Origin of the sequence: Sphingomonas kyeonggiensis (genome assembly GCF_030812785.1) — a bacterium.
Lineage (GTDB): Bacteria > Pseudomonadota > Alphaproteobacteria > Sphingomonadales > Sphingomonadaceae > Sphingomonas > Sphingomonas kyeonggiensis_B.
Window position 1 is genome coordinate 1 of record NZ_JAUSTJ010000001.1, and the last position, 56,271, is coordinate 56,271.

Genomic DNA, 56,271 nt, shown 5'->3' on the forward strand with positions numbered 1-56,271 from the left:
GTTCCGTCAGGAGCACCGCGTCGGTGGAGTGGCTTCTATGCCCGACCTCCCCACCCGTCAACAGCCATTCGCAACTTTCTGTCTTTTTTTAGAAATAGAGCAAAAAACCCCAGCTTTTCCGCGGCTTCTGGCTTTTCGTGCAGGTAGCCAGAATGACGCTTCGATGACCATTCCGGCCCGAATCACCCCGAATCAGCCCCGAAAAGCGATTCGAATCGCCGAATCCGGGATACGATTTCCACCCGCGAAACTGCGCAAATCTGCGGCTATCGGCGGTTTACGGCGCATAAAGAGGAACGGGCGCATAGCGCGCACATGAGCGAACCCGTGCTGGCCACTCCGGACACCCAAGACACCAGCCTGCGCCAGCAGGTACGCAGCGCCGTGATCTGGCGCTCGGGCACGCAGATCTTCGGCCAGCTGCTGACCTGGGCATCGACCTTCATCGTCATCCGCCTGCTCGGCCCGTCCGCCTACGGCCTGTTCGCGATGACCCAGGTGATCCTGGTGCTGCTCAACATGCTCAACGGCTACGGCCTCGCCAGCGCCCTGATCCAGCGCGCGGATGCCGGCCGCCACGCGCAGCGCCAGCTGTTCGGCATGCTGATCCTGCTGAACCTGACCTTGGGCGCGATCCAGTTCCTCGCCGCCCCCGCCGCCGCGGCCTATTACCGTCAGCCCGAGGTCGCCGACCTGCTCCGCGTCCAGGCGCTGCTCTATATAGCGACGCCGTTCATCGCCCTGCCCCAGGCTTTGCTGTCCCGCGAGATGGACTTCCGCAAGCAGGCGCTGGTCAACTTCGTCTCCGCCCTGGCCGGGGCGGTCACCGCGCTCGCCGGTGCGCTCGGCGGCATGGGCGTATGGACCCTGGTCGCCGCCCCCATCGCGCTGTTCGCCACCCGCGCGATCGGCATGACCATCGCGGCACGCTCCTATATGTGGCCGAGCTTCGACTTCCGCGGCGCCGGCGACATCGCCCGCTATGGTGGAGTGATGGCGACCGGCCAGATCTTCTGGTTCGCGCAGAGCCAGGCGGACGTGTTCATCGCGGGCCGCCTGTTCGACCCGCACATGCTGGGCATCTATACGACCAGCCTGTTCCTCACCCAGATCTTCGTCTCGAAGTTCGTCCCGCCGCTCAACGAAGTCGCCTTCTCGGCCTATGCCCGGCTGAAGGACGACAAGACGGCGGTAGCCGCCGCCTTCACCCGATCGGCGCAGCTGGTGATGCTGGTCGCCATGCCCTTCTATCTCGGCATGGCCGCCACCGCCGATCCGCTGGTCGCGGTCGCGCTCGGCCCGAAATGGCTGGAGGCCGTGCCCGTCGTCCATTGGCTCGCCCTCGCCATGCCGATGATGACGCTGCAGGTGCTGTTCGCACCGGCGAGCGACGCCTGTGGCCGCCCGGGGATCAGCGCACAGAATTCGATGACCGGCGCGCTCTGCCTGCCGATCGCCTTCCTGGTCGGGGTGCACTGGGGCGTGATGGGGCTCGTCGCTGCCTGGTTCGTTGCCTATCCCGTCTATCTGGCGATCTCGACCTGGCGAACGCTGCCGGTGATCGGGGTCAGGCTCGGCGCGCTGATCGAGGCGATTGCCCCGCCGATACTCGCCGCCGCGGCGATGGCGCTGCTCGTCACCGGGCTCGACACCCTGCTCCCGCCGCTCCCCGCACTTCCGCGACTGGCGCTGCTGGTCGGCACCGGCGGCCTTGCCTATGGCGCGCTGCTGTTCCTGTTAGCGCGGCGGATGTTGGTCGAATCGATAGACCTGGTTCGTAATCGCAACGGATGACCGGCGTCGAGTCGCCAAGACTTCGATGTATAAGTTAACCCATCTAAGTCACCGTCTGAATTACGATAATATAGCCCGGTTGACTCCGAGCACGATACAAGGGCCTAATTTGCCCAGCACGGCATGACTTCGGCCATCTGGCCCGAGGATCCCCGTGCGGGGCCGCACCTGCACTTCCTCTCATGAACGCCATTCCCTGAATGGCGAATGGAGACGCGCATGCCCGACGATATCCTCACGCCCGCCCGCCCGAAAAAGTCCACCGCCCAGGCGGTACAGGACACCAAGCTGGCCAAGCAGCAGCTCAAGACCTTCTCGATCGCCTCTCGCGACACCGCATTGAAGCTGATCGCGCGCAAACCCGATCCGGAAGCGGCGCCGCCGATCCCCGAGCGCAAGATCTCGATCGACGCGCTGCGCCCGCAGACCAAGCGCTTCCACGGCGCCAAGCTGACTCTCGCCTATTTCCCCGGATCGCTGTGGCGCCCGCCCTGTGCCGACAAGTTCGGCTACCTCACCTCCAAGGCGATCCGCGACGCGACCAAGCTGCCCTTCGACCTGGCCACCCAGACGCTGCTCGGCAAGCTCGGTGACTTCATGGCCGATGTCGGACGCGGCCCAGGCGCCGATTCCACGATCCCCGCCGGCTACACCTATTTCGGCCAGTTCGTGGATCACGACATTACGCTCGACATCGCCTCGACGCTCGACACCCCGGTCGACGCGACGAAGATCCACAATATGCGCACGCCCTCGCTGGACCTCGATTCGGTCTATGCCCGCGGACCGGCGCTCGATTCCTTCCTATATGCCTTCCCCACTTCGGGGCCGCCCACTGCGGTGAAGATGCAGCTCGGCTCCAACCTGATCGACAGTGACGGCGGGCCCGGCGGCGCCGGCGGGATCGGCGCGATCAAGAAACAGCGCAATTTCGATGTGCCGCGGGTCGTAAATCCGCTCGATCCGTCGCTCACCACCAACACCGCGATCATCGGCGATCCCCGCAACGACGAGAATCTGATCGTCTCGCAGTTCCACCACACGATGCTGAAGTTCCACAACCAGGTGGTGGACGGGCTGGTGGCGACCGGCTTCTCCGGCGACATCTTCGTCGAGGCGAAGAAGATCGTGACGCACCATTATCAATGGGCGGTGGTCCACGACTTCCTGGCGCGGATCTGCGGTGCGGCTGCGGTGAGCAATGCGCTCGCCACCGTATCGGCGGCACCCAACAGCGCCTTCGCCATGCCGGTGGAGTTCGCAGTGGGCGCCTATCGCTTCGGCCACTCGATGATCCGCGAGCAATATTGGGTGAACTTCGTCCAGATCAACGCATCTCTGGGCCAGGTCTTCTCGTTCGTCCGCAGCCCCAATCTGCCGGTACGATCGAGCTGGGTGGTCGACTTCAACGCCTTCTTCACCACCGGCTTCAGCGTGCCGGTGAACAACAAGGCCAAGAAGATCGACAGCGTGATGGCTCCCGGGCTCGACACGCTGCCGGGCTTCAGCGGCCTGATGGCGATGCTGGCGACGCGCAACCTGCGCCGCGGGCTCGCCCTCGGCATGCCGAGCGGCCAGGGCGTGGCACAGCATTACGGCATCGCCCCGATGACCGCGGCGCAGATCAAGACCGGGCTGCCGGCGGGCGAGGCGACATTGCTCGACAGCAATGGCGGCATCCTGCTGAGCAAGACGCCGCTCTGGTATTATGTGCTGCGCGAAGCGGCGGTGCTGAATGGCGGCAACCAGTTGGGCCCGGTGGGCGCGCGGGTGGTCGCCGAGACGTTCGTCCGGATGCTGAAGCGCAATCCGGACTCGTTCCTCAATGTCAGCGGCGGTTTCACGCCCGGTCTGCCTGCGGCAACGCCGGGCGACTTCACCGTCGCCGACCTGGTCAACTTCGCGGGTGTGACGGTTCCCTGATCACTCGCCTCCCAGGGGGCCGCCGTCCGACTTCTTCCGGGCGGCGGCCTTCCTGCGTCAGACCGCCTGGATATAGGCGCGCATCGCATCGGCTTCGGATTCGATGCGCTCGATCCGGTACTTCACCAGATCGCCGATCGAGACGAGGCCGATACAGGTGCCGCCTTCGACCACCGGCAGATGGCGGATGCGCCGCCGCGTCATCAGCGCGAGCGCGCCGAGCACCGATTCGCTCGGCGGGACGGTGATCGCCGGGGCGGTCATCACCTCGCTTACCTTGCGCTGGAGCGCGGCGGGACCGTCGCGCTCGAGGCAATGGATCACGTCACGTTCGGAAAAGATGCCGGCCACTGCGCTGCCGGACATCACGGGCACGGCGCCGATGCGCCGGGCCGAGAGCAATGCGACCGCATCGGCGACGGTCGCGTCGCCCTCGATCGAGATCACCTCGCGCCCTTTTCCCCCCAGGATTGCTGCGATGGTCACCGCTCGACTCCTCATTCGGGTTGAGGCGGTTGAGTCTCCCACACAAAGACCCCAATTGCAAAAGAATGGATGCGCCCCAGGGCCTCGACGATCCCGACTATGCCGCCTTTGCCTGGGCGCGCTATCGCCGCGTCCTGGGCTGGATGGCGCTGGTCGCGCTGGCGACCGCGATCCTCTGCGTGCTGATCCTCTGGCACTGGCTGGGCTGGCTCAACTTCACCATCGCCTTCGCCACCGGACTGGGGGTGTTCTTCACCATCCTGCTCGGCGCCGCGCTGATGGGGCTGATGTTCCTGAGCTCGGGCACCGGGCACGATGCGCAGGTGGAGGACCGGGTCAGCCCCGAAATAGACATCGGCGACTGAGCTCTCGCCCAGCCGCCGATCCTGTTGCTTATTCTATAGTAGCGAAGCGCGTGCCGTTCAGGCGGTCGCTTCGGCGTCCTTGCGGGCGCGGGTGCGGCGCGGCTTCTTGGCCGGCTCTTCCGCTTCCGCGGCAGGAGCCGCGTCGCTCACGCCGATGGCAGGCGGGAGCACCGCTGCGTCGAGCGCATGGCTTTCCTCGGCCTGGGCTTCCTCGCGGCGCGGACGGCGGGCGCGGGGCGCACGCTCTTCACGCGGGGCACGCTCCTCACGGGGCGGGCGGGCTTCGCGGGGGGCACGCGCCTCGCGGGGCGCCTGCTCTTCGCTCGCGTCGGTCGCTTCGACCTCAGCCTCGGCGGCATGGCCGTTGGCATAGCCATTGGCGTGACCGTTGCGCTCCTGGCGCTCGCGGCGGGGCTGACGCTCCTGGCGGTCCTCGCGGTCGCCACGATCGCGGCCCTGGCGCTCGTCACGCTCGCGGCGCGGCTGCTGCTGGACACGCTGCTCGGGCTGGTCCTCGCCATCCTCGGCGCGGTTGCCATCGGCCTCGATGTCGAAATCCTCGTCATCGCCGTCGAAATCGTCGCGCTGGCGGCGCTGCTGGTTCTGCTCCTCGAAGCGCGAGCGGCTCTCGCTCAGCACGCGGAAATAATGGTCCGCGAACTGGAGATAATATTCGGTGTTGACCCGATCGCCCTGCATCTGGGCGTCGCGCGCCAGATTCTTGTACTTCTCGAGCAGCTGGGCGGCGTTGCCGCGGGCACGGTTGTCGATGCGATTCCCGTTACCCTGGCCGGCGTTGCCACCCTGGCGCTGCTGCTGCCCGCCACGACCACGACGGCGGCCGGCCTGACGATTGTTCATCAAGGTCTGTATGTCCTGTCTTGTTTACGCTGTCCGTCGGTCCAATTCCTGGGTCCCGGATGCAGTTTACAAATGCGCGTCAACGCCTCGGGAGGCGCAGTTCGCCTGCCATGGCCACCGGACTGCAGCGGCTATCATGACCTGAATTGGGGCTGTGCTTTTCACGGCCCAAGTTTCAACGGCTTGGTTGAAAGTGCCCTACCCCGTCGCTGTCTTAGCCGGTGCAGCACCAATGTCCAAGCAGAAATATGTGTCGCTTTCGCGTCATTTCAAGAGAGGAGCAGTGCGCGAGGCCGCCCTCCAAGGTCCTTATAGAGAGTCACTGCGAAACCTCCATTACGGGCAATCGCGGATACCGATTCTGCCTGGGTCCAGCCGATCTCCAGCACCGCCGCGCCGCCGGGCGCGAGCAGGCGGCGCAGATCGGGGATGATCCGGCGATAATCGTCGAGCCCCTCGGGGCCGGCGAAGAGCGCCGAGCCGGGTTCATAGGCACGGACCTGCTCGGGAAGCGGCTCGCCGGTGCCGATATAAGGCGGGTTGGCGAGGACCAGGTCGAAGCGGCCGTCCAGGCCGCTGGTCCAGTCGCCCAGCTTGAACCGGGCGCGGTCGTCCATCTCGAGATTCTCGGCATTGATCCCGGCATAATCGAGCGCCTTCTCCGACGCATCGATGCCCAGCCCATGCGCCTCCGGCCATTCAGCGAGCGCGGCCAGCAGCAAGGTGCCGGGGCCGGTGCCGAGATCGAGGATGCGGGCCGGCGTGCGCGCGCCGAAATATTCGATCGCCGCCTCGATCAGCGTCTCGCTGTCGGGCCGCGGGATCAGCACGCCGGGACCGACCGCCAGCTCGATCGTCCAGAAGGCGCGGCTGCCGGTGATATAGGCGACGGGTTCGTGCGCCAGGCGGCGCTGGATCAGGGCCTCCAGCGCCTCGGGCGCCGGAGCGTCGAGATGGCGCAGGATCATCGATTCGCGGGTGGTGCCCAACGCATGCGCCATCAGCAGCTCGGCATCGAGGCGAGGGGAGTCGGAGACGGGTTCGAGGCGACGGGCGGCTTCGCTGAGGGCGTCGCGGACGTTGTCGCTCACCACCGGGCCTCCCCGGGGCGCCCGGCCGAAAAATGTTGAATCTCTTGATACTCCACGCGGGTGCGGGAGAGGCGCGGAGTCAGCGGGTCGATCGGGATTTGCGCGGTGCAAGTCATGCCGGAACCGAAGCAGAAGATTTCCAACATTGCCAGAGCCGGGGGCATTGGCATCCGGTACTCCCCTCCCTGCAAGGGAGGGATTGGGGGTGGGTTGCGAGCGAAGCGAGCCCAGCAAGACGGTCAGTGGAAAACAGAAGAGGCCGGGCATCGAGCCCGGCCTCTTCTAACCCACCCCTAGCCCCTCCCTTGCAGGGAGGGGAACAGAAAGGCGTCAGCCGTCGAGCTGCGCCAGCCGGTCGGCTTCGTCCTGGGCGATCAGCGCGCCGATCAGCTCGTCGAGCTCGCCTTCCATCACTTCGGGCAGGCGGTGGAGGGTCAGGTTGATGCGATGATCGGTCACCCGGCCCTGGGGGAAGTTGTACGTCCGGATGCGCTCCGAACGGTCGCCCGAGCCGACCATCGAGGCGCGCGCGCCGGAGCGCTCGGAGGCCAGCCGGTCGCGCTCACGCTCGTAGAGGCGGGTGCGCAGCACCTTCATCGCCTTGGCCTTGTTCTTGATCTGCGAGCGCTCGTCCTGCTGGATGACGATAGTACCCGTCGGAAGGTGCGTGATGCGCACCGCCGAATCGGTGGTGTTGACGCCCTGCCCGCCCGGGCCCGAGGCCCGGAAGATATCGATGCGCAGATCCTTGTCGTCGATCTTGATGTCGGCGTCCTCGGCCTCGGGCAGCACCGCCACCGTCGCCGCCGAGGTGTGGATGCGACCGCCCGCCTCGGTCGCCGGCACGCGCTGGACGCGGTGGACGCCGCTCTCGAACTTGAGCTTGGCGAACACGCCCACGCCGGTGACGCTGAGCACGACTTCCTTGTAGCCGCCGAATTCGGAATCGGAGGCGGAGATCAGCTCGATCTTCCAGCCCATCCGATCGGCATAGCGCTGGTACATGCGCAGCAGGTCGCCGGCGAACAGCGCGGCTTCGTCGCCGCCGACGCCGGCGCGGATCTCGAGCATCGCCGGGCGGGCATCGGCCGCGTCCTTGGGCAGCAGCGAAAGCGCCAGACCACGCTCGGCAGCGGCCAGCGCCTGTTCGTTGGCGTGGAGTTCCTCCGCCGCCAGCGCACGCAGCTCGTCATCCGGCTCCTGCGCCATCAGCGCGAGCGATTCGGCCTCGGTGCGCAGCCGGCGGACTTCGCCGGCGGCCAGCGCCACCGGCTCGATCTCGGCATATTCCTTGGAGACGGCGACGAACCGGTCACCCGACAGGTCGCCGGTCGCCATCTGCGCCTGCAACTCGTCGCGCCGCGCCTCGATCGCGGCAATGCGGTCGGCGGGGATCTTCATTCGGAAGCTGCCCCGCCACGCGCCAGTCGCTCCGCCAGTGGCGGCGCGGCTTCATCCAAAGCCTCGCTGGACTCGTCTTCGAACAACAGGTCGAAAACGCCTTGAGGAATCCAGCTGAGAGACATGGGTGCCTGCTCGCCGGTCTTGAGCGATTTGATGGTCACTTCGCCCCGTGCGAGTTCGTCGTCTCCCAGGATCAGGACGTAGCGCGCGCCAGCGGCGTCGGCACGCTGCATGCGCTTCTTCATGTTGCCGCGAAAACCCATGTCCGCCGAAACGCCGGCGCGACGAAGATCGGCAACAATGCCCTGCGCGCGCAGGGCCGCGGCGTCACCCATCGGGATCACAACGGCATCGACACCATCCGACTCCGGCTCCTCGATCATCATCGCCAGCCGTTCGACGCCGGCCGCCCAGCCCACGCCCGGGGTCTCGGGGCCGCCGAGATTGCCGACCAGCCCGTCATAGCGGCCACCGGCCAGCACGGTGCCCTGGGCGCCGAGGCGGTCGGTGACGAATTCGAACGCGGTGTGGCGATAATAGTCGAGCCCGCGCACGAGGCGCGAGTTGCGCGTCCAGGCGACGCCGGCGGCATCGAGCCCGTCGGTCACTGCCTTGAAGAAGGCCGCGGCGTCCTCGGTCAGGTACGCGTCGATGTCCGGCGCGCTGTCGGCGATCGGGCGGTCCTTGGGATCCTTCGAATCGAGGATGCGCATCGGGTTCTTCTCGAGCCGGACGAGGCTGTCCTCGCTCAGCTGGTCCCGGTGCGCCTCGAAATGTGCGACCAGCGCGGTGCGCCAGGCGTCACGCGTTTCTGCGTCACCCAGGGTATTGAGCTGGAGCGTCACGCCCTCGATGCCGAGGTCGCGCAGGAGCTGGTCGGCGAGCACGAGCAACTCGACATCGGCAGCGGGCTCGGCCGCGCCGATGATCTCGGCGTCGAGCTGGTGGAACTGGCGGAAGCGGCCCTTCTGGGGACGCTCGTAGCGGAACACCGGGCCCGAGGTGACCAGCTTGATCGGCGCGTACTGCTGCCAGCCCTCGGTGATGTACGCGCGGCAGATGCCGGCGGTGAATTCGGGGCGCAGCGTGATCAGATCGCCGCCCTTGTCCTCGAAGGTGTACATCTCCTTCGAGACGACGTCCGAGGTCTCGCCCATCGAGCGGGCGAACACGCCCGTCGCCTCGAACACCGGGATGTCGACCCGCTGGAAGCAATAGAGTTTGCGGACGGAATCAAAGGTTTCGAGAACATGCGCGAACCTGCGCTGCTCTTCGCCGAAGATGTCCTGGGTGCCGCGGATGCGGTTGGGCGTTTCGATGCGTGCCATATTGGCGCGCGCCAATAGGCCTCTTCCCTCGCCGTCGCAACGCGAAAGCCCATGGCGATAGGGAACAGCGTCATAACGTGGCAATTGTTGCACCGGGCAAGCATATGGTGGAAACCTGCCCTGCACCGGGACTTAGTTTCGCGTTTCCCGGATATTTCTTGTGTTGCGCCTGTTCAGGGCGCTGCCCAAGAGCGTTTCCGCACAGAACCGCGCCCGAGTCGGCGCCTTGATCCGGGTTGAACACTTGCACCGAATCACCCCTGGCGGCTCCCGCCTTCCTGCCTTCGCACTGCTTTCCGCCACGCTGATTCTCGCTTCCTGCGGGAGCGGCAGCCAGACCGCACAGAAAAAGGGCGCGGGCGGACCGCCGCAAGTGGGCTTCGTGGTGGTGCAGCCGGGCGAGGTGCCCGTGGTCGCCGAGCTGACCGGCCGGGTGAACCCCTATCAGGTCGCCGAGATCCGCCCGCAGGTGGCCGGCATCATCCGCAAGCGCTTCTTCGCCGAGGGCTCGATCGTCCGCCAGGGCCAGACGCTCTACCAGATCGACCCGAGCCTCTATGCGGCGAGCGTCGCCGAGGCATCGGCCAGCCTGCAGAATGCCCGTGCCAATGCCGAGGCGGCGCGGATCAAGGCCGATCGCTACAAGCCGCTGGCCGAGGCCGAGGCGGTTTCGAAGCAGGACTATACCGACGCCGTCGCCGCCGCCCGCCAGGCGAACGCGCAGATCGCCCAGAGCGGCGCGCAGCTGCAGACCGCGAAGATCAACCTGAACTTCACCCGGGTGCCCGCGCCGATCACCGGCCGCATCGGCCGCTCGCTGTTCACCGAAGGCGCGCTGGTCACCAACAACCAGGCCGATCCGCTGGCGGTGATCCAGCGGCTCGACCCGATCTTCGTCGATATCCAGCAATCGAGCACCGAGCTGCTCGCGCTGCGCCGCGCGCTCGCCCAGCAAGGCGTCGTCCCGGGCAGCGCCAGCGTGCGCGTCAAGCTGGAGGACGGCAGCGAGTACGGCACGACCGGCACCGTCGAATTCTCCGAAGTGGTGGTCGATCAGAGCACCGGCACGGTGACGCTGCGCGCCCGCTTCGCCAATCCCGACGGGCTGTTGCTGCCCGGCATGTTCGTCCGCGCGGTCTTCACCCAGGCGATCGACACCCGTGCCTTCCTGGTGCCGCAGCAGGCGGTGTCGCGCGACGGCAGGGGCGACGCCCAGCTCTGGGTGGTCGGCGCCAACAACAAGGCCGAGCGCCGCAACGTGACCGCGGACCGCACCCAGGGCGCCTATTGGGTCATCACCAAGGGGCTCAACCCCGGCGACAAGGTGATCACCCAGGGCATCGCGAACCTGAAGCCCAATGCCGATATCCGCCCGGTCCCGGCCGACACGCCGCAGAAGATCGAGGCGCCCCGCAAGGGCCAGGGCACCGGCGCATCCAAGTCGAAGGGCGGCTAAGCCACTATGTCCCGCGTATTCATCGATCGCCCGATCTTCGCCTGGGTGATCGCGATCATCACCATGCTGATGGGCCTGGGCGCGGTCTTCTCGCTGCCCATCGCGCAATATCCGGACATCGCCCCGCCCCAGGTCAATATCCGCGCCACCTATCCCGGCGCGTCGGCGGAGACGGTGCAGAATTCGGTGACGCAGATCATCGAGCAGAACCTGACCGGCATCGACGGGCTGCTCTATTTCAGCTCCTCCTCGACCTCGCGCGGGCAGGTGACGATCAGCGCGACCTTCGACAAGGGCACCGATCCCGACATCGCCCAGGTCCAGGTGCAGAACCAGGTGCAGCAGGCGCTGTCCCGCCTGCCCAACCAGGTGCAGCAGCAGGGCGTGCGCGTCACCAAGTCGAACCCGGACACGCTGCTGCTCGTCGGCGTCTATGACGAGACCGACAAGCGCACCAACCGCGACGTCTCCGACTGGCTCTCGTCCAACCTGCAGGACACGCTGTCGCGCCTGCCGGGCGTGGGCGACGTCAACGTGTTCGGCTCCCCCTATGCGATGCGCATCTGGCTCAACCCGGCGAGCCTGGCGAGCTATGGCCTGATGCCGAGCGACGTGGTGACGGCGATCACCAACCAGAATACCGAGATCGCGGCGGGCGAGATCGGCGGCCAGCCCCAGCCGAACACGCAGATGCTCAACGCGACGGTGACTGCCCAGTCGCGGCTGCAGACGCCCGAGCAGTTCGCCAAGATCATCCTCAAGACCCAGACCAACGGCGCGCACGTCCTGCTGAAGGACGTTGCCCGCATCGAGCTGGGCGCGGAGAACTACAACGCCGTCAGCCGCGTCAACGGCCATCCCGGCTCGGGCATCGCGATCAGTACCTCGCCCGGTGCCGACGCGCTGAAGACCGCCGACCTGGTCAAGGCGACCGTGGCGGAAGCGGCCAAGGAATTCCCCGAAGGCCTGAACTACGCCTACGCCAACGACACCACCGAGTTCATCAAGCTCTCGATCGAGGAAGTGGTGAAGACGCTGGTCGAGGCGATCATCCTCGTCGTCATCGTGATGTTCGTGTTCCTGCAAAGCTGGCGCGCGACTCTGGTGCCGATGATCGCGGTGCCGGTGGTGCTGCTCGGCACCTTCGCGGTGTTCTATGCGCTCGGCTATTCGATCAACACGCTGACCTTGTTCGGGCTGGTGCTGGTGATCGGCCTGCTCGTCGACGACGCGATCGTCGTGGTCGAGAATGTCGAGCGGCTGATGGAGGAAGACCCCGAGCTCACCCCGCGCGAGGCGACGATCAAGTCGATGGACCAGATCCAGATCGCGCTGGTGGCGATCGCGCTGGTGCTGTCGGCGGTGTTCCTGCCGATGGCGTTCTTCGGCGGATCGACCGGCGTGATCTATCGACAATTCTCTGTGACGATCGTCTCGGCGATGATCCTGTCGGTACTGGTCGCGCTGATCCTCAGCCCGGCGCTCACCGCCACCGTGCTCAAGCGCAAGCAGGACATGGCCAAGCCCGGCAGCGGCTGGTTCGCGCGCCGCGTGCCGTTCATCGGCAACGGCTTCCGCAAGGGTACCGAGAAGTTCAACCAGGGCTTCGAGTGGACGATCGATCGCTACACGCGGACGATCTCCTATGTCGTCGATCGCAAGTGGATCTTCCTGCTGATCTACCTGCTGGTCTGCGCGGTGCTGGTGCTGATGTTCTACCGCCTGCCCACCGGCTTCCTGCCGACCGAGGACCAGGGCGCGGCCAGCGTCCAGTTCCGCCTGCCCGCCGGCGCGACCCAGGCGCGCACGCAGGAGGTGCAGCTGGCGGTCGAGAAATACCTGACCGGGCCCGAGGGCAAGAACGTCAAGACGCTGTTCACGGTGACCGGCGGCGGCGGTGGCGGCGGCGCCAGCGGCCAGAATACCGGCCAGGGCTTCGTCAACTTCGTCCCCTGGGACGACCGCCCGGGCAAGGAGAACGGTGCCGACGCGATCGTCCAGCGCGCGGCCGGCGCCTTCCGCAACTTCCGCGACGCCCAGGTCTTCGCGCTGGTGCCCCCCGCGATCCGCGGGCTCGGCCAGTCGAACGGTTTCACGCTCGAGCTGCAGAATGCCAGCGGCATGTCGCGCGACGACTTCGTCGCCGCCCGCGACAAGCTGCTCGCCGCGGCCAATGCCGATCCGGACCTGCAGGCGGTGCGCCTGTCGGACCTGCCCGACGTGTCGACGCTCAACATCCAGATCGACCAGGAGAAGCTGGCGGCGCTCGGCCTCACCCAGGCCGACGTCAACAACACGCTGTCGACCGCCTGGGGCGGTCGCTACGTCAACGACTTCATCGATCGCGGCCGCGTGAAGCGCGTCTATGTCCAGGGCGATGCGCCCTATCGCGCCGAGCCGCAGAACCTCAGCGACTGGTTCGTGCGCGGCAGCGACGGCAAGATGACCCCCTTCTCGTCCTTCGCGACGATCGGCTGGTCGACCGCGCCGACCACCGTCTCGCGCTTCCAGGGCATCTCGGCCTTCGAGTTCCAGGGCCAGCCGGCGCCGGGCAAGAGCTCGGGCGACGCGATGAGGCGGATGGAAGAGCTCGCCTCGCAGATCCCGGGCACCAGCGTCTCCTGGGCCGGCCTCTCCTATCAGGAGCGGCTCGCGGGCGGGCAGGCACCCTTGCTCTACGGCGTCTCGCTGCTGATCGTGTTCCTCTGCCTCGCCGCGCTCTATGAGAGCTGGTCGATCCCGGTCGCTGCGATGCTCGTCGTGCCGCTCGGCCTGATCGGCGCGGTGTTCGCAGTGAGCCTGCGCGGGCTGCAGAACGACGTGTACCTGCAGATCGGCCTGCTCACGACCATGGGCCTGGCGGTGAAGAACGCGATCCTGATGATCGAGTTCGCCGAGCGCGCCGAGAAGGAAGGCAAGCGGGTGATCGACGCCGCACTCGAAGCCGCGCGCATCCGCTTCCGCCCGATCGTGATGACGAGCCTCGCCTTCATCTTCGGCGTGCTGCCGCTGGCGATCTCGACCGGCGCCGGCGCCAACAGCCGCATCGCGATCGGCACTGCCGTGATCGGCGGCATGCTGACCGCGCTGATCCTCGCCATCTTCTACATCCCGCTGTTCTTCGTGCTCGTCCGCCGCGGCGTGCGCGATTCGCTCAAGGCGGTGCGCGAGCGGATGGGCCGCAACAAGCCGGAGGCGCAGGCATGAAGCGCGCAGTCCTCACCCTGATGCTGGGCAGCGCGCTGGCCGGCTGCTCGATGGATCCCAAGCTGGAGATGCCGGCGGCGCCGGTGCCGCCGAGCTGGCCGGTGGGCGACGCCTATCTGAAGGCGAACGAAGCCGCGCTGCCGACGGTGACCTATCAGGAGATCTTCCGCGATCCCCGGCTGCAAAAGCTGATCGAAACGGCGCTGGCCAATAATCGCGACCTGCGCATCGCCGCCGCCAATATCGCGGCGGCACGCGCCCAGTACCGCATCCAGCGTGCCGACCGGCTGCCCGAGCTCGACGCCGGTGCCGGCGCGACCGTGTCCCACGGCAGCAGCACCGGCGCGGCGACCGCGGGCAGCAGCGGGACGCGCACCAGCTTCTCGGGCGATCTCAGCATCCCGGCGTTCGAGCTCGACCTGTTCGGCCGCGTCGCCTCGCTCACCCGCGCCGAGCAGGACCGCTGGTTCGCCACCGAAGCGGCAGCGCGTGCCACGCGGCTCACGCTGATCGGCGACATCGCCTCGGCCTGGCTCAACCATGCCGCGGACGCGAGCCTGCTCAAGATCGCGCAGGACACCGCGGCCAATGCCGAGCGCTCGGTCAAGCTCACCGACCTGCGACTGAAAGGCGGCATCGCCCCGCGCACCGACCTGGCCCAGGCGCAGCAGACCCTGGCCAGCGCCCAGTCCGACGTCGCCTCCCAGACCACGGCAGTGGCGCAGGACGTCAATGCGCTGCGGCTGCTCGTCGGCGCCGAGATCGATCCCACCCTGCTCTCCCCGGCAATCGAGGAAGCGGCGCCGACTGTCGCCGAGCTGCCCGCCGGAGTCGATTCGGGCGTACTGCTCCGCCGGCCAGACGTGGTGCAGGCCGAGTACACGCTGCGCGCCGCCAATGCCGAGATCGGGGCGGCGCGCGCCGCGCTGTTCCCGCGCATCTCGCTGACCGGGCTGCTCGGCTTCGCCAGCGACGCGCTGACCGGGCTCTTCTCGGGCAATGGCTTCCACTGGTCTGGCGGGGCGAGCGGCAGCTATCCGATCTTCAACGCCGGCGCCGGCCGTGCGGGCGTGCAGGCAAGCGAGGCGCAGCGCGACGCGGCACTCGCCACCTATGAGAAGTCGATCCAGACCGCCTTCCGCGAAGTCGCCGACGCGCTCGCCCGGCGCGGCACGATCGACGACCAGCTCAAGGCCGACACCGCCAACCTGGCCGCGGCGCAGGACAATTATCGCCTGTCCGAGGCGCGCTATCGCGGCGGGATCGACAATTTCCTGGCGAACCTGGTGGCGCAGCGTTCCTACTACACCGCGCAGCGCGGGCTGGTGAACACGCGGCTGGTCGAGGCGACCAACCTGGTGACTTTGTACCGCACGCTGGGGGGCGATTCGCTGCTGACCGCGACGGCGAACGGGCCGCAGCCGGTGGCGCCCGCGCCCTAGTTCCTTGCTTTTCCTCTTGCTGCTCCCCGGCGAAGGCCGGGGCCCAGTTGCCATGTCGTTCGAGAGGTTTGGCCGCACTATCAAGCTGCGCCGAGACTGGGCCCCGGCCTTCGCCGGGGAGCTGTCAGGCCGATAGCCCAGCCTGTTTATCGACACGCCCCAAATCGCCGGCGATTCGGCAGAGAAACCTGGGCCCCGGCTTTCGCCGGGGAGCTGGTTGGCTGCACCCGCCGCTGCCCTAGGGTAATTCCGCCCACCCTTTTCCCCCTCTCCACACCCCGCTATCGGTTGCGAAGCGAAACGGGAGTGGAAGCATGGCCTACGAGACGATCCTGACCGAGCGCGCCGGCGATGTGCTGGTGATCACGCTCAACCGGCCCGATCGCCTCAACGCCGCGCCGCCGGCGATGTTCGACGAAATCCGCGACGCGCTTGGTAATCTGGGCGACTCCCGTGCGGTGCTGTTCCAGGGCGCCGGCCGCGCCTTCTGCTCGGGCGCCGATGTGGCGAGCGGCGCGCTTGCCTCGGCCGATCCCGGCAACGCCACCCATGCGGCACTAACCGATCATTACAACCCGACGATCCTGGCGGTGACCCGGCTGGGCGTGCCCGTGGTCAGCGCGGTGCGCGGCGCTGCCGCCGGCATCGGCTGCAGCCTCGCGCTGGCCGCCGATTTCTGCGTGGCGAGCGACACCGGCTATTTCCTCCAGGCCTTCGTCAATATCGGGCTGGTCCCCGATGGCGGCGCGACCTGGCTGCTGCCGCGCCTGGTCGGCCGCGCCCGTGCTGCCGAGATGATGATGCTCGGCGAGAAGCTGCCCGCGGTGAAGGCGCGCGACTGGGGGCTGGTCCACAGCGTCGTCTCGGACGAGCAGCTCGAGCATGAGGCGCTGGCGCTCGCCACCCGGCTTGCCGCCGGCCCTACCCAGGCGCTCGGCATGATCCGCCGCGGCATCGGCCAGGCGCTCGAGCTGTCGCTGGAAGAGGCACTGGCGATGGAAGCCAATCACCAGCGCAGCGCGCGCGGCACCGCCGATTCGATGGAGGGCGGCCTGGCCTTCCTCCAGAAGCGGAAGCCCAGCTTCACCGGCAAATAAACCCCGGGAGTGCGGCCCTCGGCCGCGATCCGCGCTTGATTGACGTTACAATGTAACATATCAGGCCCCGATAGACGAAAGAGGGTAGTTTCTGGTGTTGGGTAGCAGGCAGCGCGAAAGCGGAGGGTGGCGGTTGCGCCACCTGTCCGGTCGCGTGCGCGCCCTGTTCCTCGCGCTGCTGCTGTCCTTCTGCTGGCAGAGCCTGGTCGTCCAGACGCACCAGCATCTCGATCCGGTCCGCCTGGCCGGACTGGCGCTCACCGCATCCGAAGAGGTGCAGGCGCCTGGCAAGCAGGTTCCCGCGGACCTGCCGGCCAACTGCCCGCTCTGCCGCGAGATGGCGACCGCCGGCGCCTATCTGCTGCCGACGCCCATCGCGCTCGCGGCACCGGAAGCGACCAGCTTCCACTTCACACCGACGTCGCTCGACGCCCTGACGCTGCTGCCGCCGGCCCGCGGCTGGCAGAGCCGCGCACCCCCGCTCCGCTTCCAGGCCTGAGGACTCCACTCGCGAAGAGAGGCGCGTATCCGCGCGCCCATGCGCCGTGGAGTCCCTGATCCCCAAAAGACCAAGGTTCCTGGAGCAAGTTTTCATGCGTCATCTGTTTCTGCTGAGCGCCGCCACGATCGCGCTCGCCCTCCCCGCCGTCGCCCATGCCGCCGGCCCCGACACCGCCGCCCCCGCCGACACCGCCAAGGCAGCCCCTGCCGATGCGCCCGCCGACGGGCAGAGCACGACCGGCAACCATGGCGACGAGATCGTCGTCACCGGCCTGCTCAACCAGAGCGAGAAGGACGTGCTGGCCGGCACCTCGATCGTCTCGGGCGAAGAGCTGACCCGCGACCTGCGTCCGAGCATCGGCGAGACGCTGGCGCGTCAGCCGGGCGTCTCCGCCACCTCGTTCGGCCCGACCGCCTCGCGCCCGATCCTGCGCGGCTTCCAGGGCGAGCGCGTCCGCGTGCTGACCGACGGCATCGGATCGATCGACGTGTCGAACACCTCGGTCGACCATGCGGTGGTGATCAACCCGCTGCTCGCGGAGCGCGTCGAGGTGCTGCGCGGCCCGTCCGCCCTGCTCTACGGCTCCTCGGCGATCGGCGGCGTGGTCAATGTGATCGACACTCGCATCCCGCGCAGCGTGCCGGAGAATGGCTACCGCTTCGATGCGATCGGCAGCTATGGCTCGGCGGCGAAGGAGCGCTCGGTCGGCGGCGCCGGTGACGTCGCGGTCACCGACAAGCTCGTGCTCCATGCCGACGGCTCCTACCTCAAGAGCGACGACCTGCATGTCGGCGGCTATGTGCTGACCCCCGAGGCACGCGCCCAGGCGCTGGCCGCAGCCGCCGGCCCGACCACGCCGGACGATCCCGACTTCGCCGCGACCGCCGCGCTGAAGAACACCCTGCCCAACAGCTTCGCCAAGACCTGGACGGCGGGCGTCGGCGCGTCGATCATCACCGACACCGGCAGCCTAGGCATCTCGTACAGCCATTATGACAGCTTCTACGGCGTGCCGATCCGCTACGCGCTCGCCTCGGGCGAGGAGCAGGAGGCGCCGCGGCTGAGCCTGGTCCAGAACCGCTTCGACCTGCGCGGCGAAGTCGATACCGGCGGCGGCTTCCTCAAGCAGATCCGCCTGCGCGCCGGCTATGCCAATTACCGCCATTTCGAGCTGGAGGAAGACGGCTCGATCGGGACCGCCTTCTACAACAAGGGCATCGAGGGCCGGCTCGAGCTGGTCCAGGCCAATCGCGGCGGCTGGAGCGGCGCATCGGGCGTGCAGTTCTTCAACCGCGACTTCAACGTGGTCGGCGACGAGGCCTTCCTGCCGAAGAACTCGACTCAGCAGATCGGCCTCTTCACCCTGCAGCAGTTCGATTTCGGCGCGCTGCGGGCCGAGGGCGGCCTGCGCTACGAGATGACCACCCAGCAGGCCAACCCGATCGACGGCGACCTGCGCTTCTTCTCGGGCAAGCGCAACTTCAATGCGCTCTCCGGCTCGGCGGGCCTGTCCTATGCGCTGGCCGACGGCGTGCGGATCGGCGTGAACCTGTCGCGCACCGAGCGCGCGCCTTCGGCCGAGGAGCTGTTCGCCCGCGGCGGCCATGCCGGCACGCAGAGCTGGGAGCTGGGCAGCCCGGACTTCGGGCTGGAGAAGTCCTGGGGCCTGGAAGGCTCGCTGCACGTCCACAAGGACGGCTTCAGCCTCGACGCATCGGCCTATTACAACTGGTTCTCCAACTACATCTCCGAGAACCAGGTCGATCCGGCGATCTGCCAGGCGGCCGCGGCGCCGAGCGGGCGTGACGTCGACCTGCCCTGCTTCCAGTTCCAGCAGGCGGCGGCCCGCTATTACGGGTTCGAGGCCGATGCCTCGTTCCGCGTCGCCAAGATCGGCGGCACCGCGATCAACGTCGATGCGCTGGGCGACTATGTCCATGCCAACATCGTCGACGAGGGCCCGGTGCCGCGCATCCCGCCGATGCGCGTGCTCGGCGGGATCGAGGCGCAGTCGGACCGGGTGACCGGCCGCGTCGAGGCCGAGCATGTCTTCGAGCAGGACCGGATCGCCGCGTTCGAGACGCCGACCAGCGACTATACCCTGGTCAACGCCTCGATCGCCTTCCGGCCGATCCCGGGCAACCAGAAGATCTCGCTGCTGCTCAGCGCCAACAACATCTTCGATGTCGATGCGCGACGCCATTCGAGCTTCCTGAAGGACTTCGCCCCGCTGGCGGGTCGCGACCTGCGCGCGACGGTGCGCGTCGGCTTCTAAGGCCGGGAAGCGGGAGCGGCGGTGCCGGGGAACCGCGCCGCCGCATCCCCTCGACTGCGAGACTATTGGAGTAAAGACATGCGCTGCGGACAACCGGCGGCCGAGCCTTCCGCTATCGACTGGGTCGAGCGGATGGCGGTCGGCGCCTCGGTCCTGTGCCTCATCCATTGCGCCGGCCTGCCGCTGCTGCTGGCGGCATTGCCCGCCTTGTCGCGGCTGGTCGCGCTGCCCGAGACGCTGCATCTGTGGATCCTGGTGCTCGCGGTGCCCAGCTCGGGGCTCGCCCTGCTGGTCGGGACTTGGCGGCACCGGCTGTGGCAGCCGCTCCTTGCCGGCGGCATCGGCCTGGCCCTGCTCGCGGCGGGAGCGTTGCTCTTCGCCGAAACGCCGCAGGAAGTGCCGCTGACCATCGCGGGGAGCCTGTTCCTGGTGTTCGGCCATGTCCGCAACTGGCGGCTGCGGCACCGCCACCACCGCCATGGCTGAGCAGCGGCGCCCCGCCGGGCAGCTGAACGAGGCGATCCTTCGCCTGCTTCAGGATGCCGGGCGGCCGCTCAGGGTGGTCGAGATCCGGGCACGGCTCGACAGGGAGGGCGAGATCGCCGCGCCGAGCCTGATCTTCCGCGCCATCCGCCAGCTGGCCGCGCGCCGGGCGATCCACAAGGTCGAGATCGCCCGCGGCTATGTCGCCGGGGACGGCACGCGCAGCATCGCGCTGCTCTGCCGGAACTGCGGTGAGGTGACGCTGATCGACTGCCCCGCGGCCTTTGACGCGCTCGATGCGCTGGCCGAGCGGCACGGGCTGAGCCGGCAGAAGCACATGGCGGAAGCGGCGGGCATCTGCGCGCGATGCCGGGAGCAGGTTGACCATCGCCCCAAGGTCGTGGCAGGGGGCGAGCGCATCGTTGCTCCACGGCTTGCCGGGCAGGCCGGCAACGACGCAGGAAACTGACGAACAATCAGGCTCTTGCGGGTATAGCACAATGGTAGTGCAGCAGCCTTCCAAGCTGAATACACGGGTTCGATTCCCGTTACCCGCTCCACCTGCTCCAGGCATATGACCACCGAAACCGCTCCACTCGCACTCTATGTGCACTGGCCGTTCTGCGTGTCGAAATGCCCCTATTGCGACTTCAACAGCCATGTCCGCGAGAGCGTCGACCAGGCCGCGTGGCGCACGGCGATGCTCGCCGACCTGGCGCATGAGGCGGCCGAACTGCCGGGGCGCAGGCTGGGCTCGATCTTCTTCGGCGGCGGCACGCCTTCGCTGATGCCGCCCGAGACGGTCGCCGCGGTGATCGAGGCGGCGGAGCGGCATTGGGGCTTCGAGCCGGGTATCGAGATCACGCTGGAGGCCAACCCGTCTTCGGTGGAGGCGGCGCGCTTCGCCGATATCGCCTCGGCCGGGGTGAACCGCGTGTCGCTGGGGCTGCAGGCGCTGGACGACGATGCGCTGCGCTTCCTGGGACGGGCGCACGGCGTCGACGAGGGGCTGGCGGCGCTGGACACCGCCCAGCGGGCGTTCGACCGGGTCAGCTTCGACCTGATCTATGCCCGGCCCGACCAGAGCCTGGCCGACTGGGAGGCGGAGCTCACCCGCGCCCTCTCGTTCGGCACCGAGCATCTCTCGCTCTACCAGCTGACCATCGAGCCAGGCACGCGCTTCGCCACTTTGTTCGAGAAGGGCGAGCTCAAGGCCTATGATCCCGACGCGGCCGCCGACCTGTTCGAGGCGACGCGGGCGATTACGCGCGCTGCCGGACTGCCGGCCTATGAAGTCTCCAACCATGCCCGGCCGGGGGCGGAGAGCCGACACAACCTCACTTACTGGCGCTACAGCGACTATGCGGGCGTCGGCCCGGGCGCGCATGGCCGGCGCGGGGGCATGGCCACCGTCCGTCACAAGAAGCCCGAGAACTGGCTGAGCGCGCTGGGCCGCAACGGGCATGGCATGGAGCGCGAGGACCCGCTCGACCGGCATGACCGCGGTGTCGAGGCGCTGGTGATGGGGCTGCGGCTGGCCGAGGGCGTCGATCTGGCCCGCATCCCCGATGCGCCGCTGGACCTGAAGGCGCTGGCGCTGCTGGAGACGCAGGGGCTGGTGAGGCGGGCCGGCGCGCGACTGGTCGTGACCGATGCGGGCATGCCGGTGCTCGAGGCGATCCTGCGCGAGTTGGTGCTGGCCTGACGCTTCCTACCGCGCGCGGCGCCGCGGCCTGGCAAAGTACATGAAGTACACGCCCGAAGCGGGTTTTCGCGGCGCCTGGGTTGAGCAGGGTCCCGCTGGGGGCGCCGGATCGCGTAATGATGTTGCGCGGGGGCGATCCTATTTTTCCTACGGCCATGGGTCAGGACGCACGGCCCCTCTCCCCGACCCTCTCCCCCGAAGGGGAGAGGGAGAAGAAGTCCTAGTTCCCGAAGCCCGTGGGTGCCGGCGAGATCGTCACCGTCGTGCCTGCCTTGACTTCCTGCACCTCGAGCGCGCGCTCGGCGATGCCGTCGCGGCCGAAGCGGAAGGCGCCGTCCAGGCCGCCGAAGCCGTCCGGCGCGGTCAGGCGGCGTTCGGGGAAGATGTCGCCCGGGCGCCATTCGCGAGCGATGCGCACGGTGAGCAGCACCGCGTCATAGCCGAGCGTCGAGAGGCGGTACGGGGCCGCGCCGAAGCGGGTGCGGTACTTGGTGGCATAGGTGCGGTAGTAATTGTCGGGCACGCTGGCGAACCAGGCGCCGCTCAGCACCGCATTGGCGCCGATCGCCGAATCGGTGTTCCACAGCTCGGTGCCGAGGATGCGCGAGGTCTTGCCGCCGGCCGACTTGCGGATGATCGGCGCCGCGGTGACGCCGCTCGCACCCGAGCCGGCGATCAGGATCGCCTGATAGGGGGTGCGCGACAGCTTGGTGATCGCCGTGGTCATCGAGCCGGGGCGGCCGTCATAGCTCTCCATCGCCAGCACCTTGCCGCCCTGGTCCTCGACCGCGCGCAGGAAGCTGGTCGAGGCGCGCTCGCCATAGACGCCCGAGGTCATCAGGCCGACAAAGTTGGTGACGCCCTGGGCGCGGGCATAATCGACCACGCGCTCGATCGACTGGGCCGGCGAATAGCCGAGCAGATAGGTGCCGTTGCCGGCGACCGAGGTGTCGTTCGAGAAGCTCAGCACCGGCACGCGCGCGGCGCGGGCGATCGGCGCGACCTCGCGCGCTTCCTCGGCGAGGAGCGGGCCGAGGATCAGCTTGTTGCCGTCGGCGATCGCCTGGCGCGCGGCATTGGCGGCGCCGCCGGCGGTGTCATAGGTGGTGATGCGCAGCACGTCCGACCTGGTGTCGAGGATCGCGAGCTGAGTCGCATTGGCCAGCGACTTGCCGACGCCGGCATTCGGGCCGGTCATCGGCACGAGCAGGGCGACGCGGTGGCGCTCGACATCCTGGGGCAGGCCCGGGGTGATCGGACGCGTCGAGGGCCGCTCGCGCGGTACCTCCACGGTCGGCGCAGGACGCGATTCGGGGACGACCCGCGGCCCGCTGGCGCAGGCGGCGAGGAGCGCGGCGAGGCCCAAAGCGGCCCAGCGCAGGATGCCCCGTTGCGGATTCACGGTCGCGTCTGCCATTTACTCTCCCCGATGGACACTGTTCTCACGCCCGGCCTCTATATCGTCGCCACCCCGATCGGCAATCTCGGTGACCTGTCACCGCGCGCCAGCCAGATACTCCTGAACGCCGATCTGGTTGCGGTTGAGGACAGCCGTGTGACAGCCGGGCTGTTTCGCCACCTCGGCGCCAAGGGGAAGATGCTCCCCTATCACGACCATAATGCCGATGCGGTGCGCCCCGGACTGGTTGCGCGGATGGCGACCGAGGCGATCGCGCTGGTCTCCGACGCAGGCACGCCGCTGATCTCCGATCCCGGCTTCAAGCTGGTGCGCGACGCACGCGAGGCGGGCCATGCGGTGACGACGATCCCCGGGCCCTGCGCGGCGATCGCGGCGCTGACGCTGGCCGGGCTGCCGACCGACCGCTTCCTGTTCCTCGGCTTCCTGCCGAGCAAGCAACAGGCGCGGGCCGAATCGATCGCCGAGATCGCGAGCGTGCGGGCGACCCTGGTGCTGTACGAATCGGGGCCGCGGCTCTCGGCCTGCCTGACCGCGCTGGCCGAGGGGCTGGGCGACCGCGAGGCGGCGGTGGCGCGCGAGATCAGCAAGAAGTTCGAGGAATGCGTGACCGGCTCGCTGACCCAGCTCGCCGAGCGCTATGCCGAGGCGCCGCCCAAGGGCGAGATCGTGGTGGTGGTAGCGCCGCCGGGCGCGCCCGCCCCGGCCAGCGAGGAAGATGCCGACGCCGCGCTCGCCGAGGCGCTGACCCGGCTGCCGGCGAGCAAGGCGGCGGGCGAAGTGGCGAAGAAGCTCGGGCTCGACCGCAAGGCGCTCTATGCGCGGGCGATGGAGATGAAGGGGTAGCGATTAGGGGAAGCGCAAGCTTTCCTTCGTCACCCCGGCCTTGTGCCGGGGTCCACCGGGAGGCGAGCAATGGACAGGAGCTCGAAGTTCAGTCGGCGCGGCACAGTGGACCCCGGCACAAGGCCGGGGTGACGGCTTTGGGACACCGTATCGCTGAAGCCCTCAGGCGTATTCCTGCTCGAGCAGGCGCATCTCGTCGGCGCCGGTCAGTTCGGCCAAGCGCTTGAGATAGGTTTCGGCCAACTGGCGCCGGCGGAGCGCGGCGGCTTCCGTCATGGCGCGTTTGGCAGCTGCAAGTTCCTGAGCGGCGCGACGCCGATAATAGCGTTCGTTCGATTCCATTGGATGCAGACCCCCCGGAAGCACCGATGAACCCGGTTCGGTGCGACTCGGTCTGGCGATGGTAACCAAAGTTATCCACAGGTGCGAGTCGTGAGGGGTAAGAGACCAACGGATCGCCGCGCTGCAGAAACGCGTGGCCGCGAAGGCGAGCGCCGGGCGGCGTGGTGGCTGTGCTCAAGGGCTGGAAAATCCTCGATTCCCGGGTCCGCACGCCCGCCGGCGAAGTCGATCTGGTTGTGCGCCGCGGCAACCTGATCGCGTTCGTCGAGGTCAAGACCCGCGCCACTGCCGCCGATCTCGACCATGCGATCGACGAATATCGCCTCGCCCGCGTTGCCGCCGCGGCGGAATATCTGATGCCGCGCTATGCCGGGCCGGGCGACGATATCCGGGTGGACGTAATCCTCATTGCCCCCCGCACCCTGCCTCGCCATATCGAGAACGCCTGGATGGGGTGACTTATACGGATAAGTCACCTACAGCGTTTCCCGAAGGAGGCCGAATGTCGCTCAATGTCGCCGTGCAGATGGACCCGCTCGATGCGATCAACATCGCCGGAGACTCGACCTTCGCGCTGATGCTGTCGGCGCAGGCGCGCGGGCACCGACTGTTCCATTATGCCGCCGAGGACCTGAACTATTCGGCCGGCCGGGTATGGGCGAAGGCGCATCCGGTGACGGTGCAGCGCGTCGCCGGCGATCATTTCACGTTCGGCGATCCGGTGCAGCTGGACCTGGGCGAGGAAGCCGACGTGGTGCTGATGCGCCAGGACCCGCCCTTCGACCTTGGCTATATCACCGCGACGCATCTGCTCGAGCGGATCGCCGACCGGACCTTGGTGGTCAACGACCCCGCATCGGTGCGCAACGCGCCCGAGAAGGTCTTCGTCCTCGACTATCCGCAGTTCATGCCGCCGACGCTGGTGACGCGCAGCCTGGAGGAGGCGCGCGCCTTCCTGGCGGTGCACGGCGAGATCGTCATCAAGCCGCTGCACGGCAATGGCGGCAAGGCGATCTTCAAGGTGGGCCGCGACGGCGCCAACCTCTCCGCGCTGATCGAAGTGTTCAACACCGCCTATCGCGAGCCGCACATGGTGCAGGCCTTCCTCTCCTCGGTGGCGGCGGGCGACAAGCGGATCGTGCTGGTCGACGGCGAGGTGGCCGGCGCGATCAACCGCATCCCCGGTGAGGGCGAGATCCGTTCCAACCTGGCGGTGGGCGGAAGTGCGGCCAAGACCGAGCTCACGCCGCGCGAGCAGGAGATCTGCGACGTGCTCGGGCCGGAGCTGAAGAAGCGCGGGCTGCTGTTCGTTGGGATCGACGTGATCGGCGGCGAATGGCTGACCGAGATCAACGTCACCTCCCCCACCGGCATCGTCGCGATCGACCGGTTCAACGGCAGCGATACCGGCGCGGTGATCTGGCAGGCGATCGAGCGCCGCGTGGCGGAGCGGGGCTAGGGCAAGATCAAGCCCATGCATGTTCCCCGGCCAAGGCCGGGGTCCGGCATCGGCGAACCCGGCGAGGGGCAGGCGCCTCTCCAACGACAGTGCAACTGGGCCCCGGCCTTTGCCGGGGAACCGACAGGGGAAAGCCGCGTAAGCAAATGATCGGTGCAGCGTAGATGTGGGACGCGGTTTCCTGGGGCTATTGGGGCATTTTCTGGCTGATGGTGCTGGAGAATGTGATCCCGCCGATCCCCTCCGAGGCGATCATGAGCGTGGGCGGCATCGCCGTCGCGCGCGGACAGATGGACTTCACGCTGCTCGTGCTGGTCGGCACCGCCGGCACGGTGCTGGGCAATCTCTTCTGGTGGGAGATCGGCCGGCGACTCGGCTATCAGCGCCTCAAGCCGATGATCGACCGCTGGGGCCGCTGGCTGACGCTCGACTGGCACGAGATCGAGAAGCTCAAGGCCTATTTCGACCGATGGGGCGGGCCGACCGTGCTGATCTTCCGCTTCATGCCGGTGGGCCGCACGATCATCTCGATCCCTGCGGGCCTGATGCACATGCCGTTCTGGCGCTTCGTCGGCTATACCGCCGTGGGCAGTGCGATCTGGAACACGTTGCTCGTCGGCCTGGGCTATGCGCTGGGCGCCACGATCGCCGATATCGAGCATTGGGTCGCGCCGATGGTGTTCGCGATCATCGGGTCGGTGGTCGCGATCTATCTGTGGCGCGTGTTCACCTGGAAGCCTCGAGGCTGAGCCGGTCGAGCGCGCCGGCGATGGCCTGGGCGCGGATCTCCATCTGCGGCAGGAGCTTTGCGAGACCGAACTCGATCTTGTCGAGCATGGCAGGCGATCAGGCGCGGGGATGGGCGTTGCGGTACACGTCGAGCAGATGCGCGGCGTCGACCGCGGTATAGACCTGGGTCGAGCTGAGGCTGGCATGGCCGAGCAACTCCTGCAGCGCGCGCAGATCGGCGCCGCGGCCGAGCAGGTGGGTGGCGAAGCTGTGGCGCAGCGCATGCGGGGTGGTGCGGTCGGACAGGCCGAGCGCGGTGCGGGCGGCGCGGACCGATTTGCGGATCACGCCGGGCGGCATCGGCCCGCCCTTGGCGCCGCGGAACAGCGGGGCGTCGCGGGAGATGCCGTAGGGGCATTGCCGAGCATAGGCCTCGATCGCCTCGCGGACCTGGGGGAGCAGCGGGACGATACGGGTCTTGTCGCGCTTGCCGGTGACGCGCATCGCCTCGCCGAGCGGGAGGATGGCGCCGGTGAGCGCCACCGCCTCGCCGATGCGCAGGCCCGCGCCGTAGAGCAGGAGCAGCACCGCCCAGTCGCGCGCGGCGATCCAGGGCTCGCGAGCATCCTCGGACACGGTCTCGGCCAGCGCGACGGCTTCGTGCGGGGCGATCGGGCGGGGTATGCCCTTCTTGACGCGGGGCCCCTTGAGACGGGGCAGTTCGGCATCCTCGCCGACGGCGAACTTGAGGAAGCCGCGGACCGCGGAAAGCTCGCGCGCGGCGGAGGCGTTGGTCAGGCCCTGGTCGCGGCGAAGGGCGAGATAGGCGCGCAGGTCGGTCGCGGTCGCCTTGGCGAGGCTTTCGCGGGTGACGGGGCCGCCCCAATGGGCCTGGAGGAAGGCGACCAGCCGCTCGGCGGTGGCGCCATAGGCCCGCACCGTGTGCGCCGAGCGCCGCCGGTCGCGGGCGAGATGCTGCGCGTAGAGAAGCGGGAGCGGCGCCTCGTCAGTTGGCATCGGCCCTGACCGGGACGTCGACCTTCACCGCATGCGTCTCGACCGGAGCGAAGAGGGCTATGAGGCACGACACCAGGCAGATGATCGCGAAGCCACCGAGCGTGTAATTGCGGCCGCGCAGCTCGCGCGTCGCCACGACGATGCTCAGGAGCGCGGACAGCAGCAGCGCGGCCGCGCTCCAGAGCATTCCGTCCATCAGCCGATCTTCTGGCCGGTCTTGGCCCAGTCGGCCATGAACGCGGCGATGCCGGCGTCGGTCAGCGGATGCTTGACCAGCTGGCGGATCACCGCCGGCGGGGCGGTCATCACGTCGGCGCCGATCTTGGCGGCCTCGAGCACATGGATCGGGTTGCGCACGCTGGCGACGAGGATCTCGGTGTCGAAGGCGTAATTGTCGTAGATCGTGCGGATGTCGGCGATCAGGTCCATGCCCGGATAGCCGATATCGTCGTGGCGGCCGACGAAGGGCGAGATGAAGGTCGCGCCGGCCTTGGCGGCGAGCAGCGCCTGGTTGGCCGAGAAGCAGAGGGTGACGTTGACCATCGTGCCGTCGCTGGTCAGCGCCTTGCACGCCTTGAGGCCCTCGATCGTCAGCGGCACCTTGACCGCGACATTGTCGGCGACCTTACGGACGATCTCCGCCTCGCGCATCATGCCCTCGAAATCGAGCGCGACGACTTCGGCCGAGACGGGCAGGCCCGGCACGATCTCGCAGATCTCCTTGACCACTTCGAGGAAGTCGCGGCCGGCCTTGTGGATCAGCGAGGGGTTGGTGGTGACGCCGTCGAGCAGGCCGGTATCGGCCAGGTCGCGGATGTCGGCGGTATCGGCGGTGTCGGCGAAGAACTTCATCGGGAATCCTTGTCAGTCGTGCGTGAGCATGAGCTTTGCGCGACCGCCCTTAAGCCGATTCACCGTGACGCGATAGGTGCCGGGACGCATCCGGTAATAGAGGATCTTGCGGATCGTCGAGCAGCGCGGGCCGCGGCTTTCCGACGCCATGCGCAGCGCGCGCCGGCCGGTGGCGGGCCAGGCATCGATCCAGCCATCCTGGTCGATCGCGATGCCGACCGTGCCGGCCTTGCGAATGGCGATCCGCGTCTCGAGCTTGCCGCCGCGCGCCGGCAGCGTCACCGCATGGCCGGTATCGAGCCCGCGCCCGTCGCGCGTCCAGCCGGCGAGCGGCCGGGGCAGGCGCGTGTCGAGCGCGGTGCAGCGGCCCTGCGCCGCCATGCCGATCGCGAGTGCCGTGAGAATCATCGCCGTCCCTCCCCTTGGATGCGAAGATGTTCCATGAATGTTCTCATGCCGGCAACAAAAGCTTGCACCGAAATGAAGACGATGCGTTTAGGCGGGATGCGCGCGTTCCTTGTTCTTCCCCTGCTGCTTGCCGGTGCCCCGGCATGGGCGCAGCAGACCGACGACCAGCTCTGGCTCCAGGCCAGCGGCGTGATGCGCGTCGGCGCGCATGAGGAAGCGACGGTGGAGAGCATCGCCCGCTTCGGCGATCGCGCGCGCGGCCTGGCGCATACCGAGATCGGCGGGCTGTTCGCCTGGAAGCTCGGCAAGGTCGAGCTGGCGATCGGCTATCGCCATGTCGAGGATTTCGTCGGCGACCGCACGCTGCCCAATGAGGAGCGGATCCGCCAGCATGTGATCGTGCCGCTGGGCGCGGGCTTCGCCACCCGGGTGCGGCTGGAGCAGCGTTTCAACAGCTCGGGGCCGGAGATCGGCCACCGCGTGCGCGGGCAGCTGCGGTTCAACACGGACCTGATCCGGGGCAGACTCGGCCTGTTCGCGACGCACGAGACCTTCCTCAACCTCAACACCACCGGCTGGGGCCAGCGCAGCGGCATCGAGCGGGTGCGCGCCAATATCGGGCTGGGCGTGCCGATCGGCCGCCAATTGCGTGGCGAGATCGGCTATCTCAACCAGTATCGCTTCGGCCGAGGCGGCGCGCGCGACCAGATGGATCATGCGATGACGATCGGGCTGACGCTGCGGCCTTGAGAGTAACTGCATATCGTCACCCCGGCCTTGTGCCGGGGTCCACCGGGAGGCGAGTGCTGGCGAGGAGGCTCTATCGTCAGTCCGGGAGGCTTAGTGGACCCCGGCACAAGGCCGGGGTGACGAAGTGAGTTGAGGCGAGCCGGTTTCGCCTACTCCCCTGCGACCAGCATCGCCTTCACCTTGGCGCCGGGCAGGCCCGAGACGTAGAGCCGGTAGAGGCCCGGCTTGAGATCGAAGCGGACGATCTTGCGGATGCTCGAGCATTCGGGGCCGTGGCCGTGCTTGACCGACGTCAGCGCCGCACCGCCTTCGGCCCCCCGGCAGCACGTCGATCCAGCCGCCCTGGTCGAGCGCGATGCCATAGGTGCCGGGGGTCTCGATCTTGAAGCCGATCGTCGCCGCCTTGCCCGGTTTGCTGCCGGCCGGCAGTCCCTTGAGCGCCGCGGCGTCGATCGTGTCGAGTTCGACTGCCTTGCCGGGCGTGAATTCGTCGCCGGGCTTCACCCAGCCGAGCAGGCCGGTGGGCAGGCTGGCGTCGGTCGCCTTACAGGCCGTGGTCTGGGTGGCGGGCGCAGTCTGGACGAGCAGCAGGGCGGCGGCGAGGAACATTGTCGGTCTCCTTGGGTCCCCAGAGCGATACGGGGATTCCGTTTCCCGCGCAAAACCCCATATGAGGGCGTCTCATGTCCCGCGCCCGCGTCCTCGTCCTGCATCCCGCGCTCGGCCCCCTCGACTATCGCGTGCCCGCCGGCATGCAGGTCGCGCCGGGGTCGATCGTCGTCGTGCCGATCGGGCCGCGCCAATATGCCGGGGTGGTCTGGGAGCCCGAGCGGCTGCCGACCGAGGAGATCGGCGACAATCGCCTGCGCAACATCCTCGCTGTTGCAGACGCGCCGCCGATCCCGGCGTCGGTGCGCCGGCTCGTCGAGTGGACGGCGGATTATTATCTGAGCCCGCCCTCGGCGGTGCTGGCGATGGCGCTGCGCACCTCGGCCGCGTTCGAGAGCGCGCCGACGATCACCGAATATCGCGCGACCGGCCAGGTGCCGGATCGCCTCACCCCGCAGCGTGCCCAGGCGCTTGAAAGGATCGGCGAGCGCCAGGGGCTGGTCAAGGAGCTGGCACTGGTCGCCGATGTCTCGGACGCCGTGATCCGCGGGCTTGTCAAGGTCGGCGCGATCGAGGCGGTGGTGGTCGATACCGACACGCCCTACCCCCTGCCCGACCCCAATTTCGCCCCGCCCCAGCTCAACCCCGAACAGGCCGATGCCGCGTCGATCCTGCGCCAGGCGGTGGGGGCAGAGGCGTTCCAGCCTTTCCTGCTCGACGGGGTTACCGGATCGGGCAAGACCGAAGTCTATTTCGAGGCGGTCGCCGCGGCGCTGGCGGCGGGCAGGCAGACGCTGGTGCTGCTGCCCGAGATCGCGCTGACCGAGCCCTTCCTCACCCGCTTCGAGAAGCGCTTCGGCTGCGATCCGGTCGCCTGGCATTCGGGGCTGCGCACCTCGCAGCGCCGCCGTGCCTGGCGGGCGATCGCCAGCGGCGAGGCGATGGTGACGGTAGGCGCGCGATCGGCATTGTTCCTGCCCTATCCCAATCTCGGCCTGATCGTGGTCGACGAGGCGCACGAGACCAGCTTCAAGCAGGAGGACGGCGTCCATTACCACGCGCGCGACGTGGCGGTGATGCGCGGGCGGTTCGAGGAATGCCCGGTGCTGCTCGCCTCGGCGACGCCGGCGATCGAGACGCGCCACCAGGTCGAGCTCGGCCGCTATGAGGAGCTCAAGCTGCCCGGGCGCTACGGTGCCGCGGAGATGCCCGAGATCATTCCGGTCGACATGCTCCAGGCGCCGCCCGAGCGCGGCCGCTGGCTGGCGCCGCCGCTGGTCAAGGCGATCGAAGAGACCTTGGCGAAGGGCGAGCAGTCGCTGCTGTTCCTCAACCGGCGCGGCTATGCCCCGCTGACTTTGTGCCGGCATTGCGGCCACCGCTTCCAATGCCCGAACTGCACGGCGTGGATGGTCGAGCACCGGCTGCTCAAGCGCCTGTCCTGCCATCATTGCGGGCACACGATTCCGGCGCCGAGTCTGTGCCCCGAGTGCAAGAGCGAGGACACGCTCGTCGCCTGCGGACCGGGCGTGGAGCGCATCGCCGACGAAGTCGCGGCGCTCTGGCCCGAGGCGCGGACCGCGATTGTCACCTCGGACACGCTGTGGTCGCCGGCCAAGGCGGCCGAGTTCGTGTCACGGATGGAGCATGGCGCGATCGACATCGTCGTCGGCACCCAGCTGGTGACCAAGGGCTATCACTTCCCCAACCTCACTCTGGTCGGCGTGGTCGATGCGGACCTGGGACTGGACGGCGGCGACCTGCGCGCTTCCGAGCGGACCTTCCAGCAGATCATGCAGGTGGCCGGACGCGCCGGGCGCGGGGAGAAGCCGGGCACGGTCTATATCCAGACGCATGCGCCGGACGCGCCGGTGATGCAGGCGCTGGTCTCGGGCGATGCCGAGAGCTTCTATGCGGCGGAGACCGAGGCGCGGCGCGATGCCGATGCCCCGCCCTTTGGCCGCTATGCCGCGATCATCGTCAGCTCCGAGGACCGCGCCGCGGCGGAAGAGACTGCGCGGATGATCGGCCGCACCGCGCCCGAGATCGGCGAGGACATGCACGTCTATGGCCCCGCCCCCGCCCCGCTGGCGATGCTGCGCGGGCGGCACCGCTACCGGCTGCTCGTCCATGCGCGGCGGAGCTTCGACGTGCAGCAGGTGCTGCGCGACTGGCTGGGCGGGCTGGCCTGGAGCCAGAAGGTGCGCGTGGCGGTTGACGTGGACCCGTACAGCTTCGTCTGATCCGGTCCAAATTGCGGCTTGTGCGTAGGCCGCGCCGCGATAAGCATCTGGATGAAAACGGGGGATTTCCAGATGTTACGCAAGCTGCTCGCGGCCGCTCTCCTCGCCCTGCCCGTGGCGGCGCACGCCGACTGGTATGAAGCCAGCACCGGGCATTTCATCGTCTATTCCGAGCAGAAGCCCGAGAAGCTCAGGGACTTCGCCACCAAGCTCGAGCGGTTCGACAAGCTGATCCGCTACATCCGCAAGGTGAAGGACGAGCCGATCGGCCCCGCCAATCGGCTGACCGTCTATGTCGTCGACGACACCAGCGATGTCGCCAAGCTGGCCGGGGAGAGCTTCGTCGCCGGCTTCTATCGCCCGCGCGCCGGCGGATCGCTCGCCATCGTCCCGCGCAGCGCCGGGGACGGCGACGCCAACGATCTCGGCCCGCTGCAGATCCTGCTCCACGAATATGCCCACCACCTGATGTGGAGCCTCACCCCGAACATCGTCTTTCCATCCTGGTATATCGAGGGATCGGCGGAGTTCTTCGCCACCACCCGCTACGACAAGGACGGCAGCATGGTGGTCGGCCTGCCGCCGCAATATCGCGGCTATGGCATATTGGAGGGCAACTGGCTGCCCGCCGACAAGCTGCTGATGGCCGATACGCTGAAGCTCAACGATACCCAGCGCGAGGGGCTGTACGGGCGCGGCTGGCTGCTGAACCACTATCTGCTGTTCAACGACAAGCGACAGGGCCAGCTCCTCACCTATCTGAACGCGCTCAACGCCGGCAAATCAGCCAAGGATGCCGCCGCGACGTTCGGCGACCTGAAGCAGCTCGATCGCGAGCTGGAGAGCTACAAGCATGGCAAGCTCCAGGCCCGCCGCGTGGAGGCGGAGCAGACCAAGGTGGGCAGCGTCGAAATCCGCCCGCTCACGCCCGGCGAGGCGGCGACGATGGACGTACGCATCCGCTCCAAGAATGGCGTCGACGAGAAGACGGCGCCCGGCGTCTACGCCGCCGCGAAGAGGGCCGCCGCGCCCTATCCCAATGACCGCGGCGCCCAGCTGGTGCTTGCCGAGGCGGCCTATGACGCGGGCGATTATGCCGTATCCGAAGCCGCCGCGGACCGCGCCATCGCCGCCGATCCCAAGGCGGTGGACGGCTATGTCTACAAGGCGATGTGCCGGATGGCGCTGGCGAGCAAGGCAAAGGACTTCGGCAAGGAAAGCTGGTCCGCAATCCGCAAGATCATCGCCAGCGGCAACCGGCTCGATCCCAAGGACCCCGAACCGCTGATCCTCTATTATCGCAGCTATGTGGAGCAGGGCCTTCCGCCGCCCGCGATCGCCAAGGACGCGCTGTACGACGCCTTCAGCTATGCGCCGCAGGACAGCGGGCTGCGCCTGACCACCGCCGCGATGCTGCTGAAGGACGACGACACGGTGCGGGCACGCAGCCTGCTCGCGCCGCTCGCCTATCAGCCGCACGGCAAGGGCCTGGCGCAGTTCGCCGCCCTGCTGGTTGCCAAGATCGACGCAGGCGATGCTGCCGGGGCGAAGGCGGCGCTGGACGGTGACGCGGCGAAACGCGCGGAGGCCGAGGAGGAGTGACGCACCCCGCTTGAACCGCCGCTGCTTTTGCACGAAAGCTGCCGGCACAAATGGAGGTCGGGGTTCGATGATGCGTCGGTTGCTGATGGTGGTGGCGCTGCTCCTTGCCTGGGCGGCTCCCGCGCATGCCGACGACATCTCCGCCTCCGCGCGCGGCGTGGTGCGCATCGTCACCATCGCGGTGGTCGATGACGAGGTGGTCGGCTTCGGCCATGGCAGCGGCTTCGCGGTGGCACCCAACCGGATCGTCACCAATGCGCATGTCGTCGAGCTCGCCTCGCGCTATCCCGACAATGTCGTGATCGGCGTCGTCCCGTCCGAGGGCGACAAGTCCTACCAGGGCAAGGTGATCAAGATCGACCAGGCGCGCGACCTGGCGCTGATCGAGTTCACCGGGGTGCGCCTGCCGCCGCTCACCCTGTTCGGCGGCAAGATCTCCGACGGGGATTCGCTGATCGCGCTCGGCTATCCGGGCAATGTCGACATCGCCACGGCGCGCTCGGCGGCGGACTTCATCAAGCCGCAATCGCCGGTGCGCTCGCAGGGCGGGTTCGCCGGGCTGCGCCAGTTGAGCGGAGTCAGCGTGCTGCTCCACACCGCCAGCATCGCGCGCGGCAATTCGGGCGGCCCGCTGCTCGACCGCTGCGGCCGGGTGCTCGGCGTGAACTCGGCGATCACCCATAATGACGAGGGCGATTCGACCTTCGCCTTCGCCATTGCCGGCAGCGAGCTGGCGGCGTTCCTCGCCGAGGCGAAGCAGCCGGTCTCGACCATCGACGTGCCCTGCACCTCGGTCGAGGAACAGATGGCGCAGGAGCGTAGTGCCGACGAGAAGGCACGGCTGGCGGCCGACGAGGTCTCGCGCGCCGATGCCGCCAAGGCCGCGGCCGAGCGCGACGACGCGATCGCCCAGGCGCGCAACCGCGCCGAGACGACCCGCGAGAACTACATGGCGGGCGCCGCGGTGCTGCTGGTGCTCGGCGCGCTGGCGGTGGGTGGCGGCGGGCTGCTGCTCTCCCGCGAGCGCAAGCGCGAGGCGATCTGGGTCGCGGCGGGCGGCGGCGTGCTGATGCTCGGCGCGGTGGCGCTGTTCCTCAGCCGGCCGGGCTTCAACGAGAATTCGGTGCTGCCGGTGCCCAAGGCGGCGGCGAGCGGCGCGGCGGCGATGCTGGCGCAGGGCAAGCTGGTCTGCACGCTGGTGCCCGAGCGCAGCCGGGTGATCGTCTCGGCGACCGACAAGGTCGATCTCGACATCGGCAATGACGGCTGCATCAACGGCCGCACCCAATATGCCGAATCGGGCACCCACTGGCAGCGAATCCTGGTCCCGGACCAGGAAGCCAATGTCTCGGTGCTCGACTTCGATCCCGCAACCGGCACCTATACCAACACGCGCTACCTGCTCTCGTCCGAGCAGATGAAGCAGGCGCGGGCGCTGCGGAAGGGCGTGCCGCTGAAGGAATGCTCGACCGACCAGGCCAAGCGCGCCGAGCTGGCGACGCAGCAGCAGAACATCCGCGCGGCGCTGCCGGCGGTGTACAACGAGAAGCTGGTATATCGGTGCGCGGCGGCGGGGGCAGAACAATAGGCCGTCATCCCGGCGAAAGCCGGGATCTCGGGCGATGGCGCGGGTCGCGGAGCAAGAGCCGCATGAGATCCCGGCTTTCGCCGGGATGACGATTGTGGTGCGGGATGAGGGTTAAGCCCGATCCACCCGCGCCGCGAAGCAGCCGCGCTTCGCATTGTGGACATGCAGATACGCCACCGCCGGATCGGCGAACATCCGCGCGATCAGCGGCTCGAGGTCACGGCCCTCGATCACCTCGGCATCGGTCATCATCCCCGCAGCATCGAATGCGCGGACCGAGAGCAGGCGGATCGCCAGCGGCTCGGGCACCGCATTCTCGAAGCGCGCAGCCACTTCGGCACCTTCGCGCACGAAGATCGCATGGGCGCTGCGATAGGGCGAGGCCACCGGCAGATGCGCGTAATTGACCAGCAGCACGGTCTCGCCTGGCTCGACATCGACCAGCTCGACGCGGCACGGCGCGTCAGGCTTTTTCTCGACGGTGAAGCGCACCACCTGCTCGGCCGCCAGCGCTTCGTCCGGCAGGCCATAGAGGCGGCGGAACGGCTCGGGGTCGATGCCCTGGATGACATAGCTCATGCGTCACCGCCCTCGCGCCTGAGCAGCGCCTGCTTGCGATCGACGCCGTACGCATAACCGCCCATGCTGCCGTCCGAGCGGAGCGCGCGGTGGCAGGGGATGATCACCGGCACATGGTTGGCACCGCAGGCCGTGCCTGCCGCACGCACCGCGCCCGGGCTGCCGACCGCGGCGGCCAGCTGGGCATAGCTGCGCGTCTCGCCCGGCGGGATCGCGCGCAGCGCCTGCCACACCGCTTCCTGGAAGGCAGTGCCCTGCACGTCGAGCGGCAGGTCGGTATCGCGCCCGGGACTCTCGACCTCGGCGACCACCCGCGCGGCCAGCGCCGACAATGCCGTGCCGCCCTGGACGATCTCCGCCGCGGGGAAGCGCGTGGCCAGGCCGAGCGCAGTCTCGTCGAACGCGACCCGGCACAGCCCCTTGTCGGTCGCCGCGATCAGCAGCGGGCCGAGACTGGTCTCGGCGATGGTCCAGCGGATCGTCACACCGGCCCCGCCGCGCTTCCACACGCTGGGCGACATGCCGAGCCGGGCATTGGCGGTCTCGTAGAAGCGGCTCGGCGCCGAATAGCCGGCCTCGTAGATCGCCTCGGTGACGCTGCCTTCGTCCAGCGCCGCCGCCGCGCGCTTCGCCTTGAGGCTGCGGGCATAGGCGGCAGGCGTCACGCCGGTGGCGCGCTTGAACAGCCGGTGGAAATGATGCGGCGCATAGCCGACCGCCGAGGCGATTTCATCGAGCGAGACGCTCTCCTCCGCCGCCTCGATCAGCGCCACCGCCCGGGCCACCGCGATCCGGTCGCGGCCGACCTCGTCTGGCTTGCAGCGCAGGCACGCGCGATAGCCGGCGGCGCGGGCGGCATCGGCGTCATTGTAGAATTCGACATGCTCGCGCTTGGGCCGCCGCGCCGGGCAGGTCGGCTTGCAATAGATGCGCGTGGTGGTGACCGCGACGATCAGCCGCCCGTCGAATGCGCGGTCACGCGCTTCGAAGGCGGCCCAGGCCGCGTCTTCGGAGAGGAGGAGTTCGTGGGTCATGGGAGGGATATAGGCTTGTCGCGCCTGCCCCACATCCCGGGGATTGCGGCCAAAGTGACGGCTCCAGAAACTCCCCTCCCTGAAAGGGAGGGGTCGGGGGTGGGTAGATGCGCGCGTTACGGCCTCCCGCCTGTCCAGCCCAACAGTATCGCCAGGCCTCCACCCACCCCCAGCCCCTCCCTTCCAGGGAGGGGAGTTGATAACTCATACAATAGTCCTCTTGCCCCCTGCCCCGAAACCCGCCACTGTTAGCGCTAACGGGCGCGTCGACGCCCGGCGGGAGAGAGCAATGTCCTTCTGGCGACGCACGCGCGCCCTGCGCTGGTGGATCATCGGGATCGTGATGCTGGGCACGATCGTTAACTATCTCACGCGCTCGACCCTCGCCGTTGCCGCGCCGGTGTTCATGCCCGATCTCGGCATCGACGAGCGTCAATATGGCTGGATCACCGCCGCCTTCCAGGGGGGCGTGATGCTCCAGCCGGTGGTCGGCTATATCCTCGATACCATCGGCCTGCGCACCGGGCTCGCCATCTTCGCGAGCTGCTGGGGGCTGCTGACCATGGCGCACGGCCTCGCCTTCAACTGGCAGATGCTGTTCGGCCTGCGCGGCGCGCTGGGTTTTGCCGAGGGAACCTCGCACACCGGCGGGCTGAAGGTCGTCTCCGAATGGTTTCCCGCCAAGGAGCGCGGGCTGGCCGGCGGCATCTACAATCTCGGCGCCTCAGCCGGATCGGCGCTGGCCGCCCCACTGGTCGCCTGGTCGATCTGGATGTGGAACTGGCGCGCGGCCTTCGTGATCGCCGGCGCGCTGGCGCTGCTCTGGGTGCTGCTCTGGCTGCGCTTCTACCGCAGCCCCGCCGAGCATCCCGACATCGGCGAGGAGGAGCGCGCCCATATCCTCGCCGGGCAGGAAGCGCATACGCAAGCCACCGGCACCCGCCCCTCGATCCTCTCCATCCTCCGCCAGCGCAACTTCTGGGGCATCGCGATCCCGCGCTTCCTGGCCGATCCGACCTGGGGCACGCTGACCTTCTGGCTGCCGCTCTATCTGGTGAAGGTCCGCCATTTCGACCTGGGCGAGATCGCCATCTCGGCCTTCCTGCCCTTCGTAGCCGCCGACCTGGGCTGCCTGTTCGGACCCACATTGGTGCTGTGGCTTCAGCGCCGCGGCATCGAACTGATCGATGCGCGCCGCTGGACCTTCACCTTTGGCGCCGTGCTGATGACCGGCATGCTGTTCGTCGGCAGCGTCGAAAGCGCCTGGGCGGCGGTCGCATTGCTCTGCCTGGGCGGCTTCGCGCACCAGACGCTGTCGGTCACCTGCATCACCATGGCGAGCGACCTGTTCCGCCGCGACGAGCTCGGCACCGTCGCCGGCATGGCCGGCACGCTCGCCAATGCCTCGATCCTGATCTTCTCGCTGCTGATGGGGAGCCTCGTCGCCTCGATCGGCTACAACCCCTTCTTCATCGCCCTTGGCCTGCTCGACCTGATCGCGGCGGCCGTGCTCTGGACCCTGGTGCGCAAACCCGCATGACCCGCAATCCCATCCTGCCCGGCTTCAACCCGGATCCCTCGATCATCCGCGTCGGCGAAGATTATTACATCGCCACCTCGACCTTCGAATGGTTCCCCGGCGTGCAGATCCACCACAGCCGCGACCTGGCGAACTGGACGCTGGTCGCCCGCCCGCTGAACCGCGCGAGCCAGCTCGACATGCGCGGCGATCCGGACAGCTGCGGCGTCTGGGCGCCGTGCCTGAGCCATGACGGCGAGCGATTCCACCTGATCTACACCGATGTGAAGCGCTATGGCCGCACCACGGTCGGCGGCGCATCGGGTGCGTCCTTGCGCGACTTCCACAATTACCTGGTCACCTGCGACACCATCGACGGGGACTGGTCCGACCCGATCCATCTCAACAGCAGCGGCTTCGACCCCTCGCTCTTCCACGACGAGGACGGGCGGAAATGGCTGCTCAACATGCTGTGGGATCATCGCCCGGGCCGCAACCGCTTCTCGGGAATCGTCGCGCAGGAATATTCGCCGGCCGAGCAGCGCCTGATCGGCGAGCGGGTCAACATCTTCCCCGGCACGCCGCTGGGGCTGACCGAGGCGCCGCACCTCTACAAGCGCGATGGCTGGTATCATCTGCTCACCGCCGAGGGCGGCACCGGCTGGAACCACGCAGTGACGATGGCGCGGTCGCGCAGCCTCACCGGCCCGTACGAGCTGCACCCCGATACCTATATTCTCTCGAGCCGCACCCGGCCCGACGCACCGCTTGCACGCGCCGGCCATGCCGACCTTGTGGAAACGCCCGAAGGCGAGCCCTGGCTGGTCTATCTCTGCGGCCGGCCGCTGCCCAATCGCGGGCGCTGCGTGCTGGGACGCGAGACGGCGATCCAGCCGATGCGCTGGGGCGCGGATAGCTGGCTCTACACGACGGGCGAGCCCGGCATGCCGATGCTCGAGGTGCCGGGGCCGGAGGGTCGGGCGCCGGCCGATGCGCGCGACGATTTCGACGGCCCCGAATTGCCCATCGACTTCCAATGGCTGCGCACCCCCGAACCGGATGCGATCTTCAGCCTGACCGCCCGGCCGGGGCATCTTCGGCTATATGGCCGCGAGACGATCGGCAGCCTGTTCACCCAGGCGCTGGTCGCGCGGCGGCAACAGGCCTTCTGCTATTCGGCGAGCTGCGCGCTCGACACTGCGCCGCGCCACTTCCAGCAGGCCGCCGGGCTGGTCGCGTACTACAACGCCTCCAAATTCCATTACCTCCATGTCTCGCATGACGAGGAAGCGGGCCGCCATCTACGCGTGATGTCGGCGCTGCCCGATTCGCCCCAGGCCGACAGCTTCACCGCGCCGATCGCGATTCCCGAGGGGCCGGTCGAGCTGCGCGTCGAAGTCGATTACGAACGCCTGCGCTTCGCCTGGCGCGTGCCCGGCGGCGACTGGCAATGGCTGCCCGAGCAGTTCGACGCATCGATCCTGTCCGACGAAGCGAGCGCGCCCGGCCTGCCCAACTTCACCGGCGCGTTCATCGGCATGGCGTGCCAGGACCTGTCCGGCGCGGGGCTCCACGCGGATTTCGACTGGTTCGCCTATCGGGAACGGGACTTCAGTCCTCGCGCGTCGGACGCCTGATCAGCCGGCGGAGCGGCGGAATGGTCGGGCGGGCACCGGGCTTGCCGGTGCCGAAGCGGGCGGCGAGCGCGGCCGAGAGATCGGCGAGGATCTGCTCCTGCCCGCGGAAGGCGTGCGCGATCTCTTCCTCGGTCAGCGCCTTCATGAACGCACAGCCATAGCTGTTGCCCGATCGGCGCACGACCTTGGCGGCGCGGGAACCCGCGCCCGACAGGCCGAGCGAGACCAGCGTGCCCACCGGCAGGTCGATCTCCGAGCCGAAGCGGAAGCCGGTGCGCGAGAAATCCTCGACCTGCACGTCGATCGGCGCGCCGTCCGGGGTGCGCAGGGTCGAGGGCGAATCCGCATCGAAACGGATCGCACCGCGGCGGTCGATATCTCCGAGGATCTCAAGCTTGGCGACGAGCAATTTGGGGCTCCATGGTTGGCGCCCCGAGCCTAGCCCGCCATGCGTTAACGAGTGATTTGCGAATGGCCCGGCCGGCGCTAATTTCGTGTGTGCAACGGACGGGGATCGGCGGTTCCTTGACGGAAACCGATTTCATCGCCATATGGCCGACCATCGAGGCGTAATGCAGCGTGATCGGGCATGCGGGTTTATCCCCAAGGGCCCAGGCTCCGCCTCTTTGTTTTCCCGGCTTCCCTAGTCACGCGGGTCGTCATTTTTGACCCCGCCTTCGCACCTGGATTCCGTCCGGCGTGCGCCGGCCGTATGCACAGGACATATAATGCAATTCAACGAACTCGGTCTCTCGGAGACCGTTCTCGCCGCGCTTGCCGCCAAGGGCTATAGCGAGGCGACGCCGATCCAGGCCAAGTCGATCCCGTCGCTGCTCGAAGGGCGCGACCTGCTCGGCATCGCCCAGACCGGCACCGGCAAGACCGCCGCTTTCATGCTTCCCTCGATCGATCGTCTGGTCGCCAGTGGCAAGCGCGCCCAGCCGCGCGGCTGCCGCATGCTGATCCTCGCGCCGACCCGCGAGCTCGCCAGCCAGATCGCCGACCAGGCCCGCCATTATTCGAAGGGCACGCGCCTCTCGGTCGCCACCGTGTTCGGCGGCACCTCGATCCACAAGAACAAGACCGACCTCGCCAAGGGCGTCGACATCGTCGTCGCCACGCCGGGCCGCCTCGTTGACCTGATCGACCAATGCTATGCGATCCTGCTCGGGATCGAGATCCTCGTCCTCGACGAGGCCGACCAGATGATGGACCTGGGCTTCATCCATGCCCTGAAGCGCATCGTCCGCGAGCTGCCGTCGAAGCGCCAGACCCTGTTCTTCTCGGCAACCATGCCGAAGACGATCCGCGAACTGGCCGGCCAGTTCATCAAGGATCCGGTCGAAGTGAAGGTCACCCCCGAGGCGACGACTGCGGAGCGTGTCGACCAGAGCGTCACCTTCGTCCGCCAGGACGAGAAGCAGGCGCTGCTGACGATGCTGCTGCGCGAGACCGAGATCGATCGCGCGCTGGTGTTCACCCGCACCAAGCACGGCGCCGACCGCGTCGTCCGCCTGCTCGCGGGCAACGGCATCGCCGCCAACGCGATCCACGGCAACAAGAGCCAGCCGCAGCGTGAGCGCGCGCTCGGCGAGTTCCGCGCCGGCAAGGTGAAGATCCTGGTCGCGACCGACATCGCCGCGCGCGGCATCGACGTGTCGGGCGTCAGCCATGTCTTCAACTTCGAGCTGCCCAATGTCGCGGACCAGTATGTCCACCGCATCGGCCGCACCGCGCGCGCCGGCAAGGATGGCGAGGCGATCAGCCTGTGCGCCGATGACGAGCGGCCCTATCTGCGCGACATCGAGCGGCTCATCCGCCAGAAGCTCACCGTCGTGCCGCTGCCCGAAGGCTTCGTGGCGGCTGCCGAGAAGATCAAGTCGACCCGCGTCAACGTGGCGCCGAGCCGTGACGAGCAGAACGGCCGCAACGGCCGCGCGATGCAGCGCGACGGCCGCCGCCCGGGCGGCCAGCCGCAGCGCGGTCGCCCCGGTGGCCAGCGCGAGGATCGTCCCCGTAGCGACCAGCCACGCCGCGACGGCCATGCCCCGCGCCCCGAGGCAGCCGGTGCCGCCGCTGGCGAGCCGCGTCCGCGCCGCTTCGATGCCCCCCAGGGCGAGCAGCCCCGCAACTATGCCCGCCCCAAGCGCAAGTGGCAGCCGCGCCCGACCAATGGCGGCCAGCGCCAGGGTGGCCAGGGCGGCGGCCGCGGCCGCTAAGCATCCTCGAATTCCCCTCCCTGCAAGGGAGGGGCCAGGGGTGGGTTAGGGAAGGCCGGGCTCGATGCCCGGCCTTTTCTTTTTGCCACCAGCCGACGGGCAGGGCTCGCTGCGCTCGCAACCCACCCCCAACCCCTCCCTTGCAGAGAGGGGAGAGAGTTAACCTACCGCCGCCGGGCGCGGATCGCCGCATCCTCCTTGCCGGCGATCAGCCGCATCGCCCGGTCGGCACCGACGCCGCCTTCGGATGCACCGGCGCGCTGGGCGGCGTGATAGAGCTGCAGCGCGCGCGGATAATCGCCCGCCTGCTCGGCGCAGAGGCCCAGGTCGAAGGTGATCGACGGGTGATTCGGCACCTCCGCCGCCATCGCCCCCCAGCCGTCGCACGCCCCGCGCACGTCGCGCTTGGTGAGCTTGACCAGGTCCTTGAAGCGCTTCGCCTGCTCCTTGCTCAGCCCCTTGTCGCTCTCGCGCACGCGGATGTCGTAGGTCGAGACGGTCGGCGCGATGTCCTCGCGCACGGCATAGCCCAGGTTGCGCACCGCATCGGCGATCACGTCCTCCACCGGCCCCGGGCGATCATTCTTGCCCTCGCACCAGCTGCTTTCCTGGCTGAACGGCTTGGTCGCCGAATAGACGATGCGGCCGTCGCGGTTGCGCACGATGCGCAGATCGGCCTTCACGGTGACGGTCCGGCGGCGGCAGCGCAGCTCGACCTCTTCCTCGCGCACGCACTTCTTCTGGTCGGCGCTGTCCTTCTCGACGCAGCGCCTTTCCTTGCGCTTGAAGGGCTGCTCGTCGACGCCGGTCGTGACGCCGCCGGTGAGCGAGCCCTCGGCATTGCCCTGGCCGGTATAGCCGCCCATCAGATCGAAGTGGGTTCCCGACAGGCCCTGCTCGATCGCCCGCGCGAGCGCCGGACCGTCCTGCCCGGCGATGCGATCCACCGACAGCGAGCGCAGCAGGCTCGCCTCGCGGTTCGGCGCGGCGAACTCGCCGGTGATCTTCAGCACTTCGGCATGCGCGATGCCCGCGACGAGAGCGGCGAGCACGACGCCGCCAAGAATCCGCTTGTTCATTCCCCCAACCCTTCCCCCAAAAGGATGTTGCGGGTGCCGTTTACCATACGAAACGATTCGGTACACGCCGTGTCACGGCGAGTTTGGGAGAGTGTTCGCGGAGAGCGACTCGGACTCGGGTTGCATCCCTGTGACACCGATGCTAACCGCGCCGCGACCCATAGGGGGCCGTATGGGGTGTCCGTCAGAGTAATACTTTGATGGAGCCGGAAATCGGCCCCCAATTCATATGGGGCTGAACCCGAACCTCCGAGAGGAACCCGATCGCGTGGAGAATTCCGCCGGTATCCAGGCAAGCCTAAGCGGACGCTACGCTACCGCCCTGTTCGAGCTCGCGCGTGATTCGAAGGCGCTGAGCCAGGTCGAGGCCAGCCTCGCCACCGTGGCCAAGGCGCTTGCCGAATCGACCGACTTCAAGGCGCTGACCGCCAGCCCGCTGGTGTCGCGCAGCGACGCCACCAAGGCTGTCGCCGCCGTCGCCAAGAGCCTGAAGCTCGACGCCACCACCGCGAACTTCCTCGGCGTGCTCGCCGAGAATCGCCGGCTGGGCAAGCTTCCGGCGATCATCCGCTCCTTCCGCCAGCTCGCGGCCGCACATCGCGGCGAGACGACGGCGGAAGTGATCTCCGCACATCCGCTTTCCGCCGACCAGGTCGATGCGCTCAAGCAGCAGCTGCGCACCCGCGTCGGCCGTGAAGTGACCGTCGACCTTTCGGTCGATCCCTCGCTCCTTGGCGGGCTGGTCGTGAAGATCGGCAGCCAGATGATCGATAGCTCGATCAAGACCCGACTGAACTCCCTCGCGCACGCGATGAAAGGCTGAACATGGATATCCGCGCCGCAGAAATCTCGAAGGTCATCAAGGACCAGATCGCCAATTTCGGCACCGAGGCCGAGGTCTCGGAAACCGGCCAGGTGCTCAGCGTCGGTGACGGCATCGCGCGCATCCACGGTCTGGACAACGTCCAGGCCGGCGAGATGGTCGAGTTCGCCAATGGCACGCAGGGTATGGCGCTCAACCTCGAGGCCGACAATGTCGGCGTCGTGATCTTCGGCTCGGACGCCGAGATCAAGGAAGGTGACGTCGTCAAGCGCACCGGCACCATCGTGGACGTCCCCGTCGGCAAGGGCCTGCTCGGCCGCGTCGTGGACGGCCTCGGCAACCCGATCGACGGCAAGGGCCCGATCGTCGCCGAGAAGCGCAGCCGCGTCGAAGTGAAGGCGCCGGGCATCATCCCGCGCAAGTCGGTGCACGAGCCGGTGCAGACCGGCCTCAAGGCGATCGACGCCCTGGTGCCCGTCGGCCGTGGCCAGCGCGAGCTGATCATCGGCGACCGCCAGACCGGCAAGTCGGCTGTGGCGATCGACACCTTCATCAACCAGAAGACCGTCAACGCCGGCACCGACGAGAGCAAGAAGCTCTACTGCGTGTACGTCGCCGTCGGCCAGAAGCGCTCGACCGTCGCCCAGCTGGTGCGCACGCTCGAGGAGAATGGCGCGATGGAATATTCCATCGTCGTCGCCGCGACCGCTTCGGACCCCGCCCCGCTGCAGTTCCTCGCGCCGTACACCGGCACCGCGATGGGCGAGTATTTCCGTGACAACGGCATGCACGCGCTGATCGTGTTCGACGATCTGTCGAAGCAGGCCGTCGCCTATCGCCAGATGTCGCTGCTGCTGCGCCGCCCGCCGGGCCGCGAAGCCTATCCGGGCGACGTCTTCTATCTCCACAGCCGCCTGCTGGAGCGCGCCGCGAAGCTGAACGACGCCAACGGCAACGGCTCGCTGACCGCGCTGCCGATCATCGAGACCCAGGCGGGCGACGTTTCGGCGTACATCCCGACCAACGTGATCTCGATCACCGACGGCCAGATCTTCCTCGAGACCGACCTGTTCAACGCCGGCATCCGCCCGGCGATCAACGTCGGCCTCTCGGTGTCGCGCGTGGGTTCCTCGGCCCAGACCAAGGCGATGAAGAAGGTCTCGGGCTCGATCAAGCTCGACCTCGCCCAGTATCGCGAGATGGCCGCCTTCGCGCAGTTCGGCTCGGACCTCGACGCCTCGACCCAGCGCCTGCTGAACCGCGGCGCGCGCCTGACCGAGCTGCTCAAGCAGCCGCAGTTCAACCCGCTGCCCTTCGAGGAGCAGACGGCGTCGATCTTCGCCGGCACCCAGGGCTTCCTGGACGCCGTTTCGGTGCAGGACGTGGTGCGCTACGAGGCGGCGATGCTCGCCGACCTGCGCGCGAACCATGCCGATGTGCTGAAGGACATCCGCGAGTCGAAGGACCTGTCGGACGACGCCAAGGCGAAGCTCAAGGCCGCCCTCGAGGCGTTCGCCAAGACCTTCGCCTGATCCGCAGCCGGTGGCCGACCACTCCCTCCTCGCGTGGACGCTGCTCAGCGTCGGCCTTGTGCTGACGCCCGGGCCGGACACGATGCTCGTCGCGGGTCACGCGGCGCGCGGAGGCGTGCGGGCCGGCCTGGCGGCGGTCTCGGGCGTGGTGCTCGGGGGCCTCTGGTACATGGCGCTGTGCGGCTTCGGCTTCCTCAGCGTCCTGTCGGTCTTCCCGGCGCTGTTCACGGTGGTGAAGACCGCCGGCGCGATCTACCTCGCATGGCTCGGCTTCAAGCTGATCCGCGGGGCGATCCAGCCGGCTCCCGCCACCGCCGAGGCGCCTGCCTTGGGCAAGCCCTTCTGGCAGGGGCTGCTCACCACCGCGCTCAATCCCAAGGTCGCACTGTTCTTCCTCGCCATCCTGCCGCAGTTCGTCGGCACCGGCGCTGATGCCCCGCTCAAGGGGGCGCTGCTGATCGCAGTGCCCTATGTGCTCGGCGGCTTCTGGCTCACCGGTATCGTCTTCGTCGCCGCCCGTGCGGGCCGTGCCGCGAAGCAGAGCAGCGCGATGCGCTGGATCGAGGGCGTTCTCGGTGTCGCATTTGTTGGTCTCGCGGGCCGTCTGGCCCTTGCTCGGAATTCGTAAATGGCAAGTTTGAAGGCCCTCAAGATCCGCATCGGCTCGGTGAAGTCGACGCAGAAGATCACCAAGGCGATGAAGATGGTCGCCGCCGCCAAGCTGCGCCGCGCGCAGGAAGCGGCCGAGGCCGGGCGCCCCTATGCCCAGCGCCTCGAAGGCGTCGTCGCCAGCCTGGCCAGCAAGGTCACGGTGAGCGAGAGCTCGCCCAAGCTGCTCGCCGGCACCGGCAAGGATGACGTGCACCTGCTCATCATCGCCACCAGCGACAAGGGCCTGGCCGGCGCGTTCAACACCAACATCGCCCGCCTGGCCCGCCGCCATGCGCAGGAGCTGCTGGCGCAGGGCAAGACGGTGAAGATCTACACGATCGGCCGCAAGGGCCGCGCCGTGCTGAACCGCCAGTTCCCCAAGAACATCATCCACTCGATCGAGCCGGGCGACCTGGGCAAGCTGAGCTTCGCCGATGCGCGCGGCTATGCCGACGACCTGATCGCGCGCTTCGAGGCGGGCGAGTTCGACGTCGCCACGCTATTCTACTCGACCTTCAAGTCGGTCCTCGCCCAGGAGCCGACCGCGCAGCAGATCATCCCGGTCGCGATCCCGCAGGCCGGCGCGGAAGCTGAAACCGCGGGCATCGCCGCCGTCACCTATGAGCCGGACGAGGAATCGATCCTCGCCGACCTGCTGCCGAGCAATGTCGCGATCCAGCTGTTCCGTGCGATGCGCGAGAATGCCGCGTCGGAGCAGGGCTCGAAGATGACCGCGATGGACAATGCCACGCGCAACGCCGGCGACCTGATCAAGCGCCTCAACACGCTGTACAACCGTCAGCGCCAGGCCGCGATCACCACCGAGCTGGTCGAGATCATCTCGGGCGCCGAGGCGCTCTGATGCGTTTCGCAGTCCCCCTCCTGCTGATCGTGGCTGCGGCCCCGCTCGCGGGCTGCGGGGCTGCGCATGATCCGTCGCTCAACGAGCAGCAGGCCGCCGCCGCGCAGAACCGCGCACCGGACCGCGACAAGGTGATGGCCGATCGCTGGGGCCAGATCTTCAGCAATCCGGCCGCCGTAGTCGCCGCCGCCAACGACTTCGGGTTCAAGGTCGAAGGCTATAAGGCGGCGGGCAAGGGCTTTGCCGCCACCGGCAAGGTCACCTGGCCCGAAGAGCCCAACGGCATCGCCGTCGAGAGCGCCTTCGAGGCGACCGGCGCCAAGGCCGACACGATCGAGACGATCCGCTTCACCTTCGACGTGAAGCATGAAGAGAAGCTCGATGGCCGTGCCCGCGATTCCTACGGCTATGTCCGTCGCATCGTGCTCGGCTTCCTCGCCCGCTTCGAAGTTGGGCCGGGCGACACGATCAACGGCGCCCTCCAGCGCCGCGAATCGGCGAAGGACGTTCAGCACGGCGTCTCCATCATCGTCGACGCCAACCCGATCGGCGGCGGCAACGCCAAGGATCGCCACATCACCGTGACTTTCACCCGCGTCGGGGCTAGTGCCCCCGCCAATCAGACCCAAGGAAAGTAAGATGGCCACCGCAGCCCCGACCGCAGAGAAGCCCGCGCGCAAGCCGCGCGCCGCGAAGCCCAAGGCCGATGCCCCGGGCGCCGTGCCGGCCACGACCAACAATGGCGGCCGCATCAGCCAGGTGATCGGCGCCGTCGTCGACGTCGCCTTCGAAGGCCCGCTGCCGGCGATCCTTTCGGCGCTCGAGACCGACAACAACGGCAACAAGCTCGTCCTCGAGGTCGCCCAGCACCTCGGCGAGAACACCGTCCGCACGATCGCGATGGACTCGACCGAGGGCCTGACCCGCGGCCAGACCGTCACCGACACCGGCAGCCAGATCCGCGTTCCGGTCGGCCCGGCCACGCTCGGCCGCATCCTCAACGTCGTCGGCGAGCCGATCGACGAGCGCGGCCCGGTCGCCACCGACCTGCGCGCGCCGATCCACGCCGAGGCCCCGCTCTTCATCGACCAGTCGACCGAGAGCTCGATCCTCGTCACCGGCATCAAGGTCATCGACCTGCTCGCGCCCTATGCGAAGGGCGGCAAGATCGGCCTGTTCGGCGGCGCCGGCGTGGGCAAGACCGTGCTCATCCAGGAGCTGATCAACAACATCGCCAAGGGCCATGGCGGCACCTCGGTGTTCGCCGGCGTCGGCGAGCGCACCCGTGAGGGCAACGACCTTTACCACGAGTTCCTCGACGCGGGCGTCATCGCCAAGGACGCCGATGGCAACGCGATCTCGGACGGCTCGAAGGTCGCCCTGGTCTATGGCCAGATGAACGAGCCGCCGGGCGCCCGTGCCCGCGTCGCGCTGTCGGGCCTGACGATCGCCGAGTATTTCCGCGACGTCGAAGGCCAGGACGTGCTGTTCTTCGTCGACAACATCTTCCGCTTCACCCAGGCGGGCGCGGAAGTGTCGGCGCTGCTCGGCCGTATTCCTTCGGCCGTGGGCTATCAGCCGACCCTGTCGACCGACATGGGGGCGCTGCAGGAGCGCATCACCTCGACCAACAAGGGCTCGATCACTTCGGTGCAGGCGGTGTACGTCCCCGCGGACGACCTTACCGACCCGGCGCCGGCGACTTCGTTCGCCCACCTCGACGCGACGACCGTGCTCAACCGCGCGATCTCGGAGCTCGGCATCTATCCGGCGGTGGATCCGCTGGACTCGACCAGCCGCGTCCTCGAGCCGCGCGTCGTCGGCCAGGAGCATTACGACACGGCCCGTGCGGTCCAGTCGATCCTGCAGAAGTACAAGTCGCTGCAGGACATCATCGCCATCCTCGGCATGGACGAGCTCTCGGAAGAGGACAAGCTGACCGTCTCGCGCGCCCGCAAGATCCAGCGCTTCCTCTCGCAGCCCTTCCACGTCGCCGAAGTGTTCACCGGCATCCCGGGTGCGTTCGTGCAGATCGAGGACACCATCAAGTCGTTCAAGGCGGTGGTGAACGGTGAGTATGACCACCTGCCGGAAGCGGCCTTCTACATGGTCGGCGGCATCGACCAGGCGGTCGAGAAGGCCAAGAAGCTCGCCGGCGAGGCGTAAGAAGAACTACTCCCTCTCTCCGCTCGCGGGGAGAGGGCCGGGGAGAGGGGCATTTGCCGCTTTCCCCTCTCCCCTGCCCTCTCCCCTGAAGGGGAGAGGGAGAGAAGGCTAAGAAAATGTCCCTCCACTTCGAACTCGTCACGCCCGAAAAGCTCCTCCGTTCGGAGGAAGTGTACATGGTCGTCGTCCCCGGCTCCGAGGGCGATTTCGGCGTGCTCGAAGGCCATGCCCCGCTGATGTCGACCATCCGCGACGGCAATCTGGAGATCTACAAGGCCGGCGCCACCACGCCCGAGACGATCCGCATCGAAGGCGGGTTCGCCGAAGTGAACGAGAAGGGCCTGACGGTTCTCGCCGAAAAGGCCGGCTGACACGACGAAATGCCGACGGGTTCGCCCCGTCGGCTCCGTCTCCCGACGAAAGTCGGGATCCACCCGGGAAGCTCTCGTCCCGCTTTCGCGGCCCGGGTCCCGGCTTTCACCCCAGACGAACTACTGGCCCGCGCGCCGATAGCGCCACCGCATCGGCTTGCTGCCATCGGCCAGCGAAATCTCCGCCATCAGCAGCTCTCCCTCGCGCCAGTAGCGGACGCGCTGCGGATAGTCGTGCGCGGCGTTGACGAACGCCACGCTCTGCGGCGCGGAGGCCGCTCCCGCGAAATCGGTGGCCGTCTGGCCCGGCGGCTCGGCATGGAAGACGAGCTTGCCCGCCTCGTCGGTGATCCGCATCGGCTCGCGCCGCTCGCCCTTGGCCGACGTCGTGACCGTCTCGCCGCGCATGACATGATCCGCGCCCATCGGCTGCCAGGTCTCGCAGGTCGTCCGGCCATTGAGCGGCTCGGTGCACCATTTGCCGACCAACCAGTCGAGCGGCTCCGGCGACAGTCCCAGCCCGGCGAGCAGCATGATGTTCGCGATCATCCTCGATCCTCCCTGTTTCGCCCGACGCTATGCCCGTGCGGCGACACTGGCTTGAACGCACGCGACATGCGAGGTTCGGCGCATGGACTATGCCGAGTTGCCCCTGCCGCCCGCGCTCGACGGCCTTGTCGCCGCGGTATGGACGCTCGCGGCAAGCGAGCCGGGCTGGGTCGAGCATGAGGCGACTCCGGACGGCTGCGTCGAGCTGATCCACCGTTCCGCCGGCCGTTCCGAATGGCGGCGCGACCAGCCGGAATTCTTCGCCACCGGCCTCTCGCCCCATCCGATCCGCTTCGGCTTCAGCGGCGATGCGCGCTTCACCGCGATCAAGCTCTGGCCCTGGGCCTGGCACGCGCTCGGCGGTCCGCCCTGCCCCGGCTTCGCCGACGACTGGGTCGCGGTGGCGCCCGATTCGCCGCTCGCCGACCTGCTGCGAGGCGCCCCGGTCGCCAAGCTGACCGCAGCGCTTGCCGGCATCGAGCCGCCGCCGCTTGCCCGCGCCGTCCTCGCCTCGACCAGCGTCGCCGACATCTCGGCAGCCACCGGCCTGCCCCATCGCCGGCTGCAGCGCATCTTCGCGCGCGAGCTGGGGCTGGCGCCGCGCACCTATCTGCGCCTGCTGCGCTTCCGCGAGGCGCTGCAAGACATCCAGCAAGGCGGGGACAATCTCGCCGATACCGCCGCCGCGCGCGGCTATGCCGACCAGGCGCACATGGCGCGCGACTTCCGCGCACTCGCCGGCGTTCCGCCCAGCGGGGCGCGCATCCGTGCCAAGGGACCGTTCCTCTAGGCCGGCGCGTTTACCCGGCCTGCACCTTTGCCGGTCCATCTCCGTAACAAGCGGGGTTACCGGGTTAGGTAAATATCAAGCCTTGGCCGGTAACACCTCTCGGTCGAGGGGACATTGGGTTCTGATGAGCGCTTTCGGACGACGCAGCGGATTGGGTGGTGGACCGGCAGGCCGGCCGGCGTTCGGCGTTGCGCGCCCGATGCAGGGCGGCGGACCGCTGCCCCGCCCGGTCGATCCCGCCCCGCTGGGCGGCGACCAGTTCCCGCCGATCAATTCCGTGCCGCTTCCGGGCCAGGGCGCCATGCCCGACCCGATGGCCGAGCGCGATCCCAACGGCCCCAGCATCGCCAGCGCAGAGGCGCTCCAGCGCCTCGCCGACCGCCAGGCCGCCGCGGGTGAGCAGGGCAATTCGCGCGTCGAAGGCTTCGAGGCTTCGATCCACCGCATCAAGGAACAGGTGCTTCCGCGCCTGCTCGAGCGAGTCGATCCCGAGGCCGCCGCCACGCTCAGCAAGGACGAGCTGGCCGAGGAATTCCGCCCGATCATCGGCGAAGTGCTCGCCGAACTGAAGCTGACCCTGAACCGGCGCGAGCAGTTCGCGCTCGAGAAGGTGCTGGTCGACGAGCTGCTCGGCCTCGGGCCGCTCGAAGAGCTGCTCGCCGATCCGGCCATCTCGGACATCATGGTCAACGGCCCCGAGCAGACCTTTGTCGAGCGCAAGGGCAAGCTCGAGCTCGCGAACATCCAGTTCCGCGACGAGGAGCATCTGTTCCAGATCGCGCAGCGCATCTGCAACTCGGTCGGCCGCCGCGTCGACCAGACCACGCCGCTCGCCGACGCCCGCCTCAAGGACGGCAGCCGCGTCAACGTGATCGTGCCGCCGCTGAGCTTGCGCGGCACCGCGATCTCGATTCGTAAATTCTCGGCCAAGCCGATCACGCTCGACATGATGGCCCAGGGCGGGTCGATGTCGCAGAAGATGGCGACCGCGCTCAAGATCGCCGGCGCCAGCCGCTTCAACATCGTCATCTCGGGCGGCACCGGCTCGGGCAAGACGACGATGCTCAACGCGCTGTCGAAGATGATCGACCCGGGCGAGCGCGTGCTGACGATCGAGGACGCGGCCGAACTCCGCCTGCAGCAGCCGCACTGGCTGCCGCTCGAAACCCGTCCGCCCAACCTCGAAGGCCAGGGCGAGATCACCATCCGCGACCTGGTGAAGAACGCGCTGCGTATGCGCCCGGACCGGATCATCCTGGGCGAAATCCGCGGCAGCGAGTGTTTCGACATGCTCGCCGCCATGAACACCGGCCATGACGGCTCGATGTGTACGCTCCACTCCAACTCTCCGCGCGAGGCGCTCGCCCGTATGGAGAACATGGTGATGATGTCGGACATCAAGGTGCCGAAGGAAGCGATCAGCCGCCAGATCGCCGATTCGGTCGACCTGATCATCCAGGTGAAGCGCCTGCGCGACGGTTCGCGCCGTGTGACCAACGTCACCGAGGTGATCGGCATGGAAGGCCCGGTGATCGTCACCCAGGAGCTGTTCAAGTTCGAGTATCTCGACGAGAGCGCCGACGGCAAGATCATCGGCGAGTATCGCTCGATGGGCCTGCGCCCCTATACGCTCGACAAGGCCAAGCAGTATGGCTTCGACCAGGCGCTGCTCGAGGCGTGCCTCTGATCGCCTGACCGGCTAGGCTGGGTCGGTGCTGTCCTTTCTCTTGCCCCTCGCGGTCTTTCTCGGCCTCGCCTCCCCGCCTGCAATCGAGGAGGCGAAGGACGGCATCACCCTGGCGCCCGACAGCGAGGCGCGCTGGATCGCCTTCGACCTGACGCCCTCCAACCAGATCCGCTTCGAGGCGGTGCTCAACGGCCGGGCGGTGCGCGCGGTGCTCGACACCGGGCTGACCAACACGCTCGCCACCCAGGATTTCGCCGCTCGCGCCCGGCTCGCCATCGGCCGGCGCCAGCGCGCGCTGGCGATCGGCGGCGGGGTCGAGGTCGCCTGGGCGCCGGGCGGGACACTGGTGATGGGCGGGCTCACAAGGCGCGGCGGGCGCATCGTCATTCCCGATGCGCCGGGGCAGGACCGGTTCGGCGCCGACCTGCTGATCGGCAGCGACGTGCTGAGCTGCTGCGCGCTCGACATCGACTATGCGGTGCGCCGCTTCCGCATCCTGCCCAGCGGCCGCATGCCCTTCACGGGCCACACCGCACCGCTGTCGCTCCAGCACGGCTCCGAAGTGCCGGTCACCGAGATCCGGCTGGGCGGCGCGCGGCTGCGGCCGATGATCGTCGATACCGGCGACGGCGCCGCGGTGACGCTGAGCCGCGCCGCCTGGACCAGCGCCAATTATCGCGGCGCCACCCTCACCACTACGCTGGGCTGGGGTATCGGCGGCGCGCTGGTCAGCGAGGCCGCGGTCATCCCCGGCTTCACCCTGGGCGGCAGCACCCTGCCCGAGACCGAGGTCCGCATCGAAGGCGAAGGCGGCTATTCCACCGCCGCCGGCGCCGCCGGACGGATCGGCACCGGGCTGCTGCTGCGCTACCGCGTGCTGCTCGATCCGCGCGCGGGGCGGATGGTGCTCCAGCCCGCCGGCGCGCCCGCCACGCCGGTGCTGCGCTCGACCAGCGGGCTGCTGCTTGGCGCCGAGGATGCGCATCTGCGCGTGCTCCACGTCATGCGCGGCTCGCCCGCCGAGGCAGGCGGCTGGCGCGAGGGCGAGACGATCTGCGCCGCCGATGGCGTGGCGGTCGCGGGCCGCCCGATCGACTGGAGCGCAGGGACGCCGGGACGCGTGGTGACACTCACCCTGTGTGGCGGCCGCGAGCGCCAGTTGACGCTGCGAAAGTTCTATTAGGGCTGGCTGCGCCACCTCATTTTTCCCCGGCGAAGGCCGGGGTCCAGACTAAGCAGTGCGCGGCGAAGACGCGCCAAAGGCGCGTAACTTTCAAGTCTGGGCCCCGGCCTTCGCCGGGGAAAAGCATGGCAGGTCGGCTCCCGCTAGGCATCCGCCTCCGCCAGCGCCGCCACCCAGGCCTTGGTATCGGTGCACTTGTCCATCGCCCGCCTGTAGCCGGCGCGGCCGGTGGTGCGGGCAAGATAGGCCAGCTCGTCCTCGCGCAGCACGGCACCCTTCGTCCGCTCGGCGAACTGGAGCGCGTAGCTGATCGAGATGTCGGCGGCGGTGAAGGCCTCGCCCGCCATGTACGGCGCCTGCGTCAGCTGCCGCGCGACGATCCCGCGCCGGCTCTCGAACCAGTCGAGGCTGGCGCGGGCGCTCCAATTGTCCTTCTCGCCCTCGGGCGCGAGGATGTTGGTGGCGACGAAGACGAACACAAAGGTCGCCATGCCGGCTTCGCCCAGATGGAGGAATTGCTGGTAGAGCGGGAATGCCGGATCGGCCGGCTGCGGGGCCAGCGGCGAGGGTCCGTAGCGCCCCAGCAGATATTCGAGGATCGCGATGGATTCGACCAGGACGACCTCGCCGTCCTGCAGCGCCGGGATGAACCCGGCCGGGTTGATCGCCAGGAATTCGGGGTCGTTCTCCACCCCGGCGAGCATATCCACCGGCCGCAGCCGCCAGGGCAGGCCCAGTTCCTCGAGCAGCCATGCCACCCGGAACCCCCGGCCTTCGCCCCATAATGTGATCATCGCACAAACCTCCATTGTCCGGCCGATCCTATCGCATAACCGACACCGTGCGCAGGCCCGCCGGCACGCGGGATTGACGGGCATTCGCCCAGGTGTATCATTTCAATAACTCACAGGCGGTTGGGGCGGGCATGGGCTGGAAGGCGACACTGACGGTTTGCGGCGCGATTGCAGGGGCCATAGCCACGCCCGCAATGGCCCAATCAGCCTCGCCCGCCAGCCCTGCCGTCTGCGCACTGGCGACAACTGCGCCCGACAGCGCCGTGCTCAGCGTGCCGTTCGAGATCGTCGATGGTCGCATCTATGTTCGGGTGCAAGTCAATGGCCAGGGGCCCTTCCGCTTCGCCGTAGACACTGGCGCCAGCGGCATGGGCCGCGCGGATGCTAGCCTGGTCGCGACGCTGCGCCTGCCTGTCACCGGCGCGGCGACAACATCGGATGCGATGGCCAGCGCGCGCGTGGATACGGTCCGGCTGGCCTCTGTCGAACTGGGCGGGCTTGTTCGCCGCGACCTCGAAGTGATGACCCGCGACTATAGCGGGAGGATGGCCCCGGAAGCGGCCTTTGCCGGCATCCTCGGCCGTGCCTTCTTCGCCGACGGACTGCTGGTGCTCGACTATCCGCGGCGGCGGCTGACGTTCACGCGCGGCCCCGGCCTCAGGCGCGGCGAACCCGGCGTGCTCGGCTATACCCGCGCCTTCCGCGTGCCGGTGACCATCGACGCAGTCGCAGCCGAAGGCAATCTGGATACCGGCGCCAATGTCGCCTTCGTGCTGCCACAGCCGCTGTTCGATCGCCTCGGTGGCGGCACGATCGCCGCAGCAGGAGAGGGCACGCTCACCAACACCACGGTGAAGACCGGCAGCGCGACCTTGCACGGCCCCTTCCGGATCGGCGTAGCCACGCTCTCCGACGTGACGGTTCGAGTCTCGGACAAATATCCCGAGCTTCTGGTCGGCGCGCACGCCTTGCAACATTTCACGCTGCTCATCGACCAGCGCGCCTCCAGTGTCGCGCTATGCCCGGCAAAAGCGCCCTGACGCATCCGCCTTACCGCAAATTCAGCGCAACGCTCGCCAGGATTACCGCGCCCAGCATCGCCATCACCTGGAGGAACTGCCAGGGCACGAAACCGACATCGTCGATCCGCTTGCGCTTGCGCCGGCGATGCTCGCCCAGACCGCTGACCACCGCGATCACCGCCGCGCCCGCCGCCCCGAGCCATAATTGTAGTTGCATCGTCACAAAAATCCCCCAAATGCGCGGACGACATCTAGGGAGGGAATTCGCGTGCGCCAGACCCTGACCATCCTTGCCGTGTTCACCACCGCCGCCGCAGTGGCCAGCGTCGCCACCGGCGCTCCCCAGATGCAGCGCCAGACGATCGCCGAAGCGGTCGCCTCGCCCACCCGCTCGCCGGCCAATGTCGCGCGCGACCAGTATCGCCATCCGGTCGACACGCTCAATTTCTTCGGGGTGAAGCCCGGCAACACCGTGGTCGAGATCTGGCCGGGC

At 68.2% G+C, this 56,271-nt stretch carries 54 protein-coding genes, 1 tRNA gene and 1 pseudogene (1 of these 56 only partly in view); 37 read left to right on the plus strand and 19 right to left on the minus strand.

Annotated elements, in window-relative coordinates; all coding sequences use genetic code 11:
- The 3 genes from J2W22_RS00005 to J2W22_RS00015 all read left to right on the plus strand — a co-directional run.
- Positions 1-319, plus strand: a 319-nt coding sequence (locus tag J2W22_RS00005) for a hypothetical protein (RefSeq protein ID WP_307116221.1), incomplete at its 5' end; no start/stop codon positions are given.
- A complete protein-coding gene (locus J2W22_RS00010; protein ID WP_307116222.1) occupies positions 316-1,794 on the plus strand; it encodes a lipopolysaccharide biosynthesis protein in 1,479 nt (492 codons plus the stop codon). The genes J2W22_RS00005 and J2W22_RS00010, both read left to right, overlap by 4 nt.
- 219 nt (positions 1,795-2,013) lie before the next feature.
- Positions 2,014-3,717, plus strand: coding sequence for a peroxidase family protein (locus tag J2W22_RS00015; RefSeq protein WP_307116223.1), 1,704 nt, complete (start codon positions 2,014-2,016; stop codon positions 3,715-3,717).
- 57 nt (positions 3,718-3,774) lie between these two features.
- Here the strand turns inward: J2W22_RS00015 and J2W22_RS00020 are convergent, their stop codons facing one another.
- Positions 3,775-4,203 (minus strand): CBS domain-containing protein, encoded by a 429-nt coding sequence (locus tag J2W22_RS00020; protein WP_307116224.1) that lies wholly within the window; start codon positions 4,201-4,203, stop codon positions 3,775-3,777.
- A gap of 65 nt (positions 4,204-4,268) precedes the next feature.
- On the opposite strand from J2W22_RS00020, the gene J2W22_RS00025 reads away from it, so the two are divergent.
- The gene (locus tag J2W22_RS00025; protein WP_307116225.1) at positions 4,269-4,568 is read left to right on the plus strand and encodes a hypothetical protein; all 300 of its coding nucleotides are present in this window, start codon (positions 4,269-4,271) and stop codon (positions 4,566-4,568) included.
- 57 nt (positions 4,569-4,625) lie between these two features.
- On the opposite strand, the gene J2W22_RS00030 is transcribed toward J2W22_RS00025, so the two are convergent.
- The 4 genes from J2W22_RS00030 to hisS all read right to left on the minus strand — a co-directional run bounded on the left by J2W22_RS00030 (position 4,626) and on the right by hisS (position 9,252).
- Positions 4,626-5,432 carry a DUF4167 domain-containing protein gene (locus tag J2W22_RS00030; RefSeq protein ID WP_373422922.1) on the minus strand — a complete coding sequence of 269 codons (807 nt, stop codon included), beginning with the start codon at positions 5,430-5,432 and terminating at the stop codon, positions 4,626-4,628.
- A 266-nt stretch (positions 5,433-5,698) separates the two neighbouring features.
- Complete coding sequence (prmC, locus tag J2W22_RS00035) at positions 5,699-6,520, minus strand: peptide chain release factor N(5)-glutamine methyltransferase (protein ID WP_307116227.1); 822 nt, start codon at positions 6,518-6,520, stop codon at positions 5,699-5,701.
- Positions 6,521-6,850: 330 nt separating this feature from the next.
- Complete coding sequence (prfA, locus tag J2W22_RS00040) at positions 6,851-7,921, minus strand: peptide chain release factor 1 (protein ID WP_307116228.1); 1,071 nt, start codon at positions 7,919-7,921, stop codon at positions 6,851-6,853.
- Positions 7,918-9,252: a histidine--tRNA ligase gene (gene hisS / locus J2W22_RS00045; RefSeq protein WP_307116229.1), complete on the minus strand. Its 1,335-nt coding sequence runs from the start codon at positions 9,250-9,252 to the stop codon at positions 7,918-7,920. The genes prfA and hisS overlap by 4 nt, the downstream gene beginning before the upstream one ends.
- Positions 9,253-9,496: 244 nt before the next feature.
- On the opposite strand from hisS, the gene J2W22_RS00050 reads away from it, so the two are divergent.
- The 10 genes from J2W22_RS00050 (at position 9,497) to hemW (ending at position 21,419) form a co-directional block, all read left to right on the plus strand.
- Positions 9,497-10,708: an efflux RND transporter periplasmic adaptor subunit gene (locus J2W22_RS00050; protein WP_307116230.1), complete on the plus strand. Its 1,212-nt coding sequence runs from the start codon at positions 9,497-9,499 to the stop codon at positions 10,706-10,708.
- Positions 10,709-10,714: 6 nt separating this feature from the next.
- Positions 10,715-13,915 (plus strand): efflux RND transporter permease subunit, encoded by a 3,201-nt coding sequence (locus tag J2W22_RS00055; RefSeq protein WP_307116231.1) that lies wholly within the window; start codon positions 10,715-10,717, stop codon positions 13,913-13,915.
- Entirely contained in the window at positions 13,912-15,357 is a 1,446-nt protein-coding gene (locus J2W22_RS00060) for an efflux transporter outer membrane subunit (protein WP_307116232.1), read from the plus strand. Before J2W22_RS00055 ends, J2W22_RS00060 begins: the two co-directional genes overlap by 4 nt.
- A 314-nt stretch (positions 15,358-15,671) precedes the next feature.
- Positions 15,672-16,454 (plus strand): enoyl-CoA hydratase-related protein, encoded by a 783-nt coding sequence (locus J2W22_RS00065; RefSeq protein ID WP_307116233.1) that lies wholly within the window; start codon positions 15,672-15,674, stop codon positions 16,452-16,454.
- A 133-nt stretch (positions 16,455-16,587) separates the two neighbouring features.
- Positions 16,588-16,953 (plus strand): hypothetical protein, encoded by a 366-nt coding sequence (locus tag J2W22_RS00070; RefSeq protein ID WP_307116234.1) that lies wholly within the window; start codon positions 16,588-16,590, stop codon positions 16,951-16,953.
- A gap of 94 nt (positions 16,954-17,047) precedes the next feature.
- A complete protein-coding gene (locus J2W22_RS00075; RefSeq protein ID WP_307116235.1) occupies positions 17,048-19,231 on the plus strand; it encodes a TonB-dependent receptor in 2,184 nt (727 codons plus the stop codon).
- A gap of 78 nt (positions 19,232-19,309) precedes the next feature.
- A complete protein-coding gene (locus J2W22_RS00080; protein WP_307116236.1) occupies positions 19,310-19,717 on the plus strand; it encodes a MerC domain-containing protein in 408 nt (135 codons plus the stop codon).
- Complete coding sequence (locus J2W22_RS00085; RefSeq protein WP_307116237.1) at positions 19,671-20,183, plus strand: Fur family transcriptional regulator; 513 nt, start codon at positions 19,671-19,673, stop codon at positions 20,181-20,183. Before J2W22_RS00080 ends, J2W22_RS00085 begins: the two co-directional genes overlap by 47 nt.
- A gap of 17 nt (positions 20,184-20,200) precedes the next feature.
- Positions 20,201-20,274, plus strand: a tRNA-Gly gene (locus J2W22_RS00090).
- A 14-nt stretch (positions 20,275-20,288) separates the two neighbouring features.
- Positions 20,289-21,419, plus strand: a complete 1,131-nt coding sequence (hemW, locus tag J2W22_RS00095) for a radical SAM family heme chaperone HemW (RefSeq protein WP_307116238.1) — start codon at positions 20,289-20,291, stop codon at positions 21,417-21,419.
- Positions 21,420-21,639: 220 nt separating this feature from the next.
- Here the strand turns inward: hemW and J2W22_RS00100 are convergent, their stop codons facing one another.
- On the minus strand, positions 21,640-22,836 hold the full coding sequence (locus J2W22_RS00100; protein WP_307116239.1) for a penicillin-binding protein activator: 1,197 nt from the start codon (positions 22,834-22,836) through the stop codon (positions 21,640-21,642).
- A 12-nt stretch (positions 22,837-22,848) separates the two neighbouring features.
- Between J2W22_RS00100 and rsmI the strand changes: the two genes are divergently transcribed.
- On the plus strand, positions 22,849-23,682 hold the full coding sequence (rsmI, locus tag J2W22_RS00105; RefSeq protein ID WP_307116240.1) for a 16S rRNA (cytidine(1402)-2'-O)-methyltransferase: 834 nt from the start codon (positions 22,849-22,851) through the stop codon (positions 23,680-23,682).
- A gap of 162 nt (positions 23,683-23,844) precedes the next feature.
- Here rsmI and J2W22_RS00110 read toward each other — a convergent pair whose 3' ends face one another.
- Positions 23,845-24,024: a hypothetical protein gene (locus tag J2W22_RS00110; RefSeq protein ID WP_307116241.1), complete on the minus strand. Its 180-nt coding sequence runs from the start codon at positions 24,022-24,024 to the stop codon at positions 23,845-23,847.
- A gap of 90 nt (positions 24,025-24,114) precedes the next feature.
- Here J2W22_RS00110 and J2W22_RS00115 point away from each other — a divergent pair.
- From J2W22_RS00115 to J2W22_RS00125, 3 genes and pseudogenes are all read left to right on the plus strand, one after another.
- Positions 24,115-24,482, plus strand: a pseudogene (locus tag J2W22_RS00115) (YraN family protein).
- Between the two features lie 44 nt (positions 24,483-24,526).
- Positions 24,527-25,483, plus strand: a complete 957-nt coding sequence (gshB, locus tag J2W22_RS00120) for a glutathione synthase (protein ID WP_307116242.1) — start codon at positions 24,527-24,529, stop codon at positions 25,481-25,483.
- Positions 25,484-25,647: 164 nt separating this feature from the next.
- A complete protein-coding gene (locus tag J2W22_RS00125) occupies positions 25,648-26,232 on the plus strand; it encodes a DedA family protein (protein WP_307116243.1) in 585 nt (194 codons plus the stop codon).
- Between the two features lie 97 nt (positions 26,233-26,329).
- Here J2W22_RS00125 and J2W22_RS00130 read toward each other — a convergent pair whose 3' ends face one another.
- From J2W22_RS00130 to J2W22_RS00145, 4 genes are read right to left on the minus strand one after another with little or no spacing between them, the layout of a single operon-like run.
- A complete protein-coding gene (locus J2W22_RS00130; RefSeq protein ID WP_307116244.1) occupies positions 26,330-27,229 on the minus strand; it encodes a tyrosine recombinase XerC in 900 nt (299 codons plus the stop codon).
- Entirely contained in the window at positions 27,219-27,425 is a 207-nt protein-coding gene (locus J2W22_RS00135; protein ID WP_307116245.1) for a hypothetical protein, read from the minus strand. The genes J2W22_RS00130 and J2W22_RS00135 overlap by 11 nt, the downstream gene beginning before the upstream one ends.
- Complete coding sequence (gene fsa, locus J2W22_RS00140; RefSeq protein ID WP_307116246.1) at positions 27,425-28,081, minus strand: fructose-6-phosphate aldolase; 657 nt, start codon at positions 28,079-28,081, stop codon at positions 27,425-27,427. Before fsa ends, J2W22_RS00135 begins: the two co-directional genes overlap by 1 nt.
- A 12-nt stretch (positions 28,082-28,093) precedes the next feature.
- Complete coding sequence (locus J2W22_RS00145) at positions 28,094-28,489, minus strand: hypothetical protein (protein WP_307116247.1); 396 nt, start codon at positions 28,487-28,489, stop codon at positions 28,094-28,096.
- A 96-nt stretch (positions 28,490-28,585) separates the two neighbouring features.
- Between J2W22_RS00145 and J2W22_RS00150 the strand changes: the two genes are divergently transcribed.
- On the plus strand, positions 28,586-29,239 hold the full coding sequence (locus J2W22_RS00150; RefSeq protein ID WP_307116248.1) for a DUF2490 domain-containing protein: 654 nt from the start codon (positions 28,586-28,588) through the stop codon (positions 29,237-29,239).
- 90 nt (positions 29,240-29,329) lie between these two features.
- On the opposite strand, the gene J2W22_RS00155 is transcribed toward J2W22_RS00150, so the two are convergent.
- On the minus strand, positions 29,330-29,848 hold the full coding sequence (locus J2W22_RS00155) for a hypothetical protein (RefSeq protein ID WP_307116249.1): 519 nt from the start codon (positions 29,846-29,848) through the stop codon (positions 29,330-29,332).
- Positions 29,849-29,922: 74 nt separating this feature from the next.
- Here J2W22_RS00155 and J2W22_RS00160 point away from each other — a divergent pair, with 74 nt between their 5' ends.
- The 3 genes from J2W22_RS00160 (at position 29,923) to J2W22_RS00170 (ending at position 35,281) form a co-directional block, all read left to right on the plus strand.
- Complete coding sequence (locus J2W22_RS00160; protein WP_307116250.1) at positions 29,923-32,091, plus strand: primosomal protein N'; 2,169 nt, start codon at positions 29,923-29,925, stop codon at positions 32,089-32,091.
- A gap of 72 nt (positions 32,092-32,163) precedes the next feature.
- Positions 32,164-33,693 (plus strand): hypothetical protein, encoded by a 1,530-nt coding sequence (locus J2W22_RS00165; RefSeq protein WP_307116251.1) that lies wholly within the window; start codon positions 32,164-32,166, stop codon positions 33,691-33,693.
- Between the two features lie 67 nt (positions 33,694-33,760).
- Entirely contained in the window at positions 33,761-35,281 is a 1,521-nt protein-coding gene (locus J2W22_RS00170; protein WP_373422923.1) for a S1C family serine protease, read from the plus strand.
- 111 nt (positions 35,282-35,392) lie between these two features.
- On the opposite strand, the gene J2W22_RS00175 is transcribed toward J2W22_RS00170, so the two are convergent.
- Both J2W22_RS00175 and ada read right to left on the minus strand, forming a co-directional pair.
- Positions 35,393-35,860 carry a DUF1203 domain-containing protein gene (locus tag J2W22_RS00175; protein ID WP_307116252.1) on the minus strand — a complete coding sequence of 156 codons (468 nt, stop codon included), beginning with the start codon at positions 35,858-35,860 and terminating at the stop codon, positions 35,393-35,395.
- A complete protein-coding gene (gene ada, locus J2W22_RS00180) occupies positions 35,857-36,894 on the minus strand; it encodes a bifunctional DNA-binding transcriptional regulator/O6-methylguanine-DNA methyltransferase Ada (RefSeq protein ID WP_307116253.1) in 1,038 nt (345 codons plus the stop codon). The genes J2W22_RS00175 and ada overlap by 4 nt, the downstream gene beginning before the upstream one ends.
- 289 nt (positions 36,895-37,183) lie before the next feature.
- Here ada and J2W22_RS00185 point away from each other — a divergent pair, with 289 nt between their 5' ends.
- Both J2W22_RS00185 and J2W22_RS00190 read left to right on the plus strand, forming a co-directional pair.
- Complete coding sequence (locus J2W22_RS00185; RefSeq protein WP_307116254.1) at positions 37,184-38,434, plus strand: MFS transporter; 1,251 nt, start codon at positions 37,184-37,186, stop codon at positions 38,432-38,434.
- Positions 38,431-40,050, plus strand: a complete 1,620-nt coding sequence (locus J2W22_RS00190) for a glycoside hydrolase family 43 protein (protein ID WP_307116255.1) — start codon at positions 38,431-38,433, stop codon at positions 40,048-40,050. The genes J2W22_RS00185 and J2W22_RS00190 overlap by 4 nt, the downstream gene beginning before the upstream one ends.
- On the opposite strand, the gene J2W22_RS00195 is transcribed toward J2W22_RS00190, so the two are convergent.
- Complete coding sequence (locus J2W22_RS00195; RefSeq protein WP_307116256.1) at positions 40,025-40,459, minus strand: PilZ domain-containing protein; 435 nt, start codon at positions 40,457-40,459, stop codon at positions 40,025-40,027. The genes J2W22_RS00190 and J2W22_RS00195 overlap by 26 nt on opposite strands.
- Positions 40,460-40,778: 319 nt before the next feature.
- On the opposite strand from J2W22_RS00195, the gene J2W22_RS00200 reads away from it, so the two are divergent.
- Positions 40,779-42,269, plus strand: a complete 1,491-nt coding sequence (locus J2W22_RS00200; protein WP_307116257.1) for a DEAD/DEAH box helicase — start codon at positions 40,779-40,781, stop codon at positions 42,267-42,269.
- Between the two features lie 164 nt (positions 42,270-42,433).
- Here J2W22_RS00200 and J2W22_RS00205 read toward each other — a convergent pair whose 3' ends face one another.
- Positions 42,434-43,348: a hypothetical protein gene (locus J2W22_RS00205; RefSeq protein ID WP_307116258.1), complete on the minus strand. Its 915-nt coding sequence runs from the start codon at positions 43,346-43,348 to the stop codon at positions 42,434-42,436.
- A gap of 268 nt (positions 43,349-43,616) precedes the next feature.
- Between J2W22_RS00205 and J2W22_RS00210 the strand changes: the two genes are divergently transcribed.
- The 7 genes from J2W22_RS00210 (at position 43,617) to J2W22_RS00240 (ending at position 49,753) form a co-directional block, all read left to right on the plus strand.
- On the plus strand, positions 43,617-44,171 hold the full coding sequence (locus tag J2W22_RS00210) for a F0F1 ATP synthase subunit delta (protein ID WP_307116259.1): 555 nt from the start codon (positions 43,617-43,619) through the stop codon (positions 44,169-44,171).
- Between the two features lie 2 nt (positions 44,172-44,173).
- Positions 44,174-45,703 (plus strand): F0F1 ATP synthase subunit alpha, encoded by a 1,530-nt coding sequence (gene atpA, locus J2W22_RS00215; protein ID WP_307116260.1) that lies wholly within the window; start codon positions 44,174-44,176, stop codon positions 45,701-45,703.
- Positions 45,704-45,713: 10 nt separating this feature from the next.
- On the plus strand, positions 45,714-46,331 hold the full coding sequence (locus J2W22_RS00220) for a LysE family translocator (RefSeq protein ID WP_307116261.1): 618 nt from the start codon (positions 45,714-45,716) through the stop codon (positions 46,329-46,331).
- Entirely contained in the window at positions 46,332-47,216 is an 885-nt protein-coding gene (locus tag J2W22_RS00225) for a F0F1 ATP synthase subunit gamma (RefSeq protein WP_307116262.1), read from the plus strand. It abuts the gene before it with no gap.
- Entirely contained in the window at positions 47,216-47,854 is a 639-nt protein-coding gene (locus J2W22_RS00230) for a hypothetical protein (RefSeq protein ID WP_307116263.1), read from the plus strand. Before J2W22_RS00225 ends, J2W22_RS00230 begins: the two co-directional genes overlap by 1 nt.
- A gap of 1 nt (position 47,855) precedes the next feature.
- Positions 47,856-49,382, plus strand: a complete 1,527-nt coding sequence (gene atpD / locus J2W22_RS00235; protein WP_307116264.1) for a F0F1 ATP synthase subunit beta — start codon at positions 47,856-47,858, stop codon at positions 49,380-49,382.
- Between the two features lie 116 nt (positions 49,383-49,498).
- A complete protein-coding gene (locus J2W22_RS00240) occupies positions 49,499-49,753 on the plus strand; it encodes an ATP synthase F1 subunit epsilon (RefSeq protein WP_307116265.1) in 255 nt (84 codons plus the stop codon).
- 120 nt (positions 49,754-49,873) lie between these two features.
- Here the strand turns inward: J2W22_RS00240 and J2W22_RS00245 are convergent, their stop codons facing one another.
- A complete protein-coding gene (locus J2W22_RS00245) occupies positions 49,874-50,302 on the minus strand; it encodes a DUF6265 family protein (RefSeq protein WP_307116266.1) in 429 nt (142 codons plus the stop codon).
- Positions 50,303-50,384: 82 nt separating this feature from the next.
- Here J2W22_RS00245 and J2W22_RS00250 point away from each other — a divergent pair, with 82 nt between their 5' ends.
- The 3 genes from J2W22_RS00250 (at position 50,385) to J2W22_RS00260 (ending at position 53,962) form a co-directional block, all read left to right on the plus strand.
- Positions 50,385-51,092 carry a helix-turn-helix domain-containing protein gene (locus J2W22_RS00250; protein WP_307116267.1) on the plus strand — a complete coding sequence of 236 codons (708 nt, stop codon included), beginning with the start codon at positions 50,385-50,387 and terminating at the stop codon, positions 51,090-51,092.
- A gap of 124 nt (positions 51,093-51,216) precedes the next feature.
- Positions 51,217-52,779, plus strand: a complete 1,563-nt coding sequence (locus tag J2W22_RS00255; RefSeq protein ID WP_307116268.1) for a CpaF family protein — start codon at positions 51,217-51,219, stop codon at positions 52,777-52,779.
- A gap of 25 nt (positions 52,780-52,804) precedes the next feature.
- Positions 52,805-53,962: an aspartyl protease family protein gene (locus J2W22_RS00260; protein WP_307116269.1), complete on the plus strand. Its 1,158-nt coding sequence runs from the start codon at positions 52,805-52,807 to the stop codon at positions 53,960-53,962.
- A gap of 143 nt (positions 53,963-54,105) precedes the next feature.
- On the opposite strand, the gene J2W22_RS00265 is transcribed toward J2W22_RS00260, so the two are convergent.
- Positions 54,106-54,756 carry a glutathione S-transferase family protein gene (locus J2W22_RS00265; protein WP_307116270.1) on the minus strand — a complete coding sequence of 217 codons (651 nt, stop codon included), beginning with the start codon at positions 54,754-54,756 and terminating at the stop codon, positions 54,106-54,108.
- 194 nt (positions 54,757-54,950) lie between these two features.
- Between J2W22_RS00265 and J2W22_RS00270 the strand changes: the two genes are divergently transcribed.
- Positions 54,951-55,796, plus strand: coding sequence for a retropepsin-like aspartic protease (locus J2W22_RS00270; RefSeq protein WP_307116271.1), 846 nt, complete (start codon positions 54,951-54,953; stop codon positions 55,794-55,796).
- Between the two features lie 10 nt (positions 55,797-55,806).
- Here the strand turns inward: J2W22_RS00270 and J2W22_RS00275 are convergent, their stop codons facing one another.
- On the minus strand, positions 55,807-56,001 hold the full coding sequence (locus tag J2W22_RS00275) for a hypothetical protein (RefSeq protein WP_373422924.1): 195 nt from the start codon (positions 55,999-56,001) through the stop codon (positions 55,807-55,809).
- 45 nt (positions 56,002-56,046) lie between these two features.
- Between J2W22_RS00275 and J2W22_RS00280 the strand changes: the two genes are divergently transcribed.
- On the plus strand, positions 56,047-56,271 hold the 5' portion of the coding sequence (locus J2W22_RS00280; RefSeq protein ID WP_307116272.1) for a class I SAM-dependent methyltransferase. The gene runs 597 nt beyond the window's last position; the window shows 225 of its 822 coding nt (coding positions 1-225); the start codon lies at positions 56,047-56,049; its stop codon lies beyond the right edge, outside the window.

Bases quoted from the DNA above. Each gene is read 5' to 3' on its own strand.
- J2W22_RS00010 (WP_307116222.1), top strand. From the start codon at position 316: ATGAGCGAACCCGTGCTGGCCACTCCGGACACCCAAGACACCAGCCTG.
- J2W22_RS00015 (WP_307116223.1), top strand. From the start codon at position 2,014: ATGCCCGACGATATCCTCACGCCCGCCCGCCCGAAAAAGTCCACCGCC.
- J2W22_RS00025 (WP_307116225.1), top strand. From the start codon at position 4,269: ATGGATGCGCCCCAGGGCCTCGACGATCCCGACTATGCCGCCTTTGCC.
- prfA (WP_307116228.1), bottom strand. From the start codon at position 7,921: ATGAAGATCCCCGCCGACCGCATTGCCGCGATCGAGGCGCGGCGCGAC.
- hisS (WP_307116229.1), bottom strand. From the start codon at position 9,252: ATGGCACGCATCGAAACGCCCAACCGCATCCGCGGCACCCAGGACATC.
- J2W22_RS00055 (WP_307116231.1), top strand. From the start codon at position 10,715: ATGTCCCGCGTATTCATCGATCGCCCGATCTTCGCCTGGGTGATCGCG.
- J2W22_RS00060 (WP_307116232.1), top strand. From the start codon at position 13,912: ATGAAGCGCGCAGTCCTCACCCTGATGCTGGGCAGCGCGCTGGCCGGC.
- J2W22_RS00065 (WP_307116233.1), top strand. From the start codon at position 15,672: ATGGCCTACGAGACGATCCTGACCGAGCGCGCCGGCGATGTGCTGGTG.
- J2W22_RS00075 (WP_307116235.1), top strand. From the start codon at position 17,048: ATGCGTCATCTGTTTCTGCTGAGCGCCGCCACGATCGCGCTCGCCCTC.
- J2W22_RS00080 (WP_307116236.1), top strand. From the start codon at position 19,310: ATGCGCTGCGGACAACCGGCGGCCGAGCCTTCCGCTATCGACTGGGTC.
- J2W22_RS00085 (WP_307116237.1), top strand. From the start codon at position 19,671: ATGTCCGCAACTGGCGGCTGCGGCACCGCCACCACCGCCATGGCTGAG.
- hemW (WP_307116238.1), top strand. From the start codon at position 20,289: ATGACCACCGAAACCGCTCCACTCGCACTCTATGTGCACTGGCCGTTC.
- J2W22_RS00100 (WP_307116239.1), bottom strand. From the start codon at position 22,836: ATGGCAGACGCGACCGTGAATCCGCAACGGGGCATCCTGCGCTGGGCC.
- rsmI (WP_307116240.1), top strand. From the start codon at position 22,849: ATGGACACTGTTCTCACGCCCGGCCTCTATATCGTCGCCACCCCGATC.
- J2W22_RS00110 (WP_307116241.1), bottom strand. From the start codon at position 24,024: ATGGAATCGAACGAACGCTATTATCGGCGTCGCGCCGCTCAGGAACTT.
- gshB (WP_307116242.1), top strand. From the start codon at position 24,527: ATGTCGCTCAATGTCGCCGTGCAGATGGACCCGCTCGATGCGATCAAC.
- J2W22_RS00125 (WP_307116243.1), top strand. From the start codon at position 25,648: ATGTGGGACGCGGTTTCCTGGGGCTATTGGGGCATTTTCTGGCTGATG.
- J2W22_RS00130 (WP_307116244.1), bottom strand. From the start codon at position 27,229: ATGCCAACTGACGAGGCGCCGCTCCCGCTTCTCTACGCGCAGCATCTC.
- J2W22_RS00135 (WP_307116245.1), bottom strand. From the start codon at position 27,425: ATGGACGGAATGCTCTGGAGCGCGGCCGCGCTGCTGCTGTCCGCGCTC.
- fsa (WP_307116246.1), bottom strand. From the start codon at position 28,081: ATGAAGTTCTTCGCCGACACCGCCGATACCGCCGACATCCGCGACCTG.
- J2W22_RS00145 (WP_307116247.1), bottom strand. From the start codon at position 28,489: ATGATTCTCACGGCACTCGCGATCGGCATGGCGGCGCAGGGCCGCTGC.
- J2W22_RS00150 (WP_307116248.1), top strand. From the start codon at position 28,586: ATGCGCGCGTTCCTTGTTCTTCCCCTGCTGCTTGCCGGTGCCCCGGCA.
- J2W22_RS00155 (WP_307116249.1), bottom strand. From the start codon at position 29,848: ATGTTCCTCGCCGCCGCCCTGCTGCTCGTCCAGACTGCGCCCGCCACC.
- J2W22_RS00160 (WP_307116250.1), top strand. From the start codon at position 29,923: ATGTCCCGCGCCCGCGTCCTCGTCCTGCATCCCGCGCTCGGCCCCCTC.
- J2W22_RS00165 (WP_307116251.1), top strand. From the start codon at position 32,164: ATGTTACGCAAGCTGCTCGCGGCCGCTCTCCTCGCCCTGCCCGTGGCG.
- J2W22_RS00170 (WP_373422923.1), top strand. From the start codon at position 33,761: ATGATGCGTCGGTTGCTGATGGTGGTGGCGCTGCTCCTTGCCTGGGCG.
- J2W22_RS00175 (WP_307116252.1), bottom strand. From the start codon at position 35,860: ATGAGCTATGTCATCCAGGGCATCGACCCCGAGCCGTTCCGCCGCCTC.
- ada (WP_307116253.1), bottom strand. From the start codon at position 36,894: ATGACCCACGAACTCCTCCTCTCCGAAGACGCGGCCTGGGCCGCCTTC.
- J2W22_RS00185 (WP_307116254.1), top strand. From the start codon at position 37,184: ATGTCCTTCTGGCGACGCACGCGCGCCCTGCGCTGGTGGATCATCGGG.
- J2W22_RS00190 (WP_307116255.1), top strand. From the start codon at position 38,431: ATGACCCGCAATCCCATCCTGCCCGGCTTCAACCCGGATCCCTCGATC.
- J2W22_RS00200 (WP_307116257.1), top strand. From the start codon at position 40,779: ATGCAATTCAACGAACTCGGTCTCTCGGAGACCGTTCTCGCCGCGCTT.
- J2W22_RS00205 (WP_307116258.1), bottom strand. From the start codon at position 43,348: ATGAACAAGCGGATTCTTGGCGGCGTCGTGCTCGCCGCTCTCGTCGCG.
- atpA (WP_307116260.1), top strand. From the start codon at position 44,174: ATGGATATCCGCGCCGCAGAAATCTCGAAGGTCATCAAGGACCAGATC.
- J2W22_RS00225 (WP_307116262.1), top strand. From the start codon at position 46,332: ATGGCAAGTTTGAAGGCCCTCAAGATCCGCATCGGCTCGGTGAAGTCG.
- J2W22_RS00230 (WP_307116263.1), top strand. From the start codon at position 47,216: ATGCGTTTCGCAGTCCCCCTCCTGCTGATCGTGGCTGCGGCCCCGCTC.
- atpD (WP_307116264.1), top strand. From the start codon at position 47,856: ATGGCCACCGCAGCCCCGACCGCAGAGAAGCCCGCGCGCAAGCCGCGC.
- J2W22_RS00240 (WP_307116265.1), top strand. From the start codon at position 49,499: ATGTCCCTCCACTTCGAACTCGTCACGCCCGAAAAGCTCCTCCGTTCG.
- J2W22_RS00245 (WP_307116266.1), bottom strand. From the start codon at position 50,302: ATGATCGCGAACATCATGCTGCTCGCCGGGCTGGGACTGTCGCCGGAG.
- J2W22_RS00250 (WP_307116267.1), top strand. From the start codon at position 50,385: ATGGACTATGCCGAGTTGCCCCTGCCGCCCGCGCTCGACGGCCTTGTC.
- J2W22_RS00255 (WP_307116268.1), top strand. From the start codon at position 51,217: ATGAGCGCTTTCGGACGACGCAGCGGATTGGGTGGTGGACCGGCAGGC.
- J2W22_RS00265 (WP_307116270.1), bottom strand. From the start codon at position 54,756: ATGATCACATTATGGGGCGAAGGCCGGGGGTTCCGGGTGGCATGGCTG.
- J2W22_RS00270 (WP_307116271.1), top strand. From the start codon at position 54,951: ATGGCCCAATCAGCCTCGCCCGCCAGCCCTGCCGTCTGCGCACTGGCG.